The sequence below is a fragment of the Bradyrhizobium sp. WSM4873 genome (genome assembly GCF_055811355.1).
Window position 1 is genome coordinate 113,011 of sequence record NZ_JBVVPS010000014.1, and the last position, 57,315, is coordinate 170,325.

The 57,315-nt window shown below is 63.7% G+C and carries 50 protein-coding genes (2 of these 50 cut by a window edge); 35 read left to right on the plus strand and 15 right to left on the minus strand.

Going from position 1 to position 57,315, the window contains the following annotated elements; all coding sequences use genetic code 11:
• The 3 genes from AC0L21_RS19830 to AC0L21_RS19840 all read left to right on the plus strand — a co-directional run.
• A protein-coding gene (locus AC0L21_RS19830; protein ID WP_473263502.1) for a TRAP transporter substrate-binding protein crosses the window boundary here: on the plus strand, positions 1–630 show its 3' portion. 369 nt of this gene lie to the left of the window's left edge; the window shows 630 of its 999 coding nt (coding positions 370–999); the start codon falls outside the window, past its left edge; it ends in the stop codon at positions 628–630.
• A gap of 84 nt (positions 631–714) precedes the next feature.
• Positions 715–1,230 (plus strand): TRAP transporter small permease, encoded by a 516-nt coding sequence (locus AC0L21_RS19835; RefSeq protein ID WP_473263503.1) that lies wholly within the window; start codon positions 715–717, stop codon positions 1,228–1,230.
• A complete protein-coding gene (locus AC0L21_RS19840; RefSeq protein WP_473263504.1) occupies positions 1,227–2,546 on the plus strand; it encodes a TRAP transporter large permease in 1,320 nt (439 codons plus the stop codon). The genes AC0L21_RS19835 and AC0L21_RS19840 overlap by 4 nt, the downstream gene beginning before the upstream one ends.
• A 49-nt stretch (positions 2,547–2,595) precedes the next feature.
• On the opposite strand, the gene AC0L21_RS19845 is transcribed toward AC0L21_RS19840, so the two are convergent.
• Positions 2,596–3,870: a serine hydrolase domain-containing protein gene (locus tag AC0L21_RS19845; protein ID WP_473263505.1), complete on the minus strand. Its 1,275-nt coding sequence runs from the start codon at positions 3,868–3,870 to the stop codon at positions 2,596–2,598.
• A 171-nt stretch (positions 3,871–4,041) separates the two neighbouring features.
• On the opposite strand from AC0L21_RS19845, the gene AC0L21_RS19850 reads away from it, so the two are divergent.
• Positions 4,042–4,959: an intradiol ring-cleavage dioxygenase gene (locus AC0L21_RS19850; RefSeq protein WP_473263506.1), complete on the plus strand. Its 918-nt coding sequence runs from the start codon at positions 4,042–4,044 to the stop codon at positions 4,957–4,959.
• A gap of 21 nt (positions 4,960–4,980) precedes the next feature.
• On the opposite strand, the gene AC0L21_RS19855 is transcribed toward AC0L21_RS19850, so the two are convergent.
• On the minus strand, positions 4,981–5,874 hold the full coding sequence (locus tag AC0L21_RS19855; protein WP_473263507.1) for a LysR family transcriptional regulator: 894 nt from the start codon (positions 5,872–5,874) through the stop codon (positions 4,981–4,983).
• 103 nt (positions 5,875–5,977) lie between these two features.
• Here AC0L21_RS19855 and AC0L21_RS19860 point away from each other — a divergent pair, with 103 nt between their 5' ends.
• Both AC0L21_RS19860 and AC0L21_RS19865 read left to right on the plus strand, forming a co-directional pair.
• Entirely contained in the window at positions 5,978–6,847 is an 870-nt protein-coding gene (locus AC0L21_RS19860) for an SDR family oxidoreductase (RefSeq protein ID WP_473263508.1), read from the plus strand.
• 42 nt (positions 6,848–6,889) lie between these two features.
• Positions 6,890–7,564, plus strand: coding sequence for an NAD(P)-dependent oxidoreductase (locus tag AC0L21_RS19865; RefSeq protein WP_473263509.1), 675 nt, complete (start codon positions 6,890–6,892; stop codon positions 7,562–7,564).
• Between the two features lie 23 nt (positions 7,565–7,587).
• On the opposite strand, the gene AC0L21_RS19870 is transcribed toward AC0L21_RS19865, so the two are convergent.
• The 3 genes from AC0L21_RS19870 to AC0L21_RS19880 all read right to left on the minus strand — a co-directional run bounded on the left by AC0L21_RS19870 (position 7,588) and on the right by AC0L21_RS19880 (position 10,770).
• A complete protein-coding gene (locus AC0L21_RS19870; RefSeq protein WP_473263554.1) occupies positions 7,588–9,324 on the minus strand; it encodes a bifunctional protein-serine/threonine kinase/phosphatase in 1,737 nt (578 codons plus the stop codon).
• A gap of 55 nt (positions 9,325–9,379) precedes the next feature.
• Positions 9,380–10,219 carry a formate/nitrite transporter family protein gene (locus AC0L21_RS19875; RefSeq protein WP_473263510.1) on the minus strand — a complete coding sequence of 280 codons (840 nt, stop codon included), beginning with the start codon at positions 10,217–10,219 and terminating at the stop codon, positions 9,380–9,382.
• Between the two features lie 380 nt (positions 10,220–10,599).
• Positions 10,600–10,770: a hypothetical protein gene (locus tag AC0L21_RS19880; RefSeq protein WP_473263512.1), complete on the minus strand. Its 171-nt coding sequence runs from the start codon at positions 10,768–10,770 to the stop codon at positions 10,600–10,602.
• Positions 10,771–10,907: 137 nt separating this feature from the next.
• On the opposite strand from AC0L21_RS19880, the gene AC0L21_RS19885 reads away from it, so the two are divergent.
• The 11 genes from AC0L21_RS19885 to AC0L21_RS19935 all read left to right on the plus strand — a co-directional run bounded on the left by AC0L21_RS19885 (position 10,908) and on the right by AC0L21_RS19935 (position 25,750).
• Complete coding sequence (locus AC0L21_RS19885; protein WP_473263513.1) at positions 10,908–12,371, plus strand: CmpA/NrtA family ABC transporter substrate-binding protein; 1,464 nt, start codon at positions 10,908–10,910, stop codon at positions 12,369–12,371.
• 79 nt (positions 12,372–12,450) lie between these two features.
• A complete protein-coding gene (locus AC0L21_RS19890; RefSeq protein ID WP_473263514.1) occupies positions 12,451–13,539 on the plus strand; it encodes an ABC transporter permease in 1,089 nt (362 codons plus the stop codon).
• A 7-nt stretch (positions 13,540–13,546) separates the two neighbouring features.
• Positions 13,547–15,262, plus strand: coding sequence for an ABC transporter ATP-binding protein (locus AC0L21_RS19895; RefSeq protein WP_473263515.1), 1,716 nt, complete (start codon positions 13,547–13,549; stop codon positions 15,260–15,262).
• Between the two features lie 325 nt (positions 15,263–15,587).
• On the plus strand, positions 15,588–16,967 hold the full coding sequence (locus AC0L21_RS19900; protein WP_473263517.1) for an MFS transporter: 1,380 nt from the start codon (positions 15,588–15,590) through the stop codon (positions 16,965–16,967).
• A gap of 119 nt (positions 16,968–17,086) precedes the next feature.
• Complete coding sequence (locus tag AC0L21_RS19905; protein ID WP_354056597.1) at positions 17,087–17,515, plus strand: globin family protein; 429 nt, start codon at positions 17,087–17,089, stop codon at positions 17,513–17,515.
• Between the two features lie 10 nt (positions 17,516–17,525).
• Positions 17,526–18,743: an NAD(P)/FAD-dependent oxidoreductase gene (locus AC0L21_RS19910; protein WP_473263520.1), complete on the plus strand. Its 1,218-nt coding sequence runs from the start codon at positions 17,526–17,528 to the stop codon at positions 18,741–18,743.
• 15 nt (positions 18,744–18,758) lie between these two features.
• Positions 18,759–21,464: a molybdopterin-dependent oxidoreductase gene (locus tag AC0L21_RS19915; RefSeq protein WP_473263521.1), complete on the plus strand. Its 2,706-nt coding sequence runs from the start codon at positions 18,759–18,761 to the stop codon at positions 21,462–21,464.
• 232 nt (positions 21,465–21,696) lie between these two features.
• The gene (locus tag AC0L21_RS19920) at positions 21,697–22,599 is read left to right on the plus strand and encodes an SMP-30/gluconolactonase/LRE family protein (RefSeq protein WP_473263555.1); all 903 of its coding nucleotides are present in this window, start codon (positions 21,697–21,699) and stop codon (positions 22,597–22,599) included.
• Between the two features lie 45 nt (positions 22,600–22,644).
• A complete protein-coding gene (locus AC0L21_RS19925; RefSeq protein WP_473263522.1) occupies positions 22,645–23,484 on the plus strand; it encodes an aldo/keto reductase in 840 nt (279 codons plus the stop codon).
• 185 nt (positions 23,485–23,669) lie between these two features.
• Entirely contained in the window at positions 23,670–24,611 is a 942-nt protein-coding gene (locus tag AC0L21_RS19930; protein ID WP_473263557.1) for a DMT family transporter, read from the plus strand.
• 59 nt (positions 24,612–24,670) lie between these two features.
• On the plus strand, positions 24,671–25,750 hold the full coding sequence (locus AC0L21_RS19935) for a zinc-binding dehydrogenase (RefSeq protein ID WP_473263523.1): 1,080 nt from the start codon (positions 24,671–24,673) through the stop codon (positions 25,748–25,750).
• A 4-nt stretch (positions 25,751–25,754) separates the two neighbouring features.
• On the opposite strand, the gene AC0L21_RS19940 is transcribed toward AC0L21_RS19935, so the two are convergent.
• A complete protein-coding gene (locus AC0L21_RS19940; RefSeq protein ID WP_247342718.1) occupies positions 25,755–26,216 on the minus strand; it encodes an Lrp/AsnC family transcriptional regulator in 462 nt (153 codons plus the stop codon).
• Between the two features lie 133 nt (positions 26,217–26,349).
• On the opposite strand from AC0L21_RS19940, the gene AC0L21_RS19945 reads away from it, so the two are divergent.
• Positions 26,350–28,713 carry a transketolase gene (locus AC0L21_RS19945; RefSeq protein WP_473263524.1) on the plus strand — a complete coding sequence of 788 codons (2,364 nt, stop codon included), beginning with the start codon at positions 26,350–26,352 and terminating at the stop codon, positions 28,711–28,713.
• 203 nt (positions 28,714–28,916) lie between these two features.
• Positions 28,917–30,347 carry an aldehyde dehydrogenase family protein gene (locus AC0L21_RS19950; RefSeq protein ID WP_473263525.1) on the plus strand — a complete coding sequence of 477 codons (1,431 nt, stop codon included), beginning with the start codon at positions 28,917–28,919 and terminating at the stop codon, positions 30,345–30,347.
• A gap of 155 nt (positions 30,348–30,502) precedes the next feature.
• Here the strand turns inward: AC0L21_RS19950 and AC0L21_RS19955 are convergent, their stop codons facing one another.
• Positions 30,503–31,471: an SMP-30/gluconolactonase/LRE family protein gene (locus AC0L21_RS19955; protein WP_473263527.1), complete on the minus strand. Its 969-nt coding sequence runs from the start codon at positions 31,469–31,471 to the stop codon at positions 30,503–30,505.
• Positions 31,472–31,560: 89 nt separating this feature from the next.
• Between AC0L21_RS19955 and AC0L21_RS19960 the strand changes: the two genes are divergently transcribed.
• Positions 31,561–32,382, plus strand: a complete 822-nt coding sequence (locus tag AC0L21_RS19960; protein ID WP_473263528.1) for an NAD-dependent epimerase/dehydratase family protein — start codon at positions 31,561–31,563, stop codon at positions 32,380–32,382.
• A 34-nt stretch (positions 32,383–32,416) separates the two neighbouring features.
• Here AC0L21_RS19960 and AC0L21_RS19965 read toward each other — a convergent pair whose 3' ends face one another.
• Positions 32,417–33,688 (minus strand): MFS transporter, encoded by a 1,272-nt coding sequence (locus AC0L21_RS19965; RefSeq protein WP_473263529.1) that lies wholly within the window; start codon positions 33,686–33,688, stop codon positions 32,417–32,419.
• Between the two features lie 289 nt (positions 33,689–33,977).
• Between AC0L21_RS19965 and AC0L21_RS19970 the strand changes: the two genes are divergently transcribed.
• Positions 33,978–34,391 carry a hypothetical protein gene (locus AC0L21_RS19970; protein WP_473263558.1) on the plus strand — a complete coding sequence of 138 codons (414 nt, stop codon included), beginning with the start codon at positions 33,978–33,980 and terminating at the stop codon, positions 34,389–34,391.
• Between the two features lie 126 nt (positions 34,392–34,517).
• Here AC0L21_RS19970 and AC0L21_RS19975 read toward each other — a convergent pair whose 3' ends face one another.
• The 3 genes from AC0L21_RS19975 to AC0L21_RS19985 all read right to left on the minus strand — a co-directional run bounded on the left by AC0L21_RS19975 (position 34,518) and on the right by AC0L21_RS19985 (position 37,842).
• Positions 34,518–36,812: a PAS domain-containing protein gene (locus AC0L21_RS19975; protein WP_473263530.1), complete on the minus strand. Its 2,295-nt coding sequence runs from the start codon at positions 36,810–36,812 to the stop codon at positions 34,518–34,520.
• A gap of 121 nt (positions 36,813–36,933) precedes the next feature.
• The gene (locus AC0L21_RS19980) at positions 36,934–37,107 is read right to left on the minus strand and encodes a hypothetical protein (protein WP_473263531.1); all 174 of its coding nucleotides are present in this window, start codon (positions 37,105–37,107) and stop codon (positions 36,934–36,936) included.
• 30 nt (positions 37,108–37,137) lie between these two features.
• The gene (locus AC0L21_RS19985; RefSeq protein ID WP_473263532.1) at positions 37,138–37,842 is read right to left on the minus strand and encodes a GntR family transcriptional regulator; all 705 of its coding nucleotides are present in this window, start codon (positions 37,840–37,842) and stop codon (positions 37,138–37,140) included.
• 175 nt (positions 37,843–38,017) lie between these two features.
• Between AC0L21_RS19985 and AC0L21_RS19990 the strand changes: the two genes are divergently transcribed.
• The 4 genes from AC0L21_RS19990 (at position 38,018) to AC0L21_RS20005 (ending at position 42,890) form a co-directional block, all read left to right on the plus strand.
• A complete protein-coding gene (locus AC0L21_RS19990) occupies positions 38,018–39,742 on the plus strand; it encodes an IlvD/Edd family dehydratase (protein WP_473263533.1) in 1,725 nt (574 codons plus the stop codon).
• A gap of 62 nt (positions 39,743–39,804) precedes the next feature.
• Complete coding sequence (locus AC0L21_RS19995) at positions 39,805–40,800, plus strand: TRAP transporter substrate-binding protein (protein WP_473263534.1); 996 nt, start codon at positions 39,805–39,807, stop codon at positions 40,798–40,800.
• Positions 40,801–40,971: 171 nt separating this feature from the next.
• Positions 40,972–41,553 carry a TRAP transporter small permease gene (locus AC0L21_RS20000; RefSeq protein ID WP_473263535.1) on the plus strand — a complete coding sequence of 194 codons (582 nt, stop codon included), beginning with the start codon at positions 40,972–40,974 and terminating at the stop codon, positions 41,551–41,553.
• On the plus strand, positions 41,550–42,890 hold the full coding sequence (locus AC0L21_RS20005) for a TRAP transporter large permease (protein WP_473263536.1): 1,341 nt from the start codon (positions 41,550–41,552) through the stop codon (positions 42,888–42,890). The genes AC0L21_RS20000 and AC0L21_RS20005 overlap by 4 nt, the downstream gene beginning before the upstream one ends.
• A gap of 3 nt (positions 42,891–42,893) precedes the next feature.
• Here AC0L21_RS20005 and AC0L21_RS20010 read toward each other — a convergent pair whose 3' ends face one another.
• The gene (locus tag AC0L21_RS20010) at positions 42,894–43,688 is read right to left on the minus strand and encodes an enoyl-CoA hydratase/isomerase family protein (RefSeq protein WP_473263537.1); all 795 of its coding nucleotides are present in this window, start codon (positions 43,686–43,688) and stop codon (positions 42,894–42,896) included.
• 227 nt (positions 43,689–43,915) lie between these two features.
• On the opposite strand from AC0L21_RS20010, the gene AC0L21_RS20015 reads away from it, so the two are divergent.
• A complete protein-coding gene (locus tag AC0L21_RS20015) occupies positions 43,916–45,136 on the plus strand; it encodes an NAD(P)/FAD-dependent oxidoreductase (RefSeq protein WP_473263538.1) in 1,221 nt (406 codons plus the stop codon).
• Here the strand turns inward: AC0L21_RS20015 and AC0L21_RS20020 are convergent, their stop codons facing one another.
• Positions 45,137–46,054: a ribokinase gene (locus AC0L21_RS20020; RefSeq protein WP_473263539.1), complete on the minus strand. Its 918-nt coding sequence runs from the start codon at positions 46,052–46,054 to the stop codon at positions 45,137–45,139.
• A 32-nt stretch (positions 46,055–46,086) separates the two neighbouring features.
• Positions 46,087–46,980 (minus strand): sugar kinase, encoded by an 894-nt coding sequence (locus AC0L21_RS20025; protein ID WP_473263540.1) that lies wholly within the window; start codon positions 46,978–46,980, stop codon positions 46,087–46,089.
• A 210-nt stretch (positions 46,981–47,190) separates the two neighbouring features.
• On the opposite strand from AC0L21_RS20025, the gene AC0L21_RS20030 reads away from it, so the two are divergent.
• The 9 genes from AC0L21_RS20030 (at position 47,191) to AC0L21_RS20070 (ending at position 56,582) form a co-directional block, all read left to right on the plus strand.
• On the plus strand, positions 47,191–48,039 hold the full coding sequence (locus AC0L21_RS20030) for a VOC family protein (protein ID WP_473263541.1): 849 nt from the start codon (positions 47,191–47,193) through the stop codon (positions 48,037–48,039).
• 231 nt (positions 48,040–48,270) lie between these two features.
• Positions 48,271–48,930, plus strand: coding sequence for a TetR family transcriptional regulator (locus AC0L21_RS20035; protein WP_473263559.1), 660 nt, complete (start codon positions 48,271–48,273; stop codon positions 48,928–48,930).
• A gap of 328 nt (positions 48,931–49,258) precedes the next feature.
• Entirely contained in the window at positions 49,259–50,068 is an 810-nt protein-coding gene (locus tag AC0L21_RS20040; protein ID WP_007593901.1) for an ABC transporter permease, read from the plus strand.
• 62 nt (positions 50,069–50,130) lie between these two features.
• Positions 50,131–51,123, plus strand: a complete 993-nt coding sequence (locus AC0L21_RS20045; RefSeq protein ID WP_473263542.1) for an ABC transporter substrate-binding protein — start codon at positions 50,131–50,133, stop codon at positions 51,121–51,123.
• Between the two features lie 14 nt (positions 51,124–51,137).
• Positions 51,138–51,968, plus strand: a complete 831-nt coding sequence (locus AC0L21_RS20050) for an ABC transporter ATP-binding protein (RefSeq protein ID WP_473263543.1) — start codon at positions 51,138–51,140, stop codon at positions 51,966–51,968.
• A gap of 4 nt (positions 51,969–51,972) precedes the next feature.
• Complete coding sequence (locus AC0L21_RS20055) at positions 51,973–53,370, plus strand: enolase-like domain-containing protein (protein ID WP_473263544.1); 1,398 nt, start codon at positions 51,973–51,975, stop codon at positions 53,368–53,370.
• Positions 53,367–54,518, plus strand: a complete 1,152-nt coding sequence (locus AC0L21_RS20060) for a Gfo/Idh/MocA family protein (RefSeq protein WP_473263545.1) — start codon at positions 53,367–53,369, stop codon at positions 54,516–54,518. Before AC0L21_RS20055 ends, AC0L21_RS20060 begins: the two co-directional genes overlap by 4 nt.
• A gap of 10 nt (positions 54,519–54,528) precedes the next feature.
• Positions 54,529–55,719, plus strand: a complete 1,191-nt coding sequence (locus AC0L21_RS20065) for a dihydrodipicolinate synthase family protein (RefSeq protein ID WP_473263546.1) — start codon at positions 54,529–54,531, stop codon at positions 55,717–55,719.
• A complete protein-coding gene (locus AC0L21_RS20070; protein WP_473263547.1) occupies positions 55,719–56,582 on the plus strand; it encodes a sugar phosphate isomerase/epimerase family protein in 864 nt (287 codons plus the stop codon). Before AC0L21_RS20065 ends, AC0L21_RS20070 begins: the two co-directional genes overlap by 1 nt.
• A gap of 137 nt (positions 56,583–56,719) precedes the next feature.
• Here AC0L21_RS20070 and AC0L21_RS20075 read toward each other — a convergent pair whose 3' ends face one another.
• Positions 56,720–57,315: the final stretch of a cytochrome P450 gene (locus AC0L21_RS20075; protein WP_473263548.1), read on the minus strand. It continues 625 nt past the right edge of the window; 596 of the gene's 1,221 nt are visible here — the last part of the coding sequence; its start codon lies off the right edge, out of view — the gene reads right to left on this strand; its stop codon occupies positions 56,720–56,722.

The following is a 57,315-nucleotide window of genomic DNA, read 5'->3' on the forward strand; positions in this document are numbered from 1 at the left end:
AAGGTCGTCGAAGCCAATATCCTGGCGCCGATCGCTGACGAAGTCGCGGCCAAGGCCGAGGTCGTTCTGATCGGCTATTCCGGCGGTGGCATCCGCAACATCTTCGCCAACAAGCCGCTCAAGACTCTTGCCGATCTCAAGGGCCTCAAGGTGCGCGTACAGGGCGCGCCGATCTGGTCCAAGACCTTTGCGGCCGTGGGCATGAGCCCGACGGTGATCGCCTATAACGAAATCTACAACGCGATCCAGAACGGCGTGATAGCGGCCGGGGAGAACGAGGCGGCCGGCGTCGAGGCGATGAAGTTCTACGAAGTGGCCCCGCATCTCAACCTGACCCAGCACGCCGTGTCGATCCGGCCGATCTGTTTCTCGGTGAAGACGCTGAAGACCTTGCCGAAGGAGTTGCAGGACGCGATCATGAAAGCCGGCAAGGAGGCCGGCGACTATGGTCGTCAACTGGAGTCGAGCGAGGAGGTCGTCAAGCTCGACACGCTGGAGAAGGCCGGCAAGCTCAAGCGCGTTCCCTTCGAAGAGCGTGACGCCATGAAGAAGCTCGCCGACCCGGTGATGGCCACCTACGCCAAGGAAATCGGCGCGGAAGGCATTTTCGAAAAGATCAACGTCGTCTGAGAACTGTCGCCGCCCACGCGACAGGACGTCGGGGCAAGCCGGACGGCTTGCCCCATTGCGTGATTGTGATCCCCCGGAGTCGTAATGACCGAAATATCGATGCCACCGAACCCGTCGCCATGGCGCCGAGCAACGGCGGCCTACGCAAAATTGCTGGAAATCCTGCTCGCCGCCTCTGTCGGCATTCTGGTCATTCCGGTCACGTTGCAGATCATCTCGCGCTACACGCCTTTGATTCCGTCCTACATCTGGACCGAGGAGATGGCGCGGTTCATGTTCATCTGGACGATCATGATCGGCGCCATGGTCGGCATCAGGGAGTCGCAGCATTTTGAAGTCGACGTCTGGCCTGACCTGTCACGCCGAAGCGAAGCCATGGTGCGGATTCTCGCGCGGCTCGGCGTGCTGGCGCTGGCGCTGGTGTTCGTATCCGCCGGCATCGAGTTCACCCGCTTTGCCTGGAACAGAACTTCGGAGCTGGCCGATCTGCCGCTTTGGCTGATCCACGTCGCCTGGCCGGTTGCCGGCGTGACCTGGATCGTGTTCGCCGGTGAACAGATTATCGACGAGATGCGGATTCTGGTTGGGGCCAATCAATGAGCGGCAATGTTCTTTCCGCCGGACAGGCCGCGATGGTCCTGTTCGGGACTTTCGTTGGCCTGCTCATCATACGCGTGCCGGTCGCCTTCGCGCTTGGCCTTGCCTGCGTGCCGATCCTGCTGATCGAGCCGCATCTGTCGCTGATGACGCTCGCGCAGGAAACCTTCAACGCCTACAATTCGTTCATCCTGCTGGCAGTACCATTCTTCCTGCTCACCGCCAATTTGATGAGCATCGGCGGCATCACCGACCGGCTGGTCGCGCTGTCCCGCTCGATGGTCGGGCACTGGCCGGGATCGCTGGCGCAGATCAACGTGGTGCTGTCGGTGTTCTTTGCCGGCATCTCCGGATCCTCCACCGCGGACGCGGCGAGCCAGTCCAAGATCTTCATCGATGCCCAGACCAAGGAGGGTTACGACCTCTCGTTCTCCATCGCCATCACCGCGGTCTCGGCCGTCCTTGCCGTCGTCATCCCGCCCTCGATCCTGATGATCGTGTGGGGTGGACTGATCTCCACCTCGATCGCTGCGATGTATCTCGCGGGCATCGTGCCGGGATTGCTGATCGCCGGCGCGCAGATGGCGACAGTGCATATCTATGCCGTGCGACGAGGTTACCCGACCTATCCGAAGGACACCTGGAGGGAGATGTGCTGCGCCATCTGGCGCTCGATACCGGCGCTGCTGACGCCGTTCATCATCGTCGGCGGCATCCTGCTGGGGTGGTTCACCGCGACCGAATCCGCCTGCGTCGCGGTGCTTTATTCCGTGGCGCTGTCGACGTTCTTCTACCGTGAAACCGGCGCGCGCGAACTCTACAAGGCTTTGCTCGACACCGGGCGCCTGGCCGGCGTCGCGCTGTTCTGCGTGGGCACCGCGAGCGCGTTCGGCTGGCTGCTGGCTTACTACAGGATTCCGCAGGAACTGCTGGCCAACGTCTCGACCTGGGGCATGGGCGCGATCGGGGCCGGCTTCTTCATCGCGCTCTGCTTTCTGGTGGTGGGCTGCTTCCTCGACGCCATTCCGGCGATCATCATCGTCGGCACCGTTCTCGAACCCCTGGCGAAATCAGTCGACCTCCATCCGGTCCAGTTCGCGATCATCTCCATCATATCGCTGGCCTTCGGGTTGGTGACGCCCCCTTATGGCCTGTGCTTGATGATCGCCTGCTCGATCGCGGGGGTGCGGCTGCGCTATGCCCTGAAGGACACGGTGATCATGCTGATTCCGATGCTGCTCGTGCTGGCGGCCGTCATCGTCTGGCCGAGCGTGTCGCTGTTCCTGCCGCGTCTGATCGTGCCGGAGATGTTGAAATGAGCAGGGGTTGATCCCGCGGCTCTGATGCCGCGGGATCGGTCCAATTTTCCTACAGATTGCTCTCGGTGATCGCGGCGTAGACCATGCTGCGCAGCTCGCGCCGGAGCGGGTAGGCGCTCGACGGCAGCACCTGCGTCATGAAAATGGTGATCAGCTCTTCGGCCGGGTCGATCCAGAACGACGTCGTGGCCGCGCCGCCCCAATTGTATTCACCGGGGCTGCCGGCGACCAGTGTCTCGGCCGGGCGCATGGTCACGGCGAAGCCGAGTCCGAAGCCAATGCCGTTATAGGTCGCTTCGGAGAACAGCGAGCGCGACACCTCGGGGAGGAAGCGGCCGCCCGGAATGTGGTTGGTCGTCATCAGCGCCAGCGTCTTCGGCCCGATCAACCTGACGCCGCCGAGTTCGCCGCCATTGAGCAGCGCACGGCAGAAGGTGAGATAGTCGGCCGTCGTCGAGCACAGCCCGCCGCCACCCGAGATCAAGGACGGCGGCGACAGGAACGAGCTCTTGGTTGGATCGTCCTGCAGGGTCAGGCCCTCGCGCCGCTGGCCGGCATGGAAGGTCATGCCGCCACCCGGGTCGGCCGAGTAACAGGCGGCGAACCGGTGGGCCTTGGAAGCCGGCACGTGGAAATCAGTGTCGGTCATGCCGAGTGGATCGAGGATGCGTTGTTTCAGGAACTGCTCGAAGGGTATGCCGGAGATCTTGCCAATAAGGTAGCCGAGCACGTCGGTCGAAACCGAGTAGTTCCAGGCCTCGCCCGGCGAGAACTCCAGCGGAATTTTCGCAAGGCTCTCGATCATGGTCTGGAGCGTGCCTGATTTCTCGACCTCGCCGATCTTTTCAGCGCGATAGGCAGCGTCGACGTTCGAACGCTGCTGGAAGCCGTAGGTGAGGCCGGAGGTGTGGCGCAGCAGGTCGACGATCAGCATCGGCCGCGACGGCGGACGGGTCAGGAAGGACGGCGCAGTGCCGGCGACGAACACGCCGAGATCCTTCCATTCCGGAATGTACTTGGCGACGGGCTCGTCGATCGCGACGAGGCCTTGCTCGACCAGCATCATGAAGGCGACGCTGGTGAGCGGCTTGGTCATGGAATAGATGCGGTAGATGGTGTCGTCCTTGACCGGCAGCTTGCGCTCGACGTCGGCAAAACCCTGCACCGAGCTGTGGGCTATCTTGCCACGGCGAAAGACCAGGAGATGCGTGCCTGGGAAGCGGCCGGCATCGATGTACCGGCTCTTCAGATGCGCATCGACGCGGTCGAGCGCGGCCTTGGACATGCCCACGGATTCGGGCGAGGCGGGGGTGGGGGCGAGCATCAGTTCCTCCGGGCAGTTTTGTCCGACGTTGATAGCCGAAAAGGCGGTCTCATTCCAAGCCGGTCGCGCTTAACGCCGGCCGGCTGTTTGGTGTAGGCTTCACCTTGGAACGCCTCCAAGCAGCCCAACAGATCCCCAACGGGCCAATGAGAAAACGCAGGCAAACGCACCATGACCCAGTTCAACGAAACCGAACTCACCGAAGCCGTCGTCCGGAGCTTTGACCAGACACCTGACCCGCGCGCGAAATTCCTGCTCCAGGAACTGGTGAAGTCGCTGCACGATTACGTGAGCAAGACCGGCCTCACCTTCGAGGAGTGGGAATACGCCATCGATTTCCTGACCCGCACCGGCCAGAAATGCACGGACACCCGGCAGGAATTCATCCTCCTGTCCGACGTGCTCGGCGTCTCCATGCTGGTCGACGCGGTCAACCATCGCGAGCGCGAGGGCGCCACCCAGACCACCGTGCTCGGGCCGTTCTATGTCGGCGAGCACAAGGTGACGGCGCACGGCACCGACATCTCTCCGAACAATCAAACCGGAGAACGGATGTTCGTGCAGAGCCGTGTTACCGATCTCAATGGCAAGCCGCTCGCGAATGTCCCCGTCGATGTCTGGCATGCCGACGATGATGGCTTCTACGACTCGCAGAAGCCGAACTATGACGAGGTCGGCGCCTCGGCGCGGGCGCGCTTCATCACCGATAGCGATGGCCGCTTCTTCTTCCGCACCATCTTGCCGTGCAGCTACCCGATTCCGACCGATGGTCCGGTCGGCGAGATGATCGTGCAGACCAACCGCCACCCGATGCGCCCGGCGCATGTGCATTTCCTGGTCAATGCCAAGGGCTACGAGCCGCTGATCACCCACGTCTTCATGGATGGCGACAAATATCTGGATTCCGACGTGGTGTTCGGCGTGAAGGACGATCTCGTCGCCAAGGTCGAGCCGCGCAGCGACCCGGAGATGCCCGACGGCACCAAGGCGAACGGGCAGTGGCACCTGATGAGTTACGAATTCCATCTCAAGCCCGGCAGCGGCATGGCGCCGAAACCGCTCGGAGTGAAGGCGGCGGAGCCGGCCTGACGCATCGCGGACGGGCGTACTTCAGCGCCCGATAAAGGCCGCGAGTTCGTCAGGTGCCCCCGTTGGAAAGGCTTCCTTCATGAAGTGGAGGAAGGCGGATACGCGCGCGCTCAGCAGCCGGCGCGATGGATAGAGCGTCCACAATGCGATCTCCGGTCCGTCGATGTCGCCCCAAAGCACCAGCGTGCCGGCAGCGAGGTCGTGACTGACGAGTGACACCGGAAGGCGCGCGGCGCCCACGCCCGCCCGGACAGCGTCGCGGACCATGATGAGCGATGCCAGGCGAAGGACCGGATCAATCGCGATGCGCGATTGTCCGCTTGGCACCGTCACGTCCCAGCTTGTTTTCCGGTCGCCCGCTCCGCGCATGACAGCCGGCACAGCGATATCCTCCCTCGGTCGTTTCAAGTCCGGACTCGCCACAACCACCAGCCTGTCGCGCAGAAAGATTCGTCCGACAAGGCTGTCATCCGGATCGGGATTGACCCGAATGACGAGGTCATACCCTTCCTCCACCATGTCGACGGAGCGGTCTTCCGTCGTGACCTCAAGACGGACCTCCGGATATCTGAGCGCGAACCCGGCCGCGAGGTTTCCCATTGCAGTCTGCGAGAACAGCATAGGCGCGCTGATCCGCAAGCGCCCCCGCGGACTGTCCCCACCCGAAGCGATCGCTGCCGCCGTCTCGTCGAGCTCGGTGAGCAGGGCCCCCGTCCGCTCGTAAAGGGCGCGTCCTTCCTGCGTGAGTTTCAAGGCCCGCGCGCCACGCTCGAACAGGCGCAGGTCGAGGGCCGCTTCGAGCTCGGCGACCCGCCGGGACAGGGTGGCTTTCGGGCGGCCGGCGGCCCGTGCGGCCCGTCCGAACCCGCCGTGCCGGGCAACGAGATTGAAGTCGGTGAGTGCGAGCAGGTCCATCGTTCCACCAGCGAGACAGTCTGTCCAGATATAGCGGCTATCGGTTCGTTTGTGGATCACTAATTTCCGGGGTGTCTTCTGACCCAAACCCGGAGTGATCCCCATGACCATCCTCGTTACCGGCGCAACCGGCACCATCGGCCGCCATGTCGTCGAACAGCTCGTCAAGCGCGGCGCCGATGTCCGTGCTCTCGCCCGCGAGCCTGCCAAGGCAAACCCGCCGGCAGGCGTCACGGTCGTGCAGGGCGACCTGCTCGACGTCGACGCGCTCCGCAGCGCATTCAAGGGCGTCTCGACCCTGTTCCTGCTCAACGCGGTGGTGCCGGATGAATTCACGCAGGCGCTGATCGCGCTCAACGTGGCCCGCGACGCCGGCGTCGAGCGGGTCGTCTACCTCTCGGTGATCCACAGCGATCGCTACGTGAACGTCCCGCACTTTGCCGGCAAGTTCGGCGTCGAGCGGATGATCGAGCAGATGGGCTTCAACGCCACCATCCTGCGCCCCGCCTATTTCATGAACAACGATCTCACGATCAAGGACGTGGTGACCGCATCCGGCATCTATCCGATGCCGATCGGGAGCAGAGGGCTCGCCATGATCGATGCGCGCGACATCGGCGAGATCGCGGCCGTCGAGCTCATCCGTCGTGAGCGCGCCGCAACACCGCTTCCGCTCACGCGCATCAATCTCGTCGGCCCTGATACGCTCACCGGCGCGAAAGCCGCCGCCGTCTGGTCGGAGGTGCTGGGCCGCACGATCGCCTATCCCGGCGACGATACCGCCGGCTTCGAGAAGAATCTCCGGCAATTCATGCCGAACTGGATGGCCTACGACATGCGGCTGATGAGCGAGCGTTTCCTCACCGAGGGAATGGTCCCCGAGGCCGGCGACGTCGAGCGTCTGACCGCGCTGCTCGGCCGTCCGCTGCGCTCCTATCGCGACTTCGTCTCCGAGATCACGGCCACTGCCTGACGGCAGGGGCACGTCCCCATCACGACAACGAGGACTCCTATCATGATCTCTTCAACCGCCACTGTTCCGGTGAATCCGGAAGGCGCAACGAAGATATTGGTGCTTGGAGCGACCGGTGCCACCGGTCGCCTGATCGTCAACCAGGCGGTAGCGCGAGGCTACGACGTCACCGTGCTGGTGCGGTCCGCCGGGAAGGCAAGTGACATCAGAGGGGCAAAGCTCATTGTCGGAGATGCCCGCGATGAAACAGCCCTGCGCGAAGCCCTCAAAGGCCGTGATGCCGTGGTCAGTGCGCTGGGTACGCCGGTAAGCCCGTTCCGCGAGGTGACGCTTCTCTCGACCGCGACGCGCGCGCTCGTGAGCGCGATGAAAGCCGGGCAGGTCTCGCGGCTGGTTTGCATCACGGGAATGGGCGCCGGCGACAGTGCAGGGCACGGCGGCTTTGTCGCCGACCATGTGATCTTTCCGCTTCTCCTGAAGAAGGTGTACGCCGACAAGAACCGACAGGAAGCCATCGTCAGAGACAGCGGGCTGGACTGGGTCCTGGTTCGCCCCTCGATCCTGAATAACAAGCCCGGCCGCGGCTCGGTCCGGGCCCTGACGGATCTTTCGGGCTTCCATGGCGGCAGCATTGCGCGCGAAGACGTTGCGACATTCGTGCTCGATCAGGTGCGCAACGATACCTGGCTGCATCGTTCTCCGCTCATCACGTGGTGACCCTTGCGTGGCGACACCCCTGATCAGCGCGCGTGCAACATCGCAAGCAGGACCACGACGACGCAGGCGAGCGCTGCCGTGGTCAATTTCCAGAACATTAACGGGCTGCGCTCCAATAGCGGCGTGATCCGTGTGTCGAGATAGGCCGGATTGGGCGTGCGAAGCTCGAAGACGAATTCGGACAGATCCTCGTGCCGCTTGTAGGGATCCGGATGGAGCGCACGTCTGAGCGCCCCGTCGATCCAGGCAGGCACGTTGCTGTCGTCGTCGACCGGGCGATATTTGAGCCTCCGCACGTCCGCCTTGCGCCGGATCCTCGCGATTTGGGTGCCGTAGGGAAGCTTTCCCGTCAGCATCTGGTAGCAGATCACGGCGAGTGAAAACATGTCTGAGCGCGGCGAGCCGCCTTGCCCAAGAAAATATTCCGGCGCCGTGTACTGGACCGTTCCGAGAATTTCATCGGTCTCGTCCAGCGGGGCGGCCTCCGCGACGCCTGCCACCTTGACCGATCCGAAGTCGATGATCTTCGCGGTACCGGTCTTGTCGATCAGGATGTTGTCGGGCCTCAGGTCCTGATGCAGCATTTCCATGCGGTGGAAGGCGCGCAGGCCCGCGGCGATCTGCTCGACCAGTCCGCGGACGGTTTCCAGATCGGGGCGTGGATTGTCCGTCATCCACTGCCGCAAGGTCTGACCTTCGACGAATTCGGTCGCGACATAGAGATAGCCGCGCCGTTTCGACTGTGACAGCGGCTTCAGCACGTGCGGGCTGTCGATCCGGCGCGCGATCCACTCCTCCATCAGGAAGCGCTTCAGGTAGGCGGCATTGTCGCGCAAATCGATCGACGGAAGCTTCAGCGCGACCGGCTCCTCGGTCACCGCGTCGACGGCAAGGTAGATATGGCTGCGGCTGCTGGCGTGGATTTCGCGGACGATCCTGTAGCCGTCGAAGATGTCCCGCGGCTCCGGCAGCGGGGGAAGTGGCAGCTGGGAGGTCTGATTGAAGATCCCGGCCGGCTCACGCTGCGGCAACGCATCGATGCGGAGTATCTGGACGGTGATGTTGTCGTCGCTGCCGCGCCGGTAGGCTTCCTCGACGATCGCCTTCGCCGCGCCGTCGAGCTCGGCTGCATGCTCGCTGAGCGCGCTCGTGATGAAACGCGCGTCGACGAACTCATAGGCGCCGTCGGTCGCCAGCAGGAAGGTGTCGCCAGTCTCGATCTCGAAACTCTGGTAGTCGATTTCGAGTTGCGGATTGATGCCGAGCGCACGGCCGAGATAGGTCTGCTCCGAGGACACGATGATCCGGTGATCATCGGTCAGCTGCTCGAGCGCCTTGCCCGCCACGCGGTAGACGCGACAGTCGCCGACGTGGAAGATGTGCGCGGTGGTCGCCTTGATGACCATGGCGCTCAGCGTGCAGACATAACCCTTGTCGCGGTCATAGGCATATTGGCTCTTGCGCGTCTGCGCGTGCAGCCAGGAATTGGTCGCATCCAGCACGCGACGGGCGGAGGTCTTCACCGTCCAGGATTCCGACGTGCAGTAATAGTCCATCAGGAAGCTCTTGACCGCCGACTCGCTGGCGATCTGGCTTACCGTGCTGCTGGAGATGCCGTCGGCGAGGACGGCCGCAATGCCCTTCAAGCTGAGCATCGGCTCGTCCGGAACGAGGACGCCGTGAAAATCCTGGTTGATGAGCTTGCGACCCTTGTCGGAATGCTGGCCGACCGAGATCTGAAGTCCGCGGGTCATCGTCATCACCGGCAAAGGGGAGCCTCACCCTGATCGGGCGAGGCTCTCCTGTCGAGATGTATCAGGCCGCAATGCGGGGCGACGAGGCCTTGCCCGCCTGGCGCTTCGGCTGGGTCAGGACGTGCGTGGCGTAGAGGGTCATGCCGGTGAAGGCGAGCCCGCCGACGAGATTGCCGAGCACGGTCGGGATCTCGTTCCAGATCAGGTAGTCCATGATCGAGAACTTCGCGTGCAGCATCAGGCCCGAGGGGAACAGGAACATGTTCACGACGGAATGCTCGAACACCATGTAGAAGAACACCAGGATCGGCATCCACATCGCGATGACCTTGCCGGGGACCGAGGTGGAGATCATGGCGCCGACGACGCCGGTCGAGACCATCCAGTTGCAGAGCATGCCGCGGATGAACAGCGTCGCCATGCCGGCCGCGCCGTGCGCGGCATAGCCGAGCGTGCGGCCTTCGCCGATATTGCCGATCGCCGTGCCGACCTTGTCCGGATCCTGCGTGAAGCCGAAAGTCGTGACGAAGGCCATCATGAAGGCCACCGTAAGGGCGCCTGCGAAATTGCCGACGAAGACGAGGCTCCAGTTCCGCAGCACGCCGCCGAAGGTTACGCCGGGGCGCTTGTCGATCAGCGCCAGCGGCGCCAGCACGAACACGCCGGTCAAAAGGTCGAAGCCCAACAAATAGAGCATCGAGAATCCGACGGGGAACAGCAGCGCGCCGATCAGCGGCTGCCCCGTGTTCACGTTGATGGTGACGGCGAACCACGCCGCGAGCGCCAGGATGGCGCCGGCCATATAGGCGCGGATGATGGTGTCGCGGGTGGACATGAAGATCTTGGATTCGCCCGCATCCACCATCTTGGTGACGAATTCCGAAGGCGCGAGATACGACATCAATGGTTCCTTTTGCTCGTGTGAGAATAGCGTGGCGGTTTCGGACGGTACCGTTGTCAAGACGCTGCCTCCGCACGAGCCGGTGAACCGGCAATCTGCGGACCAAAGGAATTCGGAATCTCGCTTGGGATCGCGTGACGACGACTGTGCCCGATGGGCCCAGCGAAGCAATATTGCTCTCCCCGAGTTTCAGCCTTTGGAGGCCTCAACATGTCGGCGGACCGCAGTCGTCGTTGACTGAGTGGTTACTGTGCAAGCAATCCATGTGCCAGATGACAGGCCACGTATCGTGGCCAACTGCTGGCGCGGTTACGGTGCGTTTTGCGCCTTTCCGTGACGAGCGGACCATCAATGGACCAAGGGTCCGAGAGGTACGAAAGTCAGCCTGCCCATTTTTTGTGCGACGCACAAGAACTGGGCTGTTCGCCGAATTTGACAGCGCGCTGAGATTTGCCACCAAAGGGTCGTTTCGGCGCAACGCTCTGTTTTTGCTTGGCATCGCCGAATTGTTCGCTCTGGCACGCTTCTTGTTTGAGAATGCGCGACGCCATCGATGCCGTCCCTCGAAGATCTCCATCCGAATTGTGACTTCTGCCATCCGGGGCTTCCCCGGAGACGTGCCGCCGTGCGCGTCGTGCGGTCGGCATGTGCGGATGGTCGCTCCGGTCACAAAGGATCATCACATTCAATGACGAAGCCAATTGATCAGTCCTCGCGCAGCGGTCGTCGCGGCCACCATCTTGGCGGAGCCAGCGCGAACGCGCTCATGCTCCTCGACCGCCGCACGTTCCTCGCCGCAGGCACCGTCGCCGCGGCGTTTGCGGTCGCTCCCGGCCGCGTCCGCGCCGCCGCGCTCAAACCCGAGAAGGAAGAATTGAAGCTCGGCTTCATCAAGCTCACCGACATGGCGCCGCTCGCAGTTGCCAAGGAGAACGGGTACTTCGAGGACGAAGGTCTGTTCGTTACGCTGGAGGCGCAGGCCAACTGGAAAGTTCTGCTGGACCGCGTCATCAGTGGCGAGCTGGACGGCGCGCACATGCTGGCGGGCCAGCCATTGGCGGCCACGATCGGCTTTGGCACGAAGGCGCACATCATCACGCCGTTCTCGATGGACCTCAATGGAAACGCCATCACGGTCTCGAACGAGATATTCGCGATGATGAAGCCGAACATCCCGAAGGATGCGAGCGGCAAGCTCGTGCATCCGATCAAGGCCGATACGTTGCGTCCGGCGATCGAGAAGCTGAAGGCCGACGGCAAGTCTTTCAAGATGGGCATGGTCTTCCCGGTGTCTACCCATAATTACGAGCTGCGCTACTGGCTCGCTTCGGGCGGCATCAACCCCGGCTATTATTCGTCCGGCGACGTGACCGGAACGGTCGGGGCCGAAGCGCTGCTGTCGGTGACGCCGCCGCCACAGATGCCAGCGACGCTCGAAGCCGGCACCATCAACGGCTACTGCGTCGGCGAGCCCTGGAACCAGGCCGCGGTGTTCAAGGGCATCGGCGTGCCCGTGATCACCGACTATGAGATATGGAAGAACAATCCGGAGAAGGTGTTCGGCATCACCGCGGCCTTTGCCGACAAGAATCCAAACACCGTGCTGGCCCTGACCAAAGCGCTGATCCGTGCCGCGATGTGGCTGGACGAGAATGCCAACGCCAATCGCGCCAAGGCCGTCGAGCTGTTGTCGAAGCCCGAGTATGTCGGCGCCGACAAGGCAGTCATCGCCAACTCGATGACCGGCACTTTCGAATACGAGAAAGGCGACAAGCGCTCCATCCCGGACTTCAACGTGTTCTTCCGCTATTTCGCGACCTATCCCTACTATTCCGACGCGGTCTGGTATCTGACGCAGATGCGCCGCTGGGGGCAGATCGCGGAGGCCAGGGACGACGCCTGGTACGAGGCGACGGCCAAGAGCGTGTATCGTCCGGATATCTATCTTTCCGCGGCCAAGCTTCTGATCGCCGACGGCAAAGCGAACAAGGACGACTTCCCTTGGGAGAGCGAGGGTTATCGTGCGCCGACCTCGGAATTCATCGATGGCGTCACTTACGATGGTCGCAAGCCCAACGCCTACATCGATAGCCTGAAGATCGGTCTAAAGGGCAAGCAGAAGATCGACGGTGCCAAGGTCATCGACGGCTGACGCGCATGAGCCGGGCCGCCGTCAGGCCGGCCCGGTCTCCTCACTCGAAGTCGGGCGATGAACGCCGAGGGATAAGACTATGGCAGCGGTTACCGACTACATCGACCTCAGCGCAGAGGAGCGCAAGCGTGCCCGCCGGGAGCGGGTGTTTGCGCGCATCAATGCAGCAGCGATTTATCTCAACATCCTCGGATTGGGATGGCTCGTGCCACTGGCCCGTATTGTGGCCGGCGACAGCGTCAAGCCGCAGTTGAAGGAGCTACGCCAGGGATTGCTGGTGCCGCTGATTGGCATCGGAGTCTTCCTTCTGGCATGGGCCTGGGCAGCGCCGCGGGTCAAGACGTCGCTCGGCGCCATCCCGGGGCCCGCCGAGGTCTGGACGCAGGCCGGAAACCTGTACGCCGACCATCTGGCCGAGCGCGCCAAGCGGGCGGCTTTCTACGAACGCCAGGATCAACGTAACGCCAAAGTCGTCGCTGACGGTCATCCCGAGGATGTCCGGCATCGTGGCTATGCAGGCAAGCCAACTTATTTCGACCAAATACTAACCAGTCTCATGACGGTGGCGCTCGGCTTTGCCGTGGCGACGCTTGTTGCCGTGCCGCTCGGTATCCTATGCGGCCTCTCCCGGACCATGAACAGTGCTCTCAACCCACTGATCCAGATATTCAAGCCGGTATCGCCGCTTGCGTGGCTCCCGATCGTGACCATGGTGGTCTCGGCGCTTTATGTGAACCCGTCGGAATTGCTACCGAAGTCGCTGGTCATCTCCGCCATCACGGTGACGCTGTGTTCATTGTGGCCGACGTTGATAAACACCGCGCTTGGAGTGGCTTCGATCGACAAGGACCTGCTCAACGTCGGCCGCGTCCTGCAGCTACCGACATGGCGCACCGTCACCAAGCTGGTCCTGCCAAGTTCGCTGCCGCTGATCTTCACCGGATTGAGACTCTCTCTCGGCGTGGGCTGGATGGTGCTGATCGCGGCGGAAATGCTTGCGCAGAATCCGGGCCTTGGGAAATTCGTCTGGGACGAGTTTCAGAACGGCTCGTCGCAGTCGCTGGCCCGGATCATCCTGGCTGTGCTGACGATCGGGATCATCGGCTTCCTGCTCGATCGCGTGATGTACGCGCTCCAGTCCGCTTTCACCTTTTCCAGCCAGCGCTGAGGCCCTGATGTCGTTCCTGTCGCTGAAGGGGCTCCGCAAGGGCTACGGTGCCGGCGCCAAGCGCACCGACGTGCTGTCGAATGTCAATCTTGAGGTCGCCGAGGGCGAGTTCATCGCCATCGTGGGCTTCTCGGGCAGCGGCAAGACGACACTGATCTCGGCGATCGCCGGGCTGGTGCAGCCGGATGCCGGCGAGATCACGCTCAAGGGCAAACCGGTCGCGGGGCCCGGCCCGGACCGCGGCATCGTCTTTCAGTCGTACTCGCTGATGCCGTGGTTGACGGTACGCGGCAACATCGCTCTCGCTGTCGATCAGGTGTTTGCCCGCGAAAGCAAGGCTCAGCGCGCCGGCCGCGTCGACCGCTACATCGACATGGTCGGGCTTACGCACGCGGCGACCCGCCTGCCGGCCGAACTGTCCGGCGGCATGCGCCAGCGCGTCGCCGTTGCCCGTGCGCTTGCAACCAGCCCCGAGATCTTGCTGCTCGACGAGCCGCTATCGGCACTCGACGCGTTGACCCGCGCCAAGCTCCAGGACGAGATCGTCGACATCTGGTCGCGCGACAAGCGCACCGTGGTGCTGGTTACCAATGACGTCGACGAAGCGATCCTGCTCGCCGATCGCATCATTCCGTTGTTGCCGGGCCCGAACGCGACGCTCGGGCAGCAGTTCAAAGTCGACATCCCGCGCCCGCGCGACCGGTCCTCGATCAACGAGGATCCGCATTTCAAGCGGCTGCGGCAGGCCGTCACCGGCTATCTCCTTGACGTCGCGAAAGAGCGCTCGGCCGAAGCCGATGCGACGGTTCGTACCCTGCCCAACGTCATACCCATCACGCAGATGGACAAGCCGCCGACGGCCTATCAGAAGGCGGCTGCTACGGTGACCTTCAACACAGATCGCTATCTCGAATTCTCCCAGCTCTCGAAGGTCTATCCGACGCCGACGGGGCCGCTGACCATCGTGGAGAACTTCGACCTCAAGGTTCGCAAGGGCGAGTTCATCACGGTGATCGGTCATTCCGGCTGCGGCAAGTCGACGGTGCTGTCGATGACTGCAGGTCTCAACGAGGTCTCCCTCGGGGGCATCATTCTCGACGGCCGCGAGGTAACGACGGCCGGTCCCGACCGTGCGGTCGTATTCCAGGCACCTTCATTGTTTCCCTGGCTGACGGCACGCGAGAACGTTGCGCTCGGTGTCGACCGCGTCTATCCGCACGCTACGCGGCGACAGCGCGACGAGATCGTCGACTATTACCTCGAGCGGGTGGGGCTTGCGGATTCTTTCGACAAGTCGGCTGCGGCAATGTCGGACGGCATGCGCCAACGAGTCGGCATCGCGCGTGCCTTCGCGCTGTCGCCAAAATTGCTGTTGCTGGACGAGCCGTTCGGCATGCTGGACAGCCTCACCCGCTGGGACCTCCAGGAGGTACTGATGGAGGTCTGGAAGCGCACGCAAGTAACGGCGATGTGCGTGACCCATGATGTCGACGAGGCGATCCTGCTTGCCGACCGCGTGGTGATGATGACCAACGGACCGTACGCCCGGATCGGTCACATCATGGAGGTCGACATCCCTCGGCCGCGCACGCGAAAGGCTCTGCTCGAGCACCCCAATTACTACCGATATCGCCGCGAGTTGCTCGATTTTCTCGAAGCTTACGAGCATGGAGCCGTGTCGAAGGCGCCGCCGAAACCAGCGGTCAATCCGGAAGCGGCGTGATCAGGCGCGCATGCACGTTCAAATCGGTTGCATCAAGCTCAATCCTTGTGCGCCGCACAGGGATTGAGCGAATCGCAAAATTTGCGTGCGGAATAGTCCTGCGAAAAATCGGAGCACTCCGAACAAGCTCCTGAATTTCCAGCGTTTCCGGAATGTGCGCAGTTGGCACGGAAATTGAAGCACCAATTGCGACGCCAACGACGACGTCCCTCAACATCATCAATCAGCATCGTAACTCGCCACCGGGGTGAAGCCTCGGAACGCGCCTCCGTGGCCGGAGGTTGAGCCTGCAACGACGCAGCGGTGAGCCTGGAAGGGATACTCAATGAAGAAGAATCCATCTTGGATTTCTGACTGGCGCCCCGAAGATGAGGCGTTCTGGAATGCGGGCGGCAAGACGATCGCCCGACGCAACCTGATCTGGTCGATCGTGGCCGAGCATATCGGCTTCTCGGTCTGGCTGATCTGGAGCATCGTCACCACCAAGCTGCCGCAGGCGGGCTTCCACTACACCACCGACCAGCTGTTCCAGCTCGTCGCGGTGCCCGGGCTGATCGGCGCGTTGATGCGCTTTCCCTACACTTTTGCGGTGACGACGTTCGGCGGCCGCAACTGGACCATCTTCAGTGCGGCGATCCTGTTCATTCCGACGCTCTCGCTGGCCTATTTCGTCGGCCAGCCCGATACGCCGTTCTGGCTGATGCTGCTGATTGCCTCGACCGCCGGTCTCGGCGGCGGCAATTTTGCTTCCAGCATGACCAACATCTCTTTCTTCTTCCCCGACCGGATGAAGGGGTGGGCTCTGGGACTGAATGCGGCCGGCGGCAATATCGGCGTCTCCAGCGTGCAGCTCCTGACCCCGATCCTGATGACGCTCGCCGTCATCAACCTGTTCCAGGCATCGCCCGTTGACGGTGTTTTCCTGCAAAACGCCGGCCTGATGTGGGTGCTGCCCATCGCGATCGCGGTGTTCGGCGCAGTGTTCTTCATGAACAACCTGACCACGGCCAAGTCGTCGATCAAGAACCAGCTCGCCGTGGTCAAGCGCAAGCACACCTGGATCATGGCGTATCTCTATATCGGCACGTTCGGCTCCTTCATCGGCTACTCGGCTGCATTTCCGCTGTTGATCAAGACCCAGTTCCCGCAGGTCACCATTGCGATCGCGTTCCTGGGACCGCTGGTCGGCTCGCTCTCGCGGCCGCTCGGCGGTTGGCTTGCCGACAGGATCGGCGGCTCGGTGATCACGTTCTGGAATTTCATCGTGATGGCAGGCGCGACGATCGGCGTGCTCTACTTCGTCGGGCACAAGGATTTCATCGGCTTCCTGTCGATGTTCCTGGTCCTGTTCGTGACGACGGGCATCGGCAACGGCTCGACCTACCGCATGATCCCCTCGATCTTCCGCGAGCACAATTTGTTCAGGGTGCGCGGCAAGGGCGATGCGGAGCGCGCGGCCGCCTTGAAGACGGCGAGCATCGAGAGCGGTGCTGCGGTTGGCTTCATCGGCGCGGTCGGCGCCGTCGGCGGCTATCTGATCCCGACCGGGTTCGGCAAGTCGATCGCGCTGACCGGTGGGCCGCAGCTCGCGCTCGCGATCTATCTCGGCTTCTACGCCTCCTGTCTCGCGCTGACCTGGTGGTTCTATCTGCGTCGCAGCCCGCAGGGCGAAGGCGCGTCAACCCTCGCCGGCGCGCGTGTCTAATACTTGGTACGAAACTCGCTTCTCCCCGTACGCGGGGAGAAGCATTGCCCGACAGTTTGACAATGAACCTGGTTCGCAATGGCGCGCACCAAGGCAAACCCAACAGGCAGGAGAACATCATGACGCCAGAACAGATCACCCTCGTCCAACAGAGCTTTGCCAAGGTCGCGCCGATTTCCGCGCAAGCCGCGGTGCTGTTCTACGATCGCCTGTTCGAGGTCGCGCCATCCGTGCGCGCGATGTTTCCCGAGGACATGACCGAGCAGCGCAAGAAGCTGATGGGCATGCTCGCTGCCGTCGTCGGCGGTCTGTCGAACCTGGACTCGATTCTTCCCGCGGCCTCGGCGCTTGCGAAGCGTCACGTCGCCTACGGCGCCAAGGCCGAGCACTACCCCGTGGTCGGCGCGACCTTGCTGTGGACCTTGGAGAAGGGCCTCGGCGAAGCCTGGACGCCCGAACTCGCTACCGCCTGGACTGACGCCTACGGCGTGTTGTCCGGCTACATGATTTCCGAGGCCTACGGCGCACAGCCGCAGGCCGCCGAATAGGAGATGCGTTGTGAGCGAACCGCTGGTCATCGTCGGTAACGGTATGGCGGCCGCGCGTCTGGTCGACGAGCTCGCCAAGACCTCGCTCGGCCGCTACGCGGTCGCCGTGATCGGCGAAGAGCCGCGGCTCGCTTACAACCGCGTTCTGCTCTCCTCCGTGCTGGCCGGGGAGACCGGCTCGCACGAGATCGAACTGCGGCCTGCCGACTGGTGGCGCCATCGCGGCGTCACGGTGCGCTACGGCTATCGCGTCACCGAGATCGACACCGGCCGACGCGAGCTCAAGATCGAGGGCGAAGAGAGCATGGAATATTCCAAGCTCGTGCTCGCCGTCGGCTCGACGCCGCTGCGGCTCAACGTGCCCGGCGCCGATCTCGCCGGCGTGCACACCTTTCGCGACACCCGGGACGTCGATCTGCTGCTGACCCTTGCCGCGGCTAAGAAACGCGTCGTCGTGGTCGGCGGTGGTCTGCTCGGACTCGAAGCGGCTTACGGCCTCGCCAAGGCCGGAGCGCCCGTGACGCTGCTGCACCTGATGGACCGGCTGATGGAGCGCCAGCTCGATGCCCCCGCCGCCGACCTGCTCAAGACGCTGGTCGAGCGCAAGGGCATTCGCATCCTGCTCAATGCATCCACAGCCCGCATTCACGGCGAGGGCCATGTCGAAGCGGTCGAGCTTGCCGACGGCAGCCGCATCGAGGCCGATGCGGTGATCTTCGCCGCCGGCATCAGGCCCAACATTGCGCTCGCAAAAGACGCCGGCATCGCAGTCAACCGCGGCATCGTCGTCAACGACGAGATGCAGACGGCGTCACCCGATATCTACGCGCTCGGCGAATGCGCCGAGCATCGCGGCACCTGCTACGGCCTCGTCGAGCCTGCCTACGAGCAGGCGCGCGTGCTGGCGCGGCATCTCTCCGGCCGTCCCGCGGCCTATCAGGGCAGCGTGGTCTCGACCAATTTGAAGGTGTCGGGCGTCAGCGTGTTCTCCGCCGGCGACTTCATGGGCGGGGAGGGCAGCGAGAGCCTCGTGCTGTCAGACCGCAGGCGTGGCACCTACAAGAAGCTCGTGATCGCCGAGGGCCGGCTGACCGGCGCCCTGCTGATCGGCGATACCGTCGATGCGCTCTGGTATCTCGAACTGATCCGCAATCGCGAAAAGGTGGCGGCGATCCGCGCAGACATGATGTTCGGCCGCGCGCTCGCGCGTCCCTCCAAGGCGGCTTGATAGAGGCGGCTTGATATGACGGCGATCGATCCCACGCTCCGCGCCACCAAGACGACCTGTCCGTATTGCGGCGTCGGCTGCGGCGTGCTGGCCACGCCAGACGGCAAGGGCGGCGCGGCGATCGCGGGCGATCCCGATCATCCTGCCAATTTCGGCCGGCTGTGCTCCAAGGGTTCGGCGCTCGGCGAGACCGTCGGGCTGGAAAGCCGGCTGCTCTATCCGATGATCCGCTGCAAGGGCGTGCTCGAACGCGTCGCTTGGAGCGATGCGCTCGATCACGTCGCCCACCGCATGCAGCACATCGTCGCGCGCGACGGCGCCGACGCGGTCGCATTCTATCTCTCCGGCCAACTTCTGACCGAGGATTATTACGTCGTCAACAAGCTGATGAAGGGCTTTGTCGGCACCGCCAACGTCGACACCAATTCGCGGCTCTGCATGTCGTCCTCGGTCGCCGGTCACCGCCGCGCCTTCGGCGCCGACACCGTGCCCGGCTGCTACGAGGATCTCGACCAGGCCGATCTGCTCGTCTTCGTCGGCTCGAATGCCGCCTGGTGCCATCCCGTGCTGTTCCAGCGCATGCTGAAGAACAGGCAGGAGCGCGGCGCCCGCATGATCGTGATCGATCCGCGCCGCACCGACACCGCGACCGACGTCGATCTGTTCCTGGGCCTCAAGCCCGGCACCGACACGGCGCTGTTCTCCGGCCTGTTCGTTCACCTCGCCGACAATGGTGCGCTCGATCAGGACTATATCGCGCAAAACACGTCGGGCTTTGACGACGCGCTGGCGCGCGCACGCAGCATCGCCGGCGGCGTCACCGCGACCGCACTGGCGACCGGCCTTTCCGAGCCGGACGTTGCTACTTTCTTCAAGATGTTCCGTGACACGCCCCGCGTCGTCACGCTGTACTCGCAAGGCGTCAACCAGTCGGCGCAGGGCACCGACAAGGTCAACGCGATCCTGAACTGCCATCTTGCCACGGGCCGCATCGGCAAGCCCGGTGCCTCGCCGTTCTCGCTCACCGGCCAGCCCAACGCGATGGGTGGTCGCGAGGTCGGCGGCCTCGCCAACCAGCTCGCCGCGCACATGAACTTCACGCCGCCGGACATCGATCGCGTGCGGCGGTTCTGGAAGGCGCCGCGCATTGCCACCCATGAAGGGTTGAAGGCGGTGCAGCTGTTCGAAGCCATCAACCGCGGCGAGGTCAAGGCCCTGTGGGTGATGGGCACCAACCCCGCGGTCTCGCTGCCCGATGCCGACTTCGTGCGCGAGGCGCTGAAGAAGCTCGAGCTGTTCGTGGTGTCCGAGAACGTGCTCTCCAACGACACCGTCGAGGCCGGACCGCACGTGCTGCTGCCCGCGCTCGCCTGGGGCGAGAAGTCGGGCACCGTGACCAATTCCGAGCGCCGTATCTCGCGCCAGCGCTCGTTCCTGCCGGCGCCAGGCGAGGCGCGGCCGGACTGGTGGATCCTGAGCGAAACCGCAAAACGCCTCGGCTTCGGCGACAGTTTTAATTACAAATCCGTTGCCGACATCTTTCGCGAGCACGCCGCGCTCTCGGCGTTCGAGAACGATGGCAGCCGCGATTTCGACATCGGCGCGCTGACCTCGCTATCCGACGAGGGCTTCGACGCCTTGAAGCCCGTGCAGTGGCCTGCGCGCGAAGGCGAGGCGCCCGGCGAGCGGTTTTTCGCGGCTGGCGGCTTCTTCACCAATGACGGCAAGGGTCGCTTCGTTGCGACGGAGGTGCCGGCGCTGCGCGGCGAGACCGGGCCGTCGCGGCCGCTGCGGCTCAATACCGGGCGCATCCGCGACCAGTGGCACACCATGACCCGTACGGGCCTCAGCCAGCGGCTCGGTGCGCATCTGCCCGAGCCGTTCGTCGAGATTCATCCCGACGACGCCAACAAATACAACATCGTCCACGACGGCTATGCCCGCATTACGAGCGACTATGGCCAGTGCATTCTGAAGGCCGTCGTCAGCGACCGGCAGCAGCGCGGCACGCTGTTCGCGCCAATCCACTGGAGTGCGATGAACGCCTCGCACGGTCGCGTCGGGGCGCTGGTTGCACCGTTCACCGATCCGTTCTCGGGACAGCCGGAGTCCAAGGCGACACCAGCTGCGATCGTGCCTTATGAATACGTCTTCCGCGGCTTTGCGTTGTCGCGCAAGCAGCTGGAGCTGCCGCCGAATCTGATGTGGACCCGCGTCACTGTCACGGGCGGCTTCGGCTATCTCTTCGCCGACAATGCGGATCTGTCGCGCTGGCCGGCCTGGCTCGGTGGCGTTGCCGGCGAGGACGTCGCCGACTATCGCGACTTCGGCGGCGGCGTTTATCGCGCGGCGTCGTTTGTGGGCGACCGCATCGAAACCTGCCTGTTCGTCGGCCCCGCGCATGATGCCGGCGACTGGGAGGTGGTGAAGAGCCTGTTCGTCGCCGACCACGTCACCGACGAGCAGCGGCGCATGCTGCTGTCCGGCAAGTCCAGCGAGGGCGCGGCTTCGACCGGGCCTGTCGTCTGCGCCTGCTTCGGCGTTGGCCGCGGCACCATCTGCGACACCATCGTCGCGGGCGCGCGCACGGCCGCCGAGATCGGCGCAAAGCTCAAGGCCGGCACCAATTGCGGCTCCTGCATCCCCGAGCTGAAGCGCCTGATCGCGACCACCGAGGTGGCACCGGCGATGCAGGCCAAGCGCGCGGGCGCGGCGGGGTAGAGGTCTCTCCTGATCGTCGTCCTGGCGAAAGCCAGGACCCATTACCCCGGTCAGCGTTTGTCGAAGCCCGTTGTGGCCACTATCCGCAACAATATGTCCCTGTGGTAATGGGTCCTGGCTTTCGCCAGGACGACCCCGAGAGTGTGGTGAAGCTGTCGCACCAATCGACGACCCCTCCGTTGTGCCCTATGCTGCCGCGCATTCCGCCAGTTCAACAAAGATAACAACAATGATGTACCTGGAAACGCCGCCGCGCCTGATCGAGACCAGGCTCTTCTCCGCCATGCCCGACAAATTCCGCCGCAAGGGCGAACGGACGGATTGGGCCGATGCCAACCGGTCGGGTGTGCCGACGGACTCCTTCATCGAGGGGCCGTCGTTCGACAACAATGGAAATCTCTACATCGTCGACATTCCCTTCGGCCGCATCTTCCGCATTGCGCCTGACGGCGAGTGGTCGCTCGCGATTGAATATGAGGGCTGGCCGAACGGGCTGAAGATCGCGGCCGACGGCCGCATCCTGGTCGCCGACTACAGGCACGGCATCATGGAATTCGACGCCGAGGCAGGCCGCATCAAGCCTGTGCTGACCGCGCGCAATTCGGAATCATTCCGCGGCTGCAACGATTTGCATCTCGCTTCCAACGGCGACATCTATTTCACCGACCAGGGACAGACCGGCCTGCATGACGCAAGCGGCCGTGTCTATCGCCTGGCGCAAAGCGGCCGGCTGGATTGCCTGGTCGACACTGGCATCAGTCCGAATGGTCTGGTGCTCGATCCAACCGAGACCGTGCTGTTCGTCGCGATGACGCGCGACAACGCGGTGTGGCGGTTGCCGTTCATGAAGGACGGCAGCGTGTCGAAGGTCGGCCGCTTCTGCTCGCTGTTCGGCACCAGCGGTCCTGACGGGATGACCATGGATGCCAAGGGCCGCCTGTTCGTCGGTCACGCCTCGCTCGGCCATGTCTTCGTGTTCGCGCCCAACGGCGAATTGATCGCGCGGGTGAAATCGTGTGCCGGACCGAATTGCACCAATGTCACGATTGGTGGCGCGAACAAAGATCAGCTCTACATCACGGAGTCTGCGACCGGTAGCGTACTGGTCGCTGGCATCGGCGGATTGAACTCTTGAGCTCGATGGCGGTTGCCTGAGCGAACGAGTGGTATCGGAGCAATTATGAACACGAAACCCTTCGGCAAAACCGGCGCCAGCGTCTCCGTCATCGGGCAGGGCACTTGGTATCTCGACCATGGTGATCGTAAGCGCGCGATCGCGGCGCTTCAGCGCGGGCTCGATCTCGGCATGACCCACATCGACACCGCCGAGATGTATGGCGATGCCGAACTCGTCATTGCCGATGCGATCGCGGGCCGACGCGACGAGGTGTTCCTCGTGTCAAAGGTGCTGCCAAGCAACGCCTCGCGCCGCGGAACCATCACCGCCTGTGAGCGCTCGCTGAAGCGGCTGAAGACGGATCGGCTCGACTGCTATCTGCTGCATTGGCGCGGCTCGTATCCGCTGGAGGACACTGTGGCCGCGTTCGAGGAACTGGTGAAGGCCGGCAAGATCAAATCCTGGGGTGTCTCCAATTTCGATGCCGATGATCTCGACGAGATGCTCGACGCCGCCGGCGAAGGCCGCATCGCCTGCAATCAGGTGCTCTATCATCTGAGGGAACGCGCGATCGAGCACGCGGTGATCCCGTGGTGCGAGCAGCATGGTGTTGCCGTGGTCGCCTATTCGCCGTTCGGCCACGACGATTTCCCTGCGAGCAGCAGTAAGGGCGGCGCAGTGCTGGTGCGCATCGCGGAGGCGCGTCGCGCGACGCCGCGCCAGGTCGCGCTGAGCTTCCTCACCCGTGCGACTACGGTGTTCGCGATCCCGAAGGCGTCGTCCGCGGAACATGCAGGCGAAAATGCCGCGGCCGGCGATCTCGTGCTGACGAAAGACGAGATTGCGGAGCTCGATGCGGCGTTTCCGCGCGGTCCGAAGCCGCGCGGGCTGCCCATGCTGTAGTGCACAAACGCCCATTATTAATGGAGTCTTGACGCGCGCGGACGTGAGCGCATATCGGCATCCTGTTTTCGGAAGTTGTGAAAGCGGCGCAATTATCGTTTTTTACGATCATTCCCGATTCGCATTCCTAGGTTCCAGCCGTGACCCCGCCGCCCGCCGCAGCCGCAAGGCTCGACAGTATTCCCATGCCTATGCCGGAAAAGAAGCCGCAGGCGCGCCGCGCGCCCGCGCGCGTCGATCATCCTTTCAAGGGCATCGCGCTGGTGCTGCTGTCGACGATCTTTCTCGGTTGCTCCGATGTCACCGCGAAATATTTGTCGTCGAGCCTCCCGTCGATCGAGATCACCTGGATCCGCTTCGTGACGTTCGCGCTGATGTTCACGCCGGTGATGCTGCCGGGCTCGCCGCTTCATGCCATGCGCACCGAGCGCCTCGGCCTGCAGCTGATGCGCGGCGCGGCATTGCTGGGCTCTTCGCTGTTCTTCATCACCGGCCTGAGCTTCCTCCCGATCGCGGAAGCATCCGCGACCGGGTTCGTCTCGCCACTGTTCGTCACCGCTCTCTCGATCGTGTTCCTGAGCGAGAAGGTGGGCATGCGCCGCTGGATCGCCACCGCGATCGGCTTGACGGGCGTGATGATCATCCTGCGCCCGGGCTCCAGCGCGTTTCACGCCGCCGCGTTCTTCCCGATCGTCTCGGCGTTCTGCTGGGCTGCGGCGCTGATCCTGACGCGCATGATGAGCGGGCGCGAAGCCGTCCTCACCACCATGGCCTATTCGGCGCTGACGGGCGTTGCGATCCTCTCTCTGATGGTACCGTTCGTCTGGGTCGCGCCGACGTGGACCGCGATCGGGTTTGGCATCGTGATCGGCGTCGCCTCCACGGTCGGCCAGTGGATCATCGTGCTGGCCTATCGCTACGGCGATGCCTCGGTGCTGGCGCCGTTTTCCTACACGCAGTTGCTGTGGGTCAGCATTCTCGGCTTCTTCCTGTTCGGCGAAGTTCCGGATGTCTGGACCGTCACCGGCGCGGCCTTCATCGTCGCCAGCGGCCTCTACATCGCCCATCGCGAGCGCATCCGCCGCGCCCAGCTCCTGATCATGGAAGAGCGTTCCCCGAACCCCTGACGCAAGATCGCGCGTCCGCTTCGTGCTATCAATGGCTCCAACAAGACGGGAGGAGCCGGATGCGCGCTGCGATTTTCAGGAACGGTGAGATTGTCGTCGACCGGATCGCCGAGCCAAAGCCGGGCTCCGGCCAGGTGCTGGTCAAGACGCTCGCCTGCGGCATCTGCGGTTCCGACCTGCACGCGCGCCAGCACGCCCACCGCATGGTGGAGATGGCGAGAAAGACCGGCCGCAAGCCGATGGACCTCGCCCGTGACGTCGTGTTCGGCCACGAGTTCTGCTGCGAGATCGTCGACTTCGGCCCGGGGACTGTGCGCAAGCTCAAGCCGGGCACGCGCGTCTGCTCGCTGCCGGCCCTCGTGACTCCGCTGGGCATCGAGGGCATCGGCTATTCCAATGACAATATTGGCGGCTATGCCGAGGCGATGCTGCTGAGCGAAGCGCTGCTGCTCGAGGTGCCCAACGGTCTCGCGCCGGAGCATGCCGCGCTCACCGAACCGCTCGCGGTCGGCGTTCATGCCGTCGCCAAGGCCAACATCCGAGGCGGCGAGGTGCCGCTCGTGATCGGCTGCGGGCCGGTCGGGCTCGCGGTGATTGCGGCGCTGAAGCTCAAAGGCCTGCATCCGATCGTCGCGGCCGATTATTCGCCGGCGCGGCGCGCGCTTGCGGCAAAACTCGGCGCCGATGTCGTCGTGGATCCAAGGGTGTCGCAGCCCTATGCGACCTGGGCCGAGCATGCGCAGATGTCGGATGCGGAGAAGGCCGCGCGGCCGGCGTTGCAGGCGATGCTGCCCGCGTTGAAGCCCGCGATCATCTTCGAATGCGTCGGCGTGCCCGGTCTGTTGCAACAGGTGTTCGAAGGCGCGCCGCGCGATGCCAGGATCGTCGTGGTCGGTGTCTGCATGGAGACCGACAGGAGCGAGCCCATGCTCGGCATCATGAAGGAGCTCAACGTCCAGTACGTGCTCGGCTACACGCCGGACGAGTTTGCAGCCTCACTGCGCTTGATCGCGGAAGGGCAGGTGGATGCGGCGGCGATGGTCACCGCCGAGATCGGCATCGACGGCGTCGCAAAGGCTTTCGCCGACCTCGCCAACCCTGAAGCGCACACCAAGATCATCGTACAGCCGTGGCGGTGATGCCTTACACCGGCAGCGCGATCGAATATTTCACCTGGCTGAGCGCGAAGCTCGACTCGATCGAGGCGATGCCGTCGAGCCGGGTCAGCTTGGTCTTCAGGAAAGTTTCGTAGGAGGCGAGGTCGGCCGCGACAACGCGCAGGAGATAGTCGCGGTTGCCGGTCATCAGATAGCACTCCAGCACCTCGTCCCATTTCGAGATCGCCCGCGCGAAGCGGTTGAGATCCTCCTCCTTCTGCCGCGCCAGCTTGATCGAGATGAAAACGCTGACATGCAGCCCCAGCGCCTTCTGGTCCACGGTCGCGATGTAGCGCGAGATGACGCCGCGTTCCTCCAGCAGCTTGACCCGGCGATGGCAGGGCGACACCGACAGCCCGACCTTGTCGGCCAGCTCCTGCATGGTCAACCGGCTGTCGTTCTGGAGCAGAGCGAGGATTTTTCGGTCGATGGCGTCGAGGGCGGGCATTGGGATGAACCTGTCGTTTTTACCGATCGATTGGTAAGCTATCCCAACATCAGTTGCTATTGCGCGAAAAATTGAGAAGTTTAGCGCTTCCTGCAGGGGTATCATCGGGCACCTGTTTTCCGGGAGCATTGCCATGCCCGTTGATACCACCCGCCTCGACACGTTGACCGCGCTCGCCCGCAAGGCGCTGTGGCTGTCGTCATGGACCATTCATCACGCCAACCACATCCGCCCGAATGCGGACGGCCTGAAGGTCGGGGGACATCAGGCCTCGTCGGCCTCGCTCGCCACCATCATGTCGGCGCTGTATTTCCACGTGCTGAAACCCGAAGATCGCGTCGCGGTGAAGCCGCATGCAAGCCCGGTGTTCCACGCCATCCAATATCTGTTCGGCCGGCAGAGCCGCGACAAGCTGGAGAATTTTCGTGGCTTCAAAGGCGCGCAGTCCTATCCTTCGCGCACCAAGGACGTCGACGACGTCGATTTCTCCACCGGCTCGGTCGGCCTCGGCGTTGCGCAGACGCTGTTCGCCTCGCTGGTGCAGGACTATGTCAAGGCACATGGCTGGATGAAGGATCGCCGCGAAGGGCGAATGATTGCGCTGGTCGGCGACGCCGAGATGGACGAGGGCAACATCTTCGAGGCGCTGGCGGAAGGCTGGAAGCACGGGCTGCGCAACACCTGGTGGGTGGTCGACTACAACAGGCAGTCGCTGGACGCCGTGGTCCGCGAAGGCCTCTGGGAAAAGTTCGAGACCGTGTTCCGCAATTTCGGCTGGGACGTGGTGATCGTGAAATACGGCCGACTGATGCGCGAGGCCTTTGCGGAAGCTGGCGGCGAGGCGCTGAAGCGCTGGATCGACAATTGCCCGAACGCGCTCTACGCCGCCTTGTGTTTTCAGGGCGGCGCGGCGTTCCGCAAACACCTCCACGACGAGATCGGCGATCAGGGTCCCATCACCAAGCTGATCGATAAGCGCAGCGACGACGAATTGCTGGCGCTGATGTCGAACCTCGGCGGCCATGACATGGCGAGCATGCTGGACGCCTTTGAATCCATCGATCACGATCGCCCGGTCTGCTTCATCGCCTACACCATCAAGGGCGTCGGCCTGCCGTTCCAGGGTCACAAGGACAATCACGCCGGCCTGATGACGGTTGCGCAGATGGAGAAATATCGCGACAGCCAGAACATCCGGCCAGGACACGAATGGGACAGATACGAGGGTCTCGCCCAAAGTGCCGCCGAGCTCGACGCCTTCCTCGCGGGCGTGCCGTTCAACCAGGACGGCCGCCGGCTTACCGCGCCTGTGATCGAGGTGCCGTCGCAACTCGCCTTCAAGCCGGCGCCGCAGATGTCGACCCAGCAGGGTTTTGGTCTCGTGCTGAACGAGATCGCGCGCGGCGACAGCGAGCTTGCCAGGCGCATCGTCACGACATCGCCTGACGTCACCGTCTCGACCAATCTTGGTCCGTGGGTGAACCGGCGCGGCCTGTTCGCGCGCGGCGAGAAGGCAGACTTATTCCGCAGCGAGAAAATTCCATCCACCTTCAACTGGGATTTCTCGCCCAAGGGCCAGCATCTCGAACTCGGCATCGCCGAGATGAACCTGTTCATCATGCTCTCGGCGTTAGGCTTGTCGCACCAGATCAACGGCGAGCGGCTGCTGCCGGTCGGCACGTTGTACGATCCCTTCATCGAGCGCGGTCTCGATGCGCTGAACTATGCCTGCTACCAGGACGCCCGCTTCATGGTGGCGGCAACCCCGTCAGGTATCACGCTGGCACCCGAAGGCGGCGCGCACCAGTCGATCGCAACGCCTTTGATCGGCATGGCGCAGGATGGGCTTGCCTCGTTCGAGCCGGCCTTCGTCGACGAGCTCGCCGTGATCATGGCCTTCGGCTTCAACCACATGCAGCGCGATCCGGGCGAGGGTGGCTCGGTCTATTTGCGGCTCTCGACGCGCTCGATCGAGCAGGCGCAGCGGATCATGACACCCGAGCTTGCACAGGGCATCACCGACGGCGCCTATTGGCTGCGCAAGCCGGGCCCCAATGCCGAACTCATCATCGCCTATATCGGCGCCGTTGCGCCGGAAGCGATCGAGGCGACCGGCTTCATCGGCGAGAGCCGGCGCGACGTCGGCCTGCTCGCGATCACGTCCGCGGATCGCCTGCATGCGGGATGGACCGCCGCGCGGAAATTGCGCCGCGATCGGCGCGGCGTGCAGCATCTCAGCCACATCGAAAAACTGCTCGCGCCGCTGCCGCGCGACTGCGGCATCGTGACCGTGATCGACGGCCATCCGGCGGCGCTCGGATGGCTCGGCAGCGTCCGCGGCCACCGCGTCGAGGCGCTCGGCGTCGAGCATTTCGGCCAGACCGGCACCATCGCGGACCTCTATCGTCACCACGGTATCGACGCCAACGCCATCATCGATGCGGCCGAAAGCCTCACCACCGGCGCGCCGGTGCTGCATCGGAAGATGGCGGTGTAGTTCTCCGCCGTCCTGGCCCCCGTGCGCAATGGCGCACTGGGCCAGGACGACGGCAATCGAGACCTTGCCACCCCTCCGCCATCGGCTCATATAACCTCAGTCCGCCGCAATGCTGGCCCCGCACATGGCGGGTTCAATTGCCGGCGCTTTCGTGCAAGGATGCCTGCCGAAACGCCCCCAAGCCCCCCAAGAAGAGGTTCACTATGGTCAATCGCATGCAGTTCTACATCGACGGCGCCTGGGTCGATCCCGCCGTCAAGAAGTCCACCGCCGTGGTCAATCCGGCGACGGAAGAGGCGATGTACGAGGTTGCGCTGGGCTCCAAGGCCGACGTTGACAAAGCTGTCGCCGCCGCCAAGCGCGCGTTCGTGACGTTCTCCCAGACCAGCCGTGACGAGCGCGTCGCGCTGCTCACCAAGGTCATCGAGATCTACAAGGGCCGGCTCAAGGAGATCGGTGCCGCCGTCTCCGACGAGATGGGCGCGCCGCTGCCGATGGCCGAAAAGCTGCAGGCCGGCGCCGGCCTTGGCCACCTCATGACCACGCTCGACGTGCTCAAGAACTATCATTTCGAGGAACCGGTCGGCACCGCCATGGTGCTGCGCGAGCCGGTCGGCGTGGTCGGCATGATCACGCCCTGGAACTGGCCGCTCAACCAGATCGCCTGCAAGGTCGCGCCCGCGCTCGCCGCCGGCTGCACCATGATCCTGAAGCCGTCGGAGTTCACCCCGACCTCGGCCTTGATCTTTGCGGAAATCCTCCATGAAGCCGGCGTGCCGAAGGGCGTGTTCAACCTCGTCAACGGTCTCGGCCCCGAGGTCGGCGCCGCCATGAGCGAGCACCCCGACATCGACATGATCTCGTTCACCGGCTCGACCCGCGCCGGCATCGACGTGGCCAAGCGTGCGGCACCAACCGTGAAGCGCGTCAGCCAGGAGCTCGGTGGCAAGTCGCCGAACGTCATCCTCGAAGGCGCCGACCTCACGAAGGCGGTGACCGGCGGCGTGATGCACATGTTCAACAACTCCGGCCAGTCCTGCAACGCGCCCTCGCGCATGATCGTGCCGCTCTCGAAGATGAAGGAAGTCGCCGCGATCGCGAAGGCTGTCGCCGACAAGACCAAGGCGGGCGATCCGCGCGCCGAAGGCACCACCATCGGCCCCGTCGTCAACCGCGGCCAGTGGGACAAGATCCAGGGCCTGATCAAGAAGGGCATCGACGAGGGCGCAACGCTCGTCTCGGGCGGCCCGGGCCTGCCCGAGGGCGTCAACAAGGGCTTCTATGTCCGTCCGACCATCTTCGCCGACGTCACCCCTGACATGACGATCGCGCGCGAAGAGATCTTCGGACCGGTGCTGACCATCATCGGCGCCAAGGACGAAGCCGAGGCGGTGCACATCGCCAACGACACGCCCTATGGACTTGCCGGCTACGTCACGGGTGCGTCCGTCGAGGACGCCAAGCGCGTCGGCCGTCAGATCCGCGCCGGCAACGTCAACCTGCAGGGCGTGCCGAACGATCGCACCGCGCCGTTCGGCGGCTACAAGCAGTCCGGCAACGGCCGCGAGTGGGGCAAGTACGGCCTCGAGGACTTCCTCGAAGTGAAGGCCGTCGCCGGCTTCAACGCGGCATAGGTTTCGTCGCCTGAACGAACAAAGCGCCGGGGCAGGAAACCGCTCCGGCGTTTTGTTTTTTCGTAGCCCGCATGGAGCGAAGCGGAATGCGGGGAATGTCCCGGATTGCGCTTCGCTCCATCCGGGCTACGAGCTCACAAAAAAGGGCGGAGAAACTATCCCCCGACCGCGCCCTGCGTGTTCACATACAACGCGTAGATCGACTGGCTCGCCGCCATGAACAGGCGGTTGCGCTTGACACCGCCGAAGCAGAGGTTGGCGCAGCGCTCGGGCAGCGCGATGCGGCCGATCATGACGCCGTCGGGCGCGAACACCACGACCCCGTCGAGCTCGGGATCGCCCATGCCCCAGCCGCACCAGAGATTGCCGTCGATGTCGCAGCGCATGCCATCAGGCGTGCCCGGGCCTGCGTCGATGTGGACGCGCTTGTTCGAGATCGTGGTGCCGTCCGCCGAGACGTCATAGGCGAGGATCTTTCGGTTTGGCACGCCGCGCGATTCCACAACATAAAGAATTTTCTCGTCCGGCGAGAAGCACAGCCCGTTCGGACCCAGGACGCCTTCGGCGACGATGGTCGCCTTGCCGGTTGTGGGATCGAACCTGTAAACGTTCGGCTCGATCTCGGGCTCGGCCTTGTAGCCCTCGTAATTGCCGAGCAGGCCGAAGGTGGGATCGGTGAACCAGACCGCGCCGTCGGATTTCACCACGACGTCGTTTGGCGAGTTGAGCGTCTTGCCGCCGAACGAGTCCATCAGCACGGTGATGCTGCCGTCATATTCGGTGCGGGTCACGCGTCGCCCGCCATGCTCGCAGGTGACCAGCCGGCCCTGGCGATCCCTGGTGTTGCCGTTGGCGAAATTGGAGGGCTTGCGGAACACGCTGACGGCGCCGGTCTCCTCTTCCCATTTGATAATGCGCTGGTTCGGAATGTCGCTGCACAAGAGATAACGACCATCGCCGAACCACACCGGACCCTCGGCCCAGCGCAGGCCGGTCGTCAACCGCTCCACGGCCGAGAGTTTCAGCCAGTATTTTTCGAAGCGGGGATCCAGTGCTTTTATCGCGGGATCGGGGTAATAGGTCGCTGGCCGCCAGCCTTGAGTGTGGGACGATGCCTCATTCATGTCGGTTCTCTCGTTTCGTTCCCTCTGGACAATCCAGCTATCATTAGAGACACGTGACGGCAAATCGGTCGCCAAAGACGAGGAATGACATGCGCATCTTGATGACGGGAGCTTCGGGTGGAATCGGCACGCGGCTGCGGACATTGCTGCCGCCGATCTATCCCGACCTGCTGCTCAGCGACATCCGCCCGCCGGCCGATCTCGGCCCCAACGAGCAATTCAAGGCGGCGGACCTCTCTGACCTGGCGCAGTGCGAGGCGATCTGCGAGGGCGTTGACGGCATCATCCATTTCGGCGGCTATTCGGTCGAAGGTCCCTGGAACGACATCCTCCAGGCCAACATCATCGGCGGCTACAATCTGTTCGAGGCCGCGTACCGCAAGGGCGTCAAGCGCGTGGTGTTCGCCTCCTCGAACCATGCCGTCGGATTCTATCCGCGCCACCACAAGATCGGCACCGACGTGACCCCGCGCCCCGATGGCCGCTACGGCGTCAGCAAGGTGTTCGGCGAAGCGGTCGGCGCGCTCTATGCGGACAAGCATGGCCTGAAGGTGACTTGCCTTCGCATTGGCAATTTCGGGGACGTACCGCTGGACCTTCGCCGGATCTCGATCTGGCTGAAGCCGGAAGATCTGGTGCAGCTCTGCCAGATCGGGCTCGAGCATCCCGATATTCATTTCGAGATCTTCTACGGCGTGTCCCTGAACGAGCGCGCCTGGTGGGACAATCACCGCGCCTACGAGTTCGGCTACCGTCCCACGGGGCGCTCCGAGGACCACGTGGCGCATGCGATGGCCGAGCAGGCCAAGCTGAAGCCCGATCCGATCGGCGATCACTATCAGGGCGGCGCGTTCTGCAGCAACGAGTTCGACGGCGACACAAGTCGGATCATCGATTGGACCAAGCGGTAGGAGCGTTCCAATCTAGGGTGTCAGAATCGACGCCCTAGACCACGCGCTTGCCGGCCTGGGCCGCGATGGGCCTCTGTACGAAATACATCAGGATCAGGGATATCACCGCCGTCGTCACGACGACGTATCCCAACCGGTCGAAATGCCGGAGCGTACCGTCGGGGTCCTGCGCGATCAGCGCGGCGGCGAGCACGGAGCCGAGCCCGCCGGAGAGCTGTTGCAGCGACGCGCCGACCGCGCTGAAGGAGCCGCGTTGCGCCGGCTCTGGGATTGCGGAAATCAGCGCCTGCGACGGAATCATGCGGGAGAAGATGCCGACGAACATCAGCACGTTGACCAGGATCGCGACCGTCAGGCTCACCTCGCCGAGATGGGTGTAGATCAGCACCATCACGATGGACATGGCGCTGCCGAAGACGAAGGTGGGGTATTTGCCGAAAGTATCGCTCGCGCGTCCTACTAGCGGGCCGATGACAATGCTGAACAGGCCGGAGACGAGATAGATCGTCGGCAGATGCACGATGTCGATGCCGAGATTGTGCACGGTGTAAGCGCTGCCGAACGGCATCAGCATGTAGCCGCCGGTCGCCAGCAGGGTCGTCACCGAGAACGCCATCCAATAACGCGGCTGCGAGACCGTTGCGATCAGATGCCGGAACGGGTTTCGATCCTGCTTCAGCCCGAGATGGCCCTTCACCGGCTTCATCAGGAGCATCACGGCGGCCATCCCGATCACCGACAGGCCGACCAGTGCGCCGAACGCGACGTGCCAATTCCACTGATTGGCGAGGAAAAGACCGGCCGGGATGCCCAGCACCTGGCTTGCGGCGAAGGCGGTTTGCACGAAACCCATGACGCGGCCGCGCAATTGCAGAGTGAACAGATCGGTGACGATGGCGAGCACGACCGAGCCGATCACGCCGCCGAACAGGCCCGTCACGATCCGCCCCAGCAACAACAGATGATAGTTGGGCGCGATCGCGCACAGCGCCGTGCCAAGGGTGAAGCCGGCATAGAAGAACAACAGCAGCCGCTTGCGATCGAACCGATCGGCAAAGCCGGCCGCCAGGATGCCGGAAATTCCCGCGCTGAACGCATAGGCCGACACCGCCACGCCGAACTGGGCGGCCGAAATATCGAGCGCCGGCATCATGATGGCGCCGAGCGGCGACATGATCATGAAATCGATGATGATCGTGAACTGGACCAGTGCCAGCAGCGCAACGAGGATCGTCTGGTAGCGCGTAAAGCCGCGGGATCGCTCCTGCGACTCGACGACCGGCTCGGTCAGGGTTTGTTCGGTCATGGCATTTCATTCGGGAGGGAATACGGGGAAGAACGCGCGATTCGCGGCTGGACGCCGGTCCTATCTATTTCCGACGGCGCGCTATTTCGATGGGTTGACAAAAGGTTTTGATGCCAATCTCGACGCCGTGCCTCGGTTCACTGAGAGCGAGCGCATGCAAGGGCCGAGCTTTGGCCTGGCCGCCCTGCCCATTGATCCAGGTCAACCATGCCTTTGGCATTTGGTTCTCGATCTGCGCGATCGCATTTCGGCAACTGGCGCCTCGATCACGGCCGCGCGAGTCAGGACAATGAAATTCAAATTGCCAGCCGTCGTACTGCTCGCGCTGATCATGTCGGGACCGGCGCGAGCCGCGACGCTCAGCGACGCCGAGGCGACGTTTCTCGACCAGCTCGTCACCGCGTCCGCGGTGCTCGAACAACGATGCGTCGGCTACGAGGTCAATGGTGCGGGCAGCATCCAGCTCGGCGCCCGACTTCTCGGCAGCACGGATGCCGCGATGGCGATGATCGACGCCTATGCGGCGGCCATCAAGGCCCGCGACGGCGAGACCCCCGATCCCGGTAAATTCCGCCTCGAGGTGTCCGACGCGGCCGCCAAAACGTTCAGGCGTGTTCGTGGAGACTTGATCAGAGACCCGAAAGGGGCCTGCGCTGGTTATGGCGATACCAGCGTGGAGCGCGGCCTGCTGAGGCGGTATTGAACGCGCGTTCTGGCCTGCCGTGGCCTGACGGGAATGGGCGCGAGAGTGGGCCCGTGGGAGCGACGTCTGGGTATGACGGCGGGGCGCAATGTAGTCCCTTGCGCAGAACCGGTGCGCTCTCGCTGGCTAGCCGTCCAGCACCTCTCGCACCTTCACTGCGAGTTCCTCGACGGTGAAAGGCTTGCTGAGCACGGCCACGCCGGGCCTTGCCACACGATTTTGGAGCATCGCGTTGGGCGTATAGCCCGTCGTGAAAAGAACCTTCAGATCCGCTCGGCGTCGAAGCGCTTCTTCAGAGAGCTTCGCCCCATTGATGTCCGGCATGACGATGTCTGTGAATAGCAGGCTGACGTCCGGGGTTTCGTCCAAAAGCTGCAGCGCCGCTTCTGCGCTTTCTGCCTCCACCACGCGGTAGCCCAGTTCAATCAATGCATCGACACTATACTGGCGCACTGCGGGCTCGTCTTCGACCACCAGTATAAGTTCGTGATTGTCGTCGGTAGGCAGGAACGCGGCTGTTTTTTCCTTGAAAACGGGCTCGGTCGCATCCACGAGCCTCGGCAGGTAGACCTTGAATGTTGTCCCTTCGCCGGGCTCCGAGTAGATCTTGACGTGGCCGCCCGACTGTTTGACGAAGCCGTATACCTGGCTGAGACCTAGGCCAGTGCCTTTGCCCACAGCCTTGGTGGTGAAGAACGGGTCGAAGGCTTTGGCCATTACGTCCGCAGGCATGCCGGAGCCGGTGTCCGTCACCGCGATTAATACATATTGCCCTGCCAAGACGCCTGGTTCGCTTGCCAGATAGCGGTCGTCCAAATCAGCGTTGTGAGTTTCGATGGTGAGCCGGCCGCCCTCCGGCATTGCGTCGCGGGCATTCACTGCAAGGTTCAGGAGCACATTTTCAAGTTGATTTGCATCGGCTGAGATGCGCCAGACGTTTGAATCCAGCACAGTCTCTAACCTGACATCGCTGCCGAGTGAGCCGCGTATGAACCCGGACATCCCCGAGACGAGCTTGTTGATATCGATGGGTTGGGGCTTCAACGGCTGTTGCCGGGAGAACGCAAGGAGGCGCTGCGTAAGCAAGGCAGCGCGGCGCGCTCCGTCCATGGCAGCTTCGAGATAGCGCTTGGCGCGGGGGTCGATCTCGACCGTTCGGCGCTTCAGAAGATCGAGTGAGCCCATCACGATCGACAACATGTTGTTGAAGTCGTGCGCGATGCCGCCCGTGAGATGCCCGACGGCTTCCATTTTTTGCGCCTGGCGCAGGGCTTCTTCGGCGGCTCTCAGAGCTTCGGCCTGCTCTTTCTGACGATGGATGTCACGACCGATACAGTGAAAAGCGCCCTTGCTGGCGGTGACCGACCAGGCGATCCAACGATAGGCTCCGTCTTTGCACAGGTAACGGTTCTCGAATTCGCCGGATTCATCGTTAGCCGCGAGTTCGTCGGCCCAGAGGCGCGATCCTTCGATGTCGTCGGGGTGGATGAACTGAGTATAGGGTCGTCCCACGATCTCAGCTTGTGACCAGCCGAGCAGCGCTGGCCAGGCCGGATTGACCTCTCGTATGGTCGAGTCGAAAGCAACCACCGCGACCAAGAGGTTGGTCCCACTCCAGAGCTGATTGCGCTCCTCCGTGCGCTCCTGAACAAGGTGTTCGAGCTGTTCGCGCGATCGGGCCAGGATTTCCCGAGCGGCGACCATGTCCTCAATGTCTGTACAGGTCCCATACCAACGCAGGATCACGCCATCGGCGTCGCGCACTGGCTGCGCACGTCCAAGCACCCATCGATACTGCCCGGATCGATGACGGAGACGATACTCGATCTGATACGGTTCGCCGGTTTCCAGGGAGTGACGCCAAGCGGACCATGCGGCCTCTCGATCTTCCGGGTGGAACATTCCGTTCCAAGCTTCGCCGTCTGTGGAACCTTGCGGTACGCCGGTGAACTCGTACCAACGCTGATTGTAGAAGTCGTGGAACCCATCAGGTCGCGTAGACCAGATCATCTGGTCGATGGAGTTCGTGATCGCCGCGGCCCTGGCTTCGCTTTCGCGCAGCGCCGCTTCTGCAAGCACCTGCCCCGTGGTCTCCGCGACGGCGCAGAACATCCCCATCACTTCGCCTGTGGGCTCGCGAACCGCCGAATATGAGAAGGTAAACCAGGTCTGCTCATCGTAGCCGCGCCGGTTCATGATGAGCGGCAGGTTCTCCTGCCAAGTTGCCTCGCCAGCCATGGCTTTTTGGATCAGAGGCCAGATATCGTCCCAGATCTCGGCCCAAATGTCTTGGAAGCGAGCGCCGAAAGCAGCCGGATGCTTGTCGGCGAGGATCTCAGCGTAGGCGTCGTTGTAAATAAAACCGAGTTCCGGGCCCCAAGCCACGAACATCGGAAACTTCGAGTCGATCGCCAGACTCACGACTGACCGAAGCGTCGGTGACCACCCCTGCGGTGGGCCGAGCGGTGACTTGGTCCAATCGCAGCTGTGCAAGAGCGCCTGGACCGGCGGGCCTCTCTCCGGCGGCTGCGCGCTAGGCAGGTCAATCATCGATATTCTCGCAGCTCTGCGCCGCCGTACGGTCGATCATGGGCATGAGCAACTCAACCAGTGCGCCAGCTGTTTGTTGCCAACATACAGTTGAAACCGTCTCGGCCAAAGGTGCAAGATCGGGTTCGGAACGCGAGGCGGAAGCCGAAATCGCGGCTTTGTCCAAACGAATCTCAGCGCTGTAAGTGGACGTCTTTCACTTATTCGGCGCGTCCCGACGTTCGACCTCGCCACCCGCAATCCGCGCCAGGTAGTCTCTCTTGCTGAACTGCATGTGGTCCACGCAGAGCTGCGCCAGCGCCCAGCTGTCACGGCCCTTCAACAGCTCGATCATCAGCTCGTGCTGGCGCCGTGATTGCGCGAGGCCGTCTCGGTCGGCAAGGTTCTTGGCGCGCATCGGCAGCGTCAGGTTCATGTAGTCCTGCAGCGAGCGCACCAGATACGGATTTCCGCAGGCCGAGAACAGCGCGAGGTGGAAGGCGTCGTTGGCTTCATGGATGCCGCGCAGGTCCTGCAAATCCGCTCGCGCGCAATATTGCCGCTGCAATGCTGAGAGCTCGTCGATCAGGCCTTGCTGTGCGGGCAGGGGGATCATCAGCGCCGCCTGCCGCGTCAGCATCTCCCGGACCTCGTAGATCTGCCGGACCTCTTCAGCCGAATAGAACCGCACGGTGGCGCCGACATTCTTCTCGCGGCGGACGATGCCGCGGCGCTGGGCATCCACCAGTGCCTGGCGCACGAAGTGGCGCGAGGTGCCGTAAGCCGACATCAGCGCGTCTTCCGTGAGGCGCGCGCCTGGCGCGAGCCGGCCGAAGATGATGTCCTCCTCGAGCCGCGCGACGATGTCGTCCGGATCGTCGCGCCGGACCGTCATGGCGTCTGCGGTGTGAATGTCGGACATGCCCTCGGCCTCCCGGCGCCTGGCCGGTGCGTCCTGTGGAGCAGGGAAGGCGCGGATTGTCAATAATCCGGTCGCCAACCAGTACTTCAATGCGGAAATGGCAGGTTTGGCGTCTGTCTTATTGACAATCAAGGGACAGGCTGTACGACAATGACCCGGTAATGGGAGTGGTATGATGACTAGTGGGTTGCGCAAAGGGCTGACGAGCTATGGCGATGCCGGCTTCTCGCTGTTCCTGCGCAAGGCGTTCATCAAGGCCATGGGCTATTCCGATGACGCGCTGGAGCGCCCGATCGTCGGCATCACCAATACATACAGCGACTACAATCCCTGCCACGGCAATGTCCCGCAGATCATCGAGGCCGCCAAGCGTGGTGTGATGCTGTCGGGCGCGATGCCGTTCGTGTTCCCGACCATCTCGATCGCCGAGAGCTTTGCGCATCCGACCTCGATGTATCTGCGCAATCTGATGGCGATGGACACCGAGGAGATGATCCGCGCGCAGCCGATGGATTCGGTGATCGTGATCGGCGGCTGCGACAAGACACTGCCGGCGCAGGTGATGGCCGCAATCAGCGCCGACCTGCCGACGGTGGTCATTCCCGTTGGCCCCATGGTGGTTGGTCATCACAAAGGCGAGGTGCTGGGCGCCTGCACCGATTGCCGCCGTCTCTGGGGCAAGTATCGCGCCGGCGAAATGGACGAGATCGAGGCGGTCAACGGCCGCCTCGCGCCGTCGGTCGGCACCTGCATGGTGATGGGCACGGCCTCCACCATGGCCTGCATGATCGAGGCCATGGGCCTGTCGCTGCCGATGAGCGCGACGATTCCCGCCCCGCATGCGGAGCGCTTTCGGCTTGCCGAGGCGAGCGGCAGGGTGGCCGCCGAGATGGCCAAGACCAAGGGGCCGAAGCCGAGCGAGGTGCTGACGCCGGCATCTTTTAGGAATGCCCAGGTCGTGCTCCAGGCGATCGGCGGCTCAACCAACGGCCTGATCCATCTGACCGCGATGGCCCATCGCTCGCCGCACCGGCTCGATCTCGAAGTGTTCGACCAGATCGGCCGCGAGGTGCCCGTGCTGATCGATCTCAAGCCGTCGGGCGAGCATTACATGGAGCATTTTCATCACGCCGGCGGCGTGCCGAAATTGCTGGCGCAGCTTGGCGACCTCGTTGATCTCGATGCGAAGACGATCACGGGCGAGAGCCTGCGAGATATCGCAGCAAACGCGGAAGACGTGCCCGGCCAGGACGCGATCCGCCCGCGCGACAATCCGATCAAGAAGGAAGGCGGCCTCGCCGTCCTGCACGGTAACCTCGCCCCGCGCGGCGCGGTCATCAAGCAATCCGCCGCAAGCCCAAAGCTGTTGCAACACACGGGCCGTGCCGTGGTGTTCGAATCCGTCGAGGACATGACCTTGCGGCTTGACGATCCCGATCTCGACGTCACCGCCGACGATGTGCTGGTGCTGCGCAATGCCGGCCCCAAGGGCGCGCCCGGCATGCCCGAGGCGGGCTATCTGCCGATCCCGAAGAAGCTCGCGCGCGCCGGCACCAAGGACATGGTGCGCATTTCGGACGCGCGCATGAGCGGCACGGCGTTCGGCACCATCGTGCTGCACATCACGCCGGAATCCGCCGTCGGCGGGCCGCTGGCGCTGGTGAAGAACGGCGACATGATCCGGCTCGACGTCGCCAAGCGCAGCATCGAGCTGCTGGTCGATGCCGCCGAGCTGGAACGGCGGCGCGGCGCGTTGAAACCCGCGGCTACGCCGGACGAGGCGCGGCGCGGCTATGCCTGGCTGTTCAACGAGACCATCATGCAGGCCGACGAGGGCTGCGACTTCGATTTCATGCAGAGGACCGGGAAGAAGACTGAGCAGAAAACTAAGAGAGGGTGACCAACCACCCGGAAGCGTAGCCCAGACCGCACAAGCGGCGGGCGTTAAAACAGGGGGAAACGATGATTGCACGATCCAAGCTTGGGCTGGCGGCAACGGCCGCGATCCTGTTCGTCACGGGCGCGTCGGCGCAGGAGGTGAAGCATTATCGCTTTGCCTACGACCAGCCGCGCAACACCGGCTATTCCATCGCGGGCGACCTCTTTGCCGAAAAGCTCAAGGAATTGAGCAAAGGCACCATGATCATCGATCAATATCCGGGCGCGCAGCTCGGACAGGAGCCGCAGGTGCTCCAGCTCGTGAAGGCGGGCGACGTCGAATTTGCGATCATCTCCTCGGCGAACACCGCGACGATCTCGCCGCAAGCGGGCGTGATGTCGTTGCACTTCCTCTTCCGCGACGAGAACCACGTGGTCAAGGGCCTGGCCGATCCAAAAGTGTTTGCGGCGCTCAAGACCATGATCGACGAGACCACGCAGGGTCTGCATGTGATCGCGACCGGCTCGCAGGGCGTGCGCCACATGTACTCCAAGAAGGAGATCCACAATGTCGGCGACATCAAGGGCCTGAAGATCCGGGTGCAGGCGACCGCGACCGAGGACACCATGTTCCCGGCCTATGGCGCCCAGACCGTGCACATGCCGTTCGGCAGCGTCTATACCAGCCTGCAGACCGGCGTGGTCGACGTCGCCGAGAACAGCATCAACGTCTACCTCGTCAACAAGCATTACGAGGTCGCGCCGGTCCTGAACATCACCGAGCACGAGGCCAACAACGCGCTGGTCTTCATCTCCGACAAGCTCTGGCAGAGCCTGTCGGCCGAGCAGAAGGGCTGGGTGCAGGCAGCGGGGAACGAGGTCAGCTCCAAGGAGCCGCAGAAAGCCTTCGACCTCGAACGCACCGCGGCAGAGAAGCTGAAGAAGATGGGCGTGAAGATCGTCGACAACGTCGACAAGAAGAGCTTCACGGCGATCGCCGATCCCTATCTCGACAAGCTCGCCAAGGAGCTCGGCCCGCACGCCGAGAAGATCAAGGATTTGATCCGCTCGATCAACTAGGCCGCCGGCGAAATGTCCGTGCCTCCACGAGTCGTCCCGGCGAAAGCCGGGACCCAAACGCCGCGGCGGAGCTTGGGGCAGGGTAGCCGCCAGCTTGCTTTGACCACACGCAGCTGGGGCTATGGGTCCCGGCCCCCGTGCGCAGTAGCGCACTAGGCAGGGACGACACTAATGGCCATCGCCGACAAACTGCTGGTGCAACGCCAACGCCACCTCAAATGGCGCGGGCTCGACTGGCTCGAGCTCGCGCTGATGATCCTCTGCGGCGTGCTCTGCTTCGGCTTCTCGCTGTCGGTGACCGCCGACATCGTCACCCGCACCATCGGCCATCCATGGCTATGGCTCCAGGAAGTGACCTCGACCCTGTTCATCTATGCGATTTTCGTCGGCACCGCGGCTGCGACCCGGCGCAACGACCACCTCTATCTCACCGCGATCTCCGAGGCGATGCACGGCACGCCGCGTCTGATCGTCGAGATCATCATCCGGATCGTGGTGCTTGGCGTCGCCTTCTGCCTGATCGTGTACGGCTATCAGAACTATCTCCGCGGCTTCGGCAGTTTTCGCCTGCCGTCGGGCACGCCGATCGCCTCGCTCTACGCGATCATTCCGCTGTCGGGCGTGCTGGTCGGCCTGTTCACCATCGAGCAGCTCGTCAACGGCCTGCGCAACGGCTTTGACCACCCCGAGCCGCCCGAAGAGGATGGCGGGTCGCCTGTCATCACCGACGCGCAGATGAGGGCGCAGCCGTGAGCGCACCCATTGTTCTGGCGTTGATGACGGTCTGCTTCCTGTCCTTCGGCTATCTCGGCGTGCCCGTGCCGTTCTCGCTGATGGCCGGCGTCTTCATCGGCGCGCTGCTGTCGGACGTCTCGCTCGCCGCGATCATCCAGAAAATCTTCGACGGCGTCGATTCCGAGGCGCTGCTGGCGATCCCCTTTTTCCTGCTGGTCGGCGAACTCATGAGCTCGGCCAATGTGGTGGTCCGGATAGCCAACCTCTCGGTGTCGCTCGTTGGGCATATCAGAGGCGGCCTGTCGCAGGTCGTGGTCGTCTTCAGCATGTTCTTCTCGGAAATGTCGGGCTCGACCACGGCCGACGTCGCCGTGATGAGCCGCGCGCTGGGCGGCCCGATGAAGCGCGAGGGTTACGAGCCCGCCTTCATCGCCGCGATCATCGCATCCGCATCGACGATTGCGGCGCTGGTGCCGCCGAGCATCACCGCGGTGGTCTATGGCGCCGTCGGCAACGTCTCGATCGCCGGGCTGTTCATGGCAGGCGTCGTGCCGGGCCTGATGATCGGCTTCGGCTTGATGATCTATTGCTATTTCTTCGGCCCGTCCGGCCTGCGCAAGCCGCGCGCGCCGCTGCGGCAGGTGGTGTTCGCGGCCGGCGATGCGGCGCTGCCGCTGATGATCCCCGTGATCCTGTTGGGGGGCATTCTGACTGGCTGGTTCACGCCGACGGAAGCCGGCGTCGTTGCCGTGGTCTGGATTGTCGCGGTCGTGATCCCCGCGCTCAATCGCGGGCATATCAGGAAAATTCCGTACGATTTCTGCCTTGCGGGCCTGATCTTCTCGCTGCCGCTGATCACGATCGGCGCCGCCAATGCGTTCGGCTGGATGCTCGCGTACTTGCGCGGTGCAAGCTACATCGCGGAGGTGATCACCTCGATCGCCGGCAACGATCCGCATCTCATCATGCTGCTGATGGTGCTGCTCTTCACCGTGGTCGGCGATTTCATCGAGCCGGTGCCGACCATCATCATCTTCATGCCGCTGGTCAACACGCTGACGGAAGCCGGCGACATCAACGCCGTTCACATGGGCGTGGTGCTGATCGCGACGCTCGCCTTCGGCCTGATCACGCCGCCTTATGGCCTGGTGCTGCTGATGGCCTCCAAATTCGTCGGCGTCAGTTTCGCAAAGGCGCTACGTGCCGCGTTGCCGATCTATCTGGTGTTCCTCGGGACAATCGCGTTCGCGATCTACTTCCCGAGCGTGGTGCTGTGGCTGCCGCGGCAGGTGCTCCCCGAGTCGGTCGGCTGCTTCAAGTCGCCGGCGGGGACGGGGTACATCTGTCCGCAGTGAGAGCTACTTGCTCTTGCTCGTGAATTTCCTGACGGCGGTTCGAAACTCCTCCGTGTTCATCGCCATGATGATCTTGTGCTCCTCGGCGTCGAGCTGCTGCTTCACCGGCGTCGTGGCGGCTTGGTAGACCAGTGATTTGGTGCCGGCGATCGCGGCCGGCGGGTTCTGGGCGAGACGCTCGGCGAGGGTTCGCGTTGCCGCCTTCAACTCGGCCGCGGGAACGACCTTCGCAACCAGGCCCCATTCATGGGCCTGCTGCGCGGTGAAATTGTCCTCGGCCAGGAAAATCTGCAGCGCGCGGCGGGGGCCGACCGTGTTGACGATGCCGACCGTAGAGCCGCCATCCGGCGACACGCCGATCTTGGCGTAGGCCGGCGTGAATTTGGCATCCTCCGCGGCGATGCAGAGATCGGTGACGAAGGCGAGGCCCATGCCGGCGCCGGCCGCCGAGCCGTGCACGCTCGACAGCGAGATTTTCGGCATGCGCCGGATGATCTCGATGAAGGCATGATAATGCTTCAACAGCTCGCCGACGACAGGCGTTACCGTGCCCGCTTCGGCGGCGGCACCGATCGTCTGCAGATCGCCGCCGGCTGAGAAGGCGCGGCCTTCGCCTTCGAGGACCACGACCCGGATATCGTCGGCGCCCTCAATGTAGGCCGCGAGCTGTTCGAGCTTTTGCGCAATCGCCAGATTGATCGAATTGAACGCGGCGGGGCGGTTGAGCGTGATGGTCGCGATCGGGCCGCCGATCCGCAGCAAGGCGGGATCATCGGGTCGGGAGACGGGAGCGGTCATTGGAAAATCCCCGGCATGAGGTCGTTCGTGCGACTAAATCGCAGAAGGCGAGGGGTGACAATCCCCGCCAGCCGCCCTTGCGCAAGCCGGAACGATAGGCTCAAATGGGCCAGCCTTCGCCAAAGGGACGGACACGAGCGCCGGCTCCTCCTGGGCAAGCAAGCCAAAATCAGCGCGAGAGGAGACGACATGGGTGACGCTCGTGTCTTGCGGAAATGGGCTGTCCGATGACGGATGGTCCGGTGATCATTATCGGTGCCGGCCATGGCGGCTATCAGGTCGCGGCATCGCTGCGTCAGGCAGGCTTTTCCGCTCCCATCTGCCTGATCAATGACGAGGCGCATCTGCCCTATCAGCGGCCGCCGCTCTCCAAAGGCTACATCAAGGGTGCGGCCGGGCCGGAGAGCCTGATGTTCCGGCCGGAGAAATTCTACCAGGACCAGACCATCGAGCTGCTCGCGGGCCGCGCCGTGTCGATCGACCGCGCGGGGCGCAAGGTGCTGCTCGCCTCGGGCGAAACGCGGTCCTACGGCCACCTCGTGCTGGCGACCGGCGCGCGCAACCGGCTCCTCGATCTGCCCAATGCGAACCTCCCCGACGTGAAATATCTGCGGATCCTCGACGACAGCGAGGCGCTGCGGCAGATTATGCCGTCCAAGACGCGGGTCGTGGTGATCGGCGCGGGCTTCATCGGCCTCGAATTCGCGTCCACCGCGCGCATCAAGGGCCTCGAGGTCGACGTGCTCGAACTCGCGCCCCGCGTGATGGCGCGGGCGGTGACGGCGGAGGTCTCGGAGTATTTTCAGGCGCGGCATCGCGAGGCCGGCATCCGCATTCACCTCGGCGTGCAGGCGACCGCGATCGAGGCTGAGGGCGGCAAGGTCACCGGCGTCTCCTTGAGCGACGGGAGGCATTTGCCGGCGGATCTCGTCGTGGTCGGCGTCGGCGTGCTGCCGAACATCGAGCTTGCGGCGGAGGCGGGGCTGCCGGTCGCGGCCGGGATCATCGTCGACGAATATCTCGCGACCGCCGATCCCGATATCTCGGCAATCGGCGATTGCGCGCTGTTCAAGAGCCCGCGCTTCGGCGGATCGCAGCGGCTGGAATCCGTGCAGAATGCCACCGATCACGCGCGCTGCCTCGCGGCGCGGCTCACCGGCGACCGCAAGGCCTATGACAGCCATCCCTGGTTCTGGAGCGACCAGGGCGAGGACAAGCTCCAGATCGCGGGCCTCACGACCGGCTACGACCGCGTCGTGCTGCGCGGCAGCCCGGCGAACAAGGCGTTCTCGGCGTTCTGCTACAAGGGCGATAGTCTACTCGGCATCGAATCGATCAACCGTGCCGGCGACCACATGTTCGGCCGCCGCCTGTTCGGCCTGGATCGCTCGATCACGCCGGAGCAGGCCGCCGACGAAAGTTTTGACCTGAAAGGCGCGCTGGCGTGATCAGCCGGCGTTGAGGACGGCGGCGACTTCCGCCGCCGTCGGCATCGACGGCCCCGCGCCCATGCGCTGCACGGAGATCGAGGCGGCGGCATTGGCGAAGGCGAGGGCCGCGCGCAAGTCGACGCCGTCGGCAAGTTGCGCCGCGAGTGCTCCCACGATACAATCGCCCGCGCCTGTGGTGTCGATCGCCTTCACCACGCGGCCTCGCACCGAAATCTCCTCGCGTCCGGCGAGTGCCAGCACGCCGCGCTTGCCAAGCGTCACACAGATGGTCTGGTCCCCGCGCGCCTGAAGTTTTCGCGCGACGTCGAGGATCCGCGCGGCCTCGTCGCTGTCGGACAACTCCATGCCGGCGAGGAGACCGAGCTCGGTCTCGTTCAGCACGAGGATATCGACGAGCGCGAGCAACTCGCTCGACATGGTTTGTGCCGGGGCCGGATTGAGCAGCGTCGTGGCGCCGGCGTCGCGAGCCCGCCGGAAGAACGCGGCGATCGTCGGCAGCGGGATCTCGAATTGACTGACCGCGACATCGCCCTTTGCCAGCGGGACGGCCGCGACGTCGTCGACGCCGACGAGCGCATTGCTGCCGGGAATGACGACGATGGTGTTGTCGGCCTCCGCCACCGTGATGATGGCGGTGCCGGTATGCGCCTCGGCGGTGTCACCGACAAAATCGAGCGCGATGCCTTGCGCGCCGAGAAATGTCCTCAGCTCACCGCCGAAAGAATCCTTGCCCAGCCGGCCGATCAGCGTGGTCCGCGCGCCAAGTCGCGACGCCGCCACCGCCTGGTTGGCGCCCTTGCCGCCCGGAAAATACAGCACCTGCTTGCCGGCGACGGTCTCGCCGACCCGGGGATGGCGATCGGCCGTCGCCACGACGTCCATGTTGATGCTGCCGGCGACGAAGACGCGCTCCATAAAAAACCTCGGATGAGAGATCTCGGCGAACGCTAGACCCTGACCTCGAACTCGTGCCTGACCTTGGCGATGTCGACAAGGGTCGGCAGGCCGGCTTCGTTGCCGAGACGCTGGATCTTGAAGGTCGAGGCTGCCCGGGCAAAATCGAAATGCTCGCGCCAGCTTTTGCCGGGATGGGCGAGATAAGAATAGACATAGGCGCCGTGAAAGACGTCGCCGGCGCCATTGGTGTCGATCACGCGCTCGCGCGGAATCGGCATCGCCGGCATCACCTGCACCGTTCCGGTCTCGTCGTACCAGAGCAGGCCCTTCTCGCCCATGGTGATGCCGCCGATCTTGCAGCCGCGGCTCTTGAGATAGTCCAGCATCTTCTCCGGCGTCAGATCCATCTGCTCGCACAGGCGCTCGGCAACGATGGCGACGTCGATGAATTCCAATAGCTCATGCGTGTTGGTGCGCAGGCCGCCACCGTCGAGCGAGGTCAGGATGCCGGCCTCGCGGCAGACTTTCGCGTAGTGGATCGCGGCATCGGGCTGATGGCCGTCGACATGCAGCGCGCGGCAGCCGCCGAGATTGAGGATCGGGAACGGATGGATGTGGTCGTCGTCGCGGCAGCGGACGATGGCGCGCTTGCCGTCCTTCGGCATGATGAAGGACAGCGAGGACTGGTTGACCTTCCGCCCATGGAGCGAGATTGCATATTTCGCGCACATGTCCATGAACATGCGGCCGAGCCAGTCATTGGCCGCGGTGGCGATGAGATCGGGTACGATGCCGAGCTTGGCGCAGCAGAACGCCGCGGTCACCGCATTGCCGCCAAAGGAAACCGCGTAGTCGGAGGCCACGTGCTTCTCGTCGCCGGTCGGCATGTGGTCGGTAATGAAGACGACGTCGATATAGGTCTGTCCGATAAAGAGAGCCTGCATTGCTTGTCCGTGATGCGCTTTGTGGTCCGGGCCGGCGTGCTTACTGTAACACCGGTTCCGCCGCGGGACCGCTGAAATTATTCGCAAAACCGCCGCTCGGAGTGCTTGAGGTCGGCATGCGGCCGGAATACGACCATCACCGGGCAATGCCAAGTCCGGACAAACGCCGTCTCTCGGTCCATGGTTCCGGGCCGGTCAATAGGGGGAAACATGATCACCGGCCTCGATCACGTCGTCGCACTGGTCAGGGATATCGGTGCGGCCAGCGCGGCCTATCAGACGCTGCTCGGGCGCGCGCCGGCCTGGCAGAATTCGGGCGAGGGCGCCGACCGGGTGCTGTTCACTCTCGCGAACATGACGATCGAATTGATGGCGCCGAACGGCTTCAGCGTGACAGCCGACCGCATGCGCGCGCTGCTCGGCGACCAGGAAGGCGTGCTCGCCAGCCTGTGCTTTCGTGTCGCGGACATGAGCAAAATGCACCGGCGGCTGGAGCGGGTGGCGCTCAAGCCGGATCCGGTTGCCGAGGTCGAAAGCAGCGACTCGGAGAGCGGCGCGGTCTTGCACTGGAAGCGGACGCGCGCCGCCACGGAGCTCACGCGCGGCGTGCGCATGTTTTTCCTCGAACTGGCTGATGGGCGCCCGCTTTCGAAGACGACTGATATCGGGCCGATCGATGCGCTCGACCACGTCGTGATCACCACCGAGGATTCCGATCGCGCCGCCGCGCTCTATGGCGCGCGGCTCGGGCTCGATCTGGCGCTCGACCGCTCGCATCAGGATTGGGGCCAGCTGATGTTCTTCCGCTGCGGCGATCTCGTCGTCGAGGTGGTCCGCCGTCCCGTCGCGGGCGGCGATCCCCTGCATGACCGCCTCTGGGGCCTGAGCTGGCGGGTGACCGACATCGATGCTACGCGCGCCCGCCTGATCGCCGCCGGCCTCGACGTCAGCGAAGTGCGCAACGGCCGCAAGCCGGGCACGCGGATCATGACGGTGCGGACCGGCACCTGCGGCATCCAGACGGTGCTGCTGGAGCGCTCGCCGAAGCCGGTGGATTGAGGGAGTCATTCCGGGGCGTCGCGAAGCGACGAGCCCGGAATCCATTCCTCCACTTGCCCTGTCGCACGATGGATTCCGGGCTCGCGCCCAAGAGGGCGCGCCCCGGAATGACCACGTTTCTCAAACGCGCGCTCCCGTGTTACACGGCATCCTGAGACCACCCAGCGAGCAACCGGTTTGGCGAAAGCAGCGGCAAAGCGAACTCTGAAATGGCAGCGCGATCCCGAGGGGATGCGGCTGCGCATTCTCGAAGCCGCCAAGCAGGAATTCTCGGCCCATGGGCTCGCCGGTGCGCGCGTCGACCGGATTGCGGCCAACGCCGGCGCCAACAAGCGGATGCTCTATTATCACGTCGGCAACAAGGACGAGCTCTATCTCGCGGTGCTCGAAGGCGCCTATGACAAGATCCGCAGCGAGGAGCGCGGGCTCGATCTCGAGCATCTCGATCCGCCCGAAGCCATCAGGCGCCTGATCGAGTTCACCTGGAATTACTTCCTGCGCAATCCCGAATTCCTGTCGTTGCTCCAGACCGAGAACCTTGCGCGCGCCAAGCACCTGAAGCGCTCGACCAAGGTCAAGTCGATGCACTCGCCCTTCGTCGAGATGATCGGCACCGTGGTGCGGCGCGGTGTCTCCGGCGGCGACTTCAAGGTCGCGGTCGATCCTGTCCAGCTCTACATCTCGATCGCGGGACTGTGCTTCTTCTATCTGTCGAACTCGGCGACGCTCAGCGTGATCTTCGGCCGCGATTTGCTGGCCAAGGACGCCAAGGACGAGCGGCTGGACCACATGGTCGGCCTCGTGCTGGCGGCGCTGACGGGACAGTCGGCCGCGCTGTTAGCCATGACGAAGGCGCTGAAGTCGCGTGCCGCGGTGGCGCAGACGGTTTAGCACTGCTGCCGCTCGTCTCCTTGTTTGACGCGATCTGCCTCTCCATCGTCGTCCTGGCGAAGGCCAGGACCCATACCGCGTGATCCATCGATCGCGCGTGGTGCCAATCCCGAACGACCAGCCTTCGCCAAACTTCACCCTGTGGTTATGGGTCCTGGCCTTCGCCAGGACGACACCGAATGTTTGGAGGGACGGCACGTTTCGCCCGCGATCCCCCCGCCCAAACCCGCCGGAACCCCCGCCCAAAACGTCGCAGGAAAACCTCTGGACAGTATTTACCCAACGGGTTAATTTCTCGCCCAACAAGCAAGACGACCGGGAGTGAGACGTGGCTGAGCTGAAGCCGCAGAGTGCGGTGTCCAAGATGCTGAATGCGGCCTGGATCCGGCCGTTTTTGTTCCTGGTGTTCATCGTCGTGGCCTGGGATCTCGCCATCCGGCTGTTCAAGATTCCCGCCTACCAGATCCCTTCGCCGGGCGATGTCATTGCGGTGCTGCGCACCGATTGGCCGGAACTGCTGCGCCAGTCCTGGCCGACGACTTATGCGACCGTCTGCGGCTTCGCGCTCTCGGCGCTGTTCGGTATCCCCATCGCGATGCTGATCGCGGGCTCCAAGACCGTGGAGAGCTACGTCTATCCGTTGCTGGTGTTCTCGCAATCCGTGCCGAAGATCGCGATCGCGCCGCTGTTCGTGGTGTGGTTCGGCTTCGGCATCATTCCGAAAGTAATCTCGGCGTTCCTGCTTGGCTTTTTTCCGGTGGTGGTCTCCGCCGTGCAGGGCTTCAAATCGGTCGATCCGGATATGGTCGATCTCGCTCGCGCCATGCAGGGCAGCCGCTTCCAGGTGTTTTGCGCGGTGAACCTGCCGCATGCGCTGCCCGCGATCTTCTCCGGCCTCAAAGTGTCGGTGACGCTCGCCGTGGTCGGCGCCGTCGTCGGCGAGTTCGTCGGCTCCAATTCCGGCATCGGCTATGTGATGCAGCGCTCGATCGGAACCTTCGACCTGCCGACGATGTTCGCAGCCCTCGTCATCCTCGCGCTGCTCGGCGTCATCCTGTTCTGGATCGTGGACCGGATCGAGAAGCTGGTCATTCCCTGGCATGTCAGCCAGCGCGAGGACGTGATTTTCGCCTCTTAACAACAACCAAAGCACGAACGGCCGCCAACGGCCGACGAAAACAACGACAAGGGAGAGTGACGATGAAGCGGTGGATAGGAGCTGTCTCGGCGGCGCTGATGGTGTTCGCGGCCATGCCGGCGCAAGCGGCCGACAAGGTCGTGCTGATGTTGAATTGGTACGTCTATGGCGAGCACGCGCCGTTCTATTACGGCAAGGCCAAGGGCATCTACGCCGCCGAAGGCATCGACCTCGAGATCCAGGAAGGCCGCGGCTCGGCCGCGACCACGCAGGCGGTGGCCGCCAAGACCGCCGATTTTGGCTATGTCGACGTGCCCACCATGATGCGTGCCGCGATCAAGGGTGCGCCAGTGGTTGCGACCGGCGTGCTGCTCCAGACCAGCCCGATGTCTGCCATGGGTTTTGCCGACAAGAACATCAGGAAGCCCGAGGATATCAAAGGTAAGACGGTGGCGATCACGCCGGCCGATTCCATGACCCAGATCTGGCCGTTGTTCCTGAAGAAGACCGGCCTCAAGGAAAGCGACTTCCAGACGGTGGCGGGCGATGGCCAGACCAAGCTCAACGCGGTCATCAACGGCCAGGCCGATCTCTTGCTCGGCTACGTCATGGACCAGTCGATGAAGATCAAGGACGCCACCGGCAAGGACGTCTACCCAATCAAGTTCGCCGACTACGGCATCAACATGGTCTCTTCGGGCATCATCGCCAACACTGATTATGTGAAAGCCAATGCCGACCTCGTCCGCCGCTTCATGTCGGCGACGACCAAGGCGGTCGAGGCCGCCGAGAAGGAGCCGAAGGCCGCGGCGCAATCGATCCTCGATGCCAACTCCAAGGGCGGCAAGATCGATACGCTGACGCAGGGTTTTGAGCTGACCATTCCGCTCTACCGGACCGCCGAGACCAAGAGCAAGCGGCCATTCCAGGTCACCGACCAGAACATGACCGACAGCGTCAACTTGATGGTCGAATATGGCGGGCTCGATGCCAAGGCCAAGGAGAACCCGAAGGCGTTCTATACCAACGACTATCTGCCGAAGAGCGGTTCGTGAAACCCGCGACAACCATGAGTGAAACCCTGCAGCCGGCCGCGCATCTGAGACTGGTGAGCGACCGGGCTGCCGGGGATGCGTCGGGCATCAAGCTGTCAGGCGTGTCCAAGACCTACCGGACGCGCGACGGCGATGTGCCGTCGTTGCGGCCGCTCGACTTCCACATCAATGACGGCGAGTTCTTCGTCGTGGTCGGCCCATCCGGCTGCGGCAAGTCCACGCTGCTCAAGCTGATCTCGGGATTGCTGCCGCCGACCACGGGCGAGATCCTGGTCGAGGGCGAGAAGGTGACGGCGCCGCACGGCAATGTCGGCATCGTGTTCCAGAACGCGCTGCTGCTGCCATGGCGCAACATCCTGTCCAACGTGATGCTGCCGATCGACATGAAGCGGCTGCCGCGGCAGACATATCTCGACCGCGCCAAGGCGCTGTTGAAGCTTGTCGGGCTCGAAGGCTTCGAAAAGAAGCTGCCGTGGCAGCTCTCCGGCGGCATGCAGCAGCGCGCCTCGATCTGCCGCGCGCTGGTGCATGATCCCAGGATCATGCTGATGGACGAGCCGTTCGGCGCGCTCGATGCGCTGACGCGCGAGCGCATGAATGTCGAGTTGATGCGGATCCAGCGCGAGACCAGGAAGACGGTGCTGCTGATCACGCATTCGATCCCTGAGGCCGTGTTCCTTGCCGACCGCGTGCTGGTCATGACCGAGCGGCCCGGTGCGGTCGCCGCGATCTACGACGTACCGTTGCCGCGCCCGCGCTCACTCGACGTGATGGCCGACCCTGTTTTCACCGAGCTGGTGCAGCGGATCCGCAAGCATTTTTTCTCGCAAGGGGCGCTGGACTAAAGCCATGGCGCCGCGTCTGAAGCTGCGAGATATCGCGTTCTTCGAACGACCCGTGCATTTCGCGCGGCCGTTCCGCTTCGGCGCGATCACGATCAACGCGACGCCGCAGCTGTTCGTGCGGGTCGAGATCGAGGTCGAGGGCAGGGGAAGCGCGGTCGGTGCCGCCGCCGAGCTGCTGGTGCCGAAATGGTTCGACAAGCGGCCGGAGCTGTCGCCGGCGCAGACCGTCGATGATTTGCGCCGCTCGCTGGAGATCGCGCGGGGGCTTTATCTTGCGCGAACCGGATTTCTGACGGCATTCGATCTGCATGCATCGTGCGTCGGTGCTCAGGTCGCGACATGTGCGAAGAAAAACATTCCGTCGCTGGCCGCAGTCTATGGACCCGCGGAAATCGACAAGGCGATCCTCGACGCGCTGCTCCGTGCCGCCGAGACCAATTTTTTCGACGGCATGGCCGGCAACATCGCCGGCATCGACGCGCGGCTTTCGCCCGACCTGAAGGAAACCGATCTCACGACGTTCCTATCCGGCCGGAAGCCGCCGGCACGCGTTGCGATCAGGCATACCGTCGGTCTCGACGATCCCATCGAAGGCGAAGGCGGGGTTGCCGATGCTCGCGAGAACTCCGGTGCAAGATACTTCAAGCTGAAGCTGTCGGGGGACCCCGTCGCCGATGCAGCGCGGCTGGCGCGCATTGGCAAGGAGCTCGATGCGCTGGAGTGTGACTACAAGGTGACGCTAGATGCCAACGAGCAATATGCCGATCTCGCAGCCTTGCATGAACTCATCGGCCGGCTCGACCATGACACTGCGCTGCGATCGATTTCATCCAGGCTGCTCTATATCGAGCAGCCGATGCCGCGCGATGTCACGAGGCAGTCGCCGCTCGGCTCGCTCGCTGCGCGCGGCTTCATCATCGACGAAGCCGACGATTCCTACGACGCGTTTCCCGCGGCACGGGCGCTTGGCTATCACGGCATCTCCTCGAAATCCTGCAAAGGGCTTTACAAATCCATCGTCAACGCGACGCGCGCGGCCAAATGGAGCGCGGGCGGCGAGAAGTTCTTCGTCACCGGCGAGGACCTGACCTGCCAGGCCGGGCTTGCCGTGCAGCAGGATCTCGCGCTCGGCGCCTTCATCGGCATCACCCATGCCGAACGTAACGGCCATCATTATGTCGATGGCTTTGGCGATACGCCCGCCGCGGAGGCCCAGGCCTTCGCCGCCGCGCATCCCGCTCTCTATGCGGATGCAGGGCAGGGCATCCGCCTCTCCATTCACAACGGCGATCTCCTGACGGGATCGCTTCACACAACGGGCTTTGCGACGTCGGTCCATCCGGACTGGTCGGCGCTGCGCCCGCTCGAACAGCCAAAATCGCTTCAGGAGCAATCGGCATGACCACCCAACGCCTCGGCCTCATCATGAACGGTGTCACCGGCCGCATGGGCCTCAACCAGCATCTGATCCGCTCGATCGTCGCGATCCGAGAGCAGGGCGGCGTCCGCTTGAAGAACGGCGACCGCGTGATGCCCGATCCGATCCTGGTCGGCCGCAGCGCCGAGAAGGTCGAGGGGCTCGCCAAACGCTACAACATCACGCGCTGGACCACCGATCTCGATGCGGCGCTCGCCGACAAGAACGACACCATGTTCTTCGACGCTGCGACCACGCAGGCGCGCCCCGGGCTGCTGACCCAGGCCATCAATGCCGGCAAGCACGTCTATTGCGAGAAGCCGATCGCGACCAATTTCGAGGAGGCGCTCGAGGTCGTCAAGCTCGCCAATTCCAAGGGCGTCAAGCACGGCACGGTGCAGGACAAGCTGTTCCTGCCCGGCCTGAAGAAGATCGCCTTCCTGCGCGACTCCGGCTTCTTCGGCCGCATTCTCTCGGTGCGCGGCGAGTTCGGCTATTGGGTGTTCGAAGGCGGCTGGCAGGAGGCGCAGCGGCCGTCATGGAATTACCGCGACGAGGACGGCGGCGGCATCATCCTTGATATGGTTTGCCACTGGCGCTACGTGCTCGACAATCTCTTCGGCGAGGTCGAGAGCGTGAGTTGCATCGGCAACACCGACATCCCCGAGCGTTTCGACGAGCAGGGCAAGAAGTACAAGGCGACGGCCGACGACTCCGCCTATGCCACGTTCCAGCTCAAGGGCGGCGCCATCGCCCACATCAACATGTCATGGGTGACGCGCGTCTATCGCGACGATCTCGTCACCTTCCAGGTCGACGGCACGCTCGGCTCGGCCGTCGCCGGCCTCTCGGACTGCATGATCCAGGCGCGGCAAGCAACGCCCCGGCCGGTGTGGAACCCCGACGAGAAGCGGCTGCACGATTTCTACGGCGACTGGCAGAAACTGCCGGACAACGTCACCTACGACAACGGCTTTAAGGAGCAGTGGGAGATGTTCATCCGCCACGTCTACGAGGATGCGCCCTACAAGTTCACGCTGCTCGAAGGCGTCAAGGGCGTGCAACTCGCCGAATGCGCGCTGAGGAGCTGGAAGGAGCGGCGCTGGATCGACGTCGCGCCGATCAAGGTCTGAGGAGGGAATAATGAACAAGCCCGTCCTGTCGATGTCGTCCCTGTCGCTCAAGCTGCCGAAAGCCGATCGCTCGATCGAGACCTACCGGCTCGCAGCCTCGCGGACGTTTCCCGCAAAGCTCGAGGGACCGCTCGACCGCATCGCGTTCTCGGCCGTCCATACCGTGGTCGATCCCTTCGCCGACAACGACCCGTGGCTCTCCGCTGCCGTCGACTGGGACAAGACCATCGCCTTTCGCGAGCACGTCTGGGACCTTGGGCTCGGCGTTGCGGAAGCCATGGACACCGCGCAGCGCGGCATGGGGCTGGATTGGCCGACCTCGCTGGAGCTGATCACGCGCTCGGTCGCCGCCGCCAAGCGACGCAACGCGCTGGTGTTCTCCGGCGCCGGCACCGATCATCTCGCGGTCGAGGACGCCAAAAATCTCGACGACGTGATCCGCGCCTATGAGGAGCAGATATCGGCGGTCGAGAAGGTCGGCGGCCGCATCATTTTGATGGCGTCGCGCGCGCTGGCGAAGCTTGGCCGTAATGCCGACGATTACGCAAAGGTCTACGACCGCGTGCTGTCGCAGGTCCGCGAGCCCGTGATCATCCACTGGCTCGGCGACATGTTCGATCCGGCGCTGACGGGATATTGGGGCACCAATGATCTCGACAAGGCGATGGATATTGCGGTCGCCATCATCAACGGCAACGCCGCCAAGGTGGACGGTGTCAAGGTTTCGCTGCTCGACAAGCAGCGCGAGATCGACATGCGCCGTCGTCTCGACAAGCGCATCAAGATGTACACCGGCGACGATTTTAATTATGCGGAGCTGATTGCCGGCGACGAACAGGGCTTTTCGCACGCGCTGCTCGGGATCTTCGATGCGATCGCGCCGGCGGCGTCGTATGCCTTGTCGCGGCTTGCGGCGGGTGACGAAGGCGGCTTCCACGACGTACTGGGGCCGACGGTGCCGCTGTCCCGTCACATCTTCAAGGCGCCGACGCGGTTCTACAAGACCGGCGTGGTGTTCATGGCCTATCTCAACGGCCACCAGGACCACTTCACCATGGTCGGCGGGCAGGAGAGCACGCGCTCGACGCTGCATCTGGCCGAGCTGTTCCGCCTCGCCGACAAGGCCGGGCTGCTCGCCGATCCGGAGTTGGCGACGCGGCGGATGAAGGCGGTGCTGTCAACGCGCGGAATCGAATCCTGATGCGTGATTTTTCGTCCGACCATCGCTGGCTGTCGCTGAACACGGCGACAATCCGCAAGCAGGGTGACCTCGTCGAAATCGTCGACGCCTGTGCCAGGCACGGCATCCGCGCCATCGATCCCTGGCGCGACCAGGTCGCTGCCGTCGGCCTCGACCGCGCCGCCCGCGCGGTGCGCGAGGCCGGCCTCGATCTATCAGGCTATTGCCGTGGCGGTATGTTCACCTCCGACGCATCGCGGCGGGTCGAGGTGCGCGACGATAACCGGCGCTGCGTCGACGAAGCCAAGGCGCTGGGAGCCCCCTGCATCGTTCTCGTCGTCGGCGGCCTGCCGCAATATTCGCGGCCGGGCAGCGAGGCGTCGAAGGACATCGCCGGCGCGCGGACGCAGGTCGAGGAAGCGCTCGCCGATATGCTCGATTACGCCAAACAGGCCAAGCTGCCGCTGGCGATCGAGCCGCTGCATCCGGCCTATGCGGCGGACCGCGCCTGCGTCAATACGACGAAGCAGGCCCTCGACATCTGCGACCGGCTCGATCCCTATCGCAGCGGCATGCTCGGCGTCGCACTCGACGTCTATCACATCTGGTGGGATCCGGAGCTGATGGGCCAGATCGCGCGCGCCGGCCGGGATCGCCTGCTCGCCTTCCATGTCTGCGACTGGCTGGTGCCGACCAGGGACATTCTCAACGACCGCGGCATGATGGGCGACGGCGTCATCGACATCAAATCGGTGCGCGCAGCGGTCGAAGCGCAGGGCTTTGCCGGCTATTCGGAGATCGAAATCTTCTCCAACGACTGGTGGAGCAAACCCATGGACGAGGTGCTGCAAACCTGCATCGCGCGGCACAAGACGGTGGTTTAGGCCTTCCGGAATTTGTTGCGCGCACCGGCGCCGATGGCCTGAGATGTCAAATGGTTGCGCGGGATCACCGGCGCATCGCGCGCCGGTAACCTTCTACTGTGCATGGGGTTGTTTTCGCGTTTTTTTGTTTCGAGGCCTCAGCCGATCGCGCAAGGCACGCTCAAAAAGCCGCGGAACCGCACCCGTCCGCCCCTGACTGGCTGTCCGCTCACGGCATAGTTCGGGAAGCGCGCCAGGAAGCGTGAGATCGCGATGGCGCCTTCCAGCCGCGCCAGCGCCATGCCGGCGCATTGATGCGCGCCGGTGGCGAAGGCGAGATGCCGGTTCGGCGTGCGCGCGACGTCGAATCTCTCGGGGTCCGGAAACTGCGCCGGATCGCGGTTGGCCGCGCCGATGCACAGCGTGATCGACGTGCCGGCATCCAGCATGACGCCGCCGAGCTCGACCCGCTCCGTGGTCATGCGGTTGCCGAGCTGGTTCGAACTCTCGTAGCGCAGCATCTCTTCGACCGCAGTCTTGATGAGGTCGGGGTTGTCAATCAGCCGCCGCTTCTGATCCGGATTCCGGTCGAGCGCCACGAGGCCGTTGCCGATCAAATTGGTGGTAGTCTCGTGGCCGGCATTGAGCAGGAAGATGCAGTTGTGCAGCAGCTCCTTCTCGGTCAGCCGCTCGCCGTTGTCCTCACCCTGTATCAGGCGCGTCAGCACGTCGCGTTCGGGATTGCCGGGCCTTT

What these genes read in the sequence shown, in the direction of transcription:
- AC0L21_RS19835 (WP_473263503.1), top strand. Translation starts at nt 715, where the DNA reads ATGACCGAAATATCGATGCCACCGAACCCGTCGCCATGGCGCCGAGCA.
- AC0L21_RS19840 (WP_473263504.1), top strand. Translation starts at nt 1,227, where the DNA reads ATGAGCGGCAATGTTCTTTCCGCCGGACAGGCCGCGATGGTCCTGTTC.
- AC0L21_RS19845 (WP_473263505.1), bottom strand. Translation starts at nt 3,870, where the DNA reads ATGCTCGCCCCCACCCCCGCCTCGCCCGAATCCGTGGGCATGTCCAAG.
- AC0L21_RS19850 (WP_473263506.1), top strand. Translation starts at nt 4,042, where the DNA reads ATGACCCAGTTCAACGAAACCGAACTCACCGAAGCCGTCGTCCGGAGC.
- AC0L21_RS19855 (WP_473263507.1), bottom strand. Translation starts at nt 5,874, where the DNA reads ATGGACCTGCTCGCACTCACCGACTTCAATCTCGTTGCCCGGCACGGC.
- AC0L21_RS19860 (WP_473263508.1), top strand. Translation starts at nt 5,978, where the DNA reads ATGACCATCCTCGTTACCGGCGCAACCGGCACCATCGGCCGCCATGTC.
- AC0L21_RS19865 (WP_473263509.1), top strand. Translation starts at nt 6,890, where the DNA reads ATGATCTCTTCAACCGCCACTGTTCCGGTGAATCCGGAAGGCGCAACG.
- AC0L21_RS19870 (WP_473263554.1), bottom strand. Translation starts at nt 9,324, where the DNA reads ATGACGATGACCCGCGGACTTCAGATCTCGGTCGGCCAGCATTCCGAC.
- AC0L21_RS19875 (WP_473263510.1), bottom strand. Translation starts at nt 10,219, where the DNA reads ATGTCGTATCTCGCGCCTTCGGAATTCGTCACCAAGATGGTGGATGCG.
- AC0L21_RS19880 (WP_473263512.1), bottom strand. Translation starts at nt 10,770, where the DNA reads ATGGCGTCGCGCATTCTCAAACAAGAAGCGTGCCAGAGCGAACAATTC.
- AC0L21_RS19885 (WP_473263513.1), top strand. Translation starts at nt 10,908, where the DNA reads ATGACGAAGCCAATTGATCAGTCCTCGCGCAGCGGTCGTCGCGGCCAC.
- AC0L21_RS19890 (WP_473263514.1), top strand. Translation starts at nt 12,451, where the DNA reads ATGGCAGCGGTTACCGACTACATCGACCTCAGCGCAGAGGAGCGCAAG.
- AC0L21_RS19895 (WP_473263515.1), top strand. Translation starts at nt 13,547, where the DNA reads ATGTCGTTCCTGTCGCTGAAGGGGCTCCGCAAGGGCTACGGTGCCGGC.
- AC0L21_RS19900 (WP_473263517.1), top strand. Translation starts at nt 15,588, where the DNA reads ATGAAGAAGAATCCATCTTGGATTTCTGACTGGCGCCCCGAAGATGAG.
- AC0L21_RS19905 (WP_354056597.1), top strand. Translation starts at nt 17,087, where the DNA reads ATGACGCCAGAACAGATCACCCTCGTCCAACAGAGCTTTGCCAAGGTC.
- AC0L21_RS19915 (WP_473263521.1), top strand. Translation starts at nt 18,759, where the DNA reads ATGACGGCGATCGATCCCACGCTCCGCGCCACCAAGACGACCTGTCCG.
- AC0L21_RS19920 (WP_473263555.1), top strand. Translation starts at nt 21,697, where the DNA reads ATGTACCTGGAAACGCCGCCGCGCCTGATCGAGACCAGGCTCTTCTCC.
- AC0L21_RS19925 (WP_473263522.1), top strand. Translation starts at nt 22,645, where the DNA reads ATGAACACGAAACCCTTCGGCAAAACCGGCGCCAGCGTCTCCGTCATC.
- AC0L21_RS19930 (WP_473263557.1), top strand. Translation starts at nt 23,670, where the DNA reads ATGCCTATGCCGGAAAAGAAGCCGCAGGCGCGCCGCGCGCCCGCGCGC.
- AC0L21_RS19935 (WP_473263523.1), top strand. Translation starts at nt 24,671, where the DNA reads ATGCGCGCTGCGATTTTCAGGAACGGTGAGATTGTCGTCGACCGGATC.
- AC0L21_RS19940 (WP_247342718.1), bottom strand. Translation starts at nt 26,216, where the DNA reads ATGCCCGCCCTCGACGCCATCGACCGAAAAATCCTCGCTCTGCTCCAG.
- AC0L21_RS19945 (WP_473263524.1), top strand. Translation starts at nt 26,350, where the DNA reads ATGCCCGTTGATACCACCCGCCTCGACACGTTGACCGCGCTCGCCCGC.
- AC0L21_RS19950 (WP_473263525.1), top strand. Translation starts at nt 28,917, where the DNA reads ATGGTCAATCGCATGCAGTTCTACATCGACGGCGCCTGGGTCGATCCC.
- AC0L21_RS19955 (WP_473263527.1), bottom strand. Translation starts at nt 31,471, where the DNA reads ATGAATGAGGCATCGTCCCACACTCAAGGCTGGCGGCCAGCGACCTAT.
- AC0L21_RS19960 (WP_473263528.1), top strand. Translation starts at nt 31,561, where the DNA reads ATGCGCATCTTGATGACGGGAGCTTCGGGTGGAATCGGCACGCGGCTG.
- AC0L21_RS19965 (WP_473263529.1), bottom strand. Translation starts at nt 33,688, where the DNA reads ATGACCGAACAAACCCTGACCGAGCCGGTCGTCGAGTCGCAGGAGCGA.
- AC0L21_RS19970 (WP_473263558.1), top strand. Translation starts at nt 33,978, where the DNA reads ATGAAATTCAAATTGCCAGCCGTCGTACTGCTCGCGCTGATCATGTCG.
- AC0L21_RS19985 (WP_473263532.1), bottom strand. Translation starts at nt 37,842, where the DNA reads ATGTCCGACATTCACACCGCAGACGCCATGACGGTCCGGCGCGACGAT.
- AC0L21_RS19990 (WP_473263533.1), top strand. Translation starts at nt 38,018, where the DNA reads ATGACTAGTGGGTTGCGCAAAGGGCTGACGAGCTATGGCGATGCCGGC.
- AC0L21_RS19995 (WP_473263534.1), top strand. Translation starts at nt 39,805, where the DNA reads ATGATTGCACGATCCAAGCTTGGGCTGGCGGCAACGGCCGCGATCCTG.
- AC0L21_RS20000 (WP_473263535.1), top strand. Translation starts at nt 40,972, where the DNA reads ATGGCCATCGCCGACAAACTGCTGGTGCAACGCCAACGCCACCTCAAA.
- AC0L21_RS20010 (WP_473263537.1), bottom strand. Translation starts at nt 43,688, where the DNA reads ATGACCGCTCCCGTCTCCCGACCCGATGATCCCGCCTTGCTGCGGATC.
- AC0L21_RS20015 (WP_473263538.1), top strand. Translation starts at nt 43,916, where the DNA reads ATGACGGATGGTCCGGTGATCATTATCGGTGCCGGCCATGGCGGCTAT.
- AC0L21_RS20020 (WP_473263539.1), bottom strand. Translation starts at nt 46,054, where the DNA reads ATGGAGCGCGTCTTCGTCGCCGGCAGCATCAACATGGACGTCGTGGCG.
- AC0L21_RS20025 (WP_473263540.1), bottom strand. Translation starts at nt 46,980, where the DNA reads ATGCAGGCTCTCTTTATCGGACAGACCTATATCGACGTCGTCTTCATT.
- AC0L21_RS20030 (WP_473263541.1), top strand. Translation starts at nt 47,191, where the DNA reads ATGATCACCGGCCTCGATCACGTCGTCGCACTGGTCAGGGATATCGGT.
- AC0L21_RS20035 (WP_473263559.1), top strand. Translation starts at nt 48,271, where the DNA reads ATGCGGCTGCGCATTCTCGAAGCCGCCAAGCAGGAATTCTCGGCCCAT.
- AC0L21_RS20045 (WP_473263542.1), top strand. Translation starts at nt 50,131, where the DNA reads ATGAAGCGGTGGATAGGAGCTGTCTCGGCGGCGCTGATGGTGTTCGCG.
- AC0L21_RS20050 (WP_473263543.1), top strand. Translation starts at nt 51,138, where the DNA reads ATGAGTGAAACCCTGCAGCCGGCCGCGCATCTGAGACTGGTGAGCGAC.
- AC0L21_RS20055 (WP_473263544.1), top strand. Translation starts at nt 51,973, where the DNA reads ATGGCGCCGCGTCTGAAGCTGCGAGATATCGCGTTCTTCGAACGACCC.
- AC0L21_RS20060 (WP_473263545.1), top strand. Translation starts at nt 53,367, where the DNA reads ATGACCACCCAACGCCTCGGCCTCATCATGAACGGTGTCACCGGCCGC.
- AC0L21_RS20065 (WP_473263546.1), top strand. Translation starts at nt 54,529, where the DNA reads ATGAACAAGCCCGTCCTGTCGATGTCGTCCCTGTCGCTCAAGCTGCCG.
- AC0L21_RS20070 (WP_473263547.1), top strand. Translation starts at nt 55,719, where the DNA reads ATGCGTGATTTTTCGTCCGACCATCGCTGGCTGTCGCTGAACACGGCG.